Genomic DNA, 56,622 nt, shown 5'->3' with positions numbered 1-56,622 from the left:
CTTTGATATGCTCAGCGCGATCTTCCGTGGTGACGCGATTGGCTTTTAGCGCCGGGAACATGGGAGGTAAGCCTTCTCCGCTTGGCTGATGACAGGCAGCGCAATGCGCCAGATACACCCGTTCACCCAACGCCATTTGCTCATCAATGTCCATCCGCAGTGCCAGCAAACGTTGCTCTTCTTCACGGATAGCAGCAATCCGGGCTTCTTCTTGTTCCACCCAGATGGCAAAGTCTTCAGGTTCCTTGGCGATCACCACAATCGGCATAAAACCATGGTCCATACCGCACAGCTCGGCACACTGGCCACGGTAAATACCGGGTTCATTCACCATGGTCCAGGCTTCGTTAATAAAGCCTGGATTGGTGTCTTTTTTAATCGCGAAAGCAGGCACCCACCAGGAATGAATCACATCATCGGAAGTCATTAAAAAGCGGATTTTCTTGCCGGTCGGTATCACCAGCGGCCTATCGACTTCCAGCAGGTAATTATCACCTTTTGGCAAGCGGCCTTCTATCTGACCACGTGGGGTTGCCAGAATGGAGAAGTAATCGATGTTGTAATCCAGATACTCGTAATGCCAACGCCACTGCGAGCCTGTGATCAATACCGTGACATCGGAGTCACTGGTATCCTCCATCGCAATCAGTACCTTGGTGGCAGGAATAGCCATCACGATCAGGATCAGCACCGGGATCGCTGTCCAGATAATTTCCACTTTGGTACTTTCATGAAAGGTTGCGGGCTCTACGCCACGGGATTTCCGATGCAGGATAATGGATACAAACATCGCGGTGAATACTACCAGACCAATAGCGCAGCAGATCCAGAAAATCGTCATATGCAAGTCATAGACTCGCTGACTGATATCGGTTACTCCAGGGGTCATGTTAAACTGAGATCCAGTTGCATGAGCCTGGCCTGCCAACAACAAGGCCGGTAGCGACCAACGCCAACTTCTCGTTTTCGCCACGTTTACTTCTCCTCTGACATTTTGCAAAAAGCAAACTGCCGAAACGAAGCACACAGTACTACCCTAATCCATGCCGACATTTCGCAATTGCTGATTTGAATTTATTGTAATTATTTATCGCAACGCTTTGACACAACCAGCCAGGGATTGACAACTATCAAAGTTTTACGGAACAGGTGCTGTCCCTTTTTGGGTACTTATTTTTTCACCAGTTCTTGCCTAAGAATTATCCAAATCGTGCTCAGTGTAAACCCCTAAATAGCAAAAGCGCCGGCAAAACCAAGTGGTCGTACCAGCGCTCTTTCTATTTTTTGCTTCAGTAGTTTAGCGAAGAAGCAGTGCCAGGCTTATAGCCAGCTGCCATTGCGGATCACACCTACAGCCAAGCCTTCTATCTGAAACTCTTGCTGGCTGAGGTCAACTTGAATCACTTCGAAATCCTGATTCTCGGGATGCAATAAGACCATACTGCCCTGGCGTTCAAAGCGCTTTACTGTCACTTCATCATCGACCCGGGCCACCACCACCTGACGCTGCTCCGCGCGGCTGGTTTTATGGACTGCCAGGAGATCACCATCCAAAATACCGATATCCTGCATGCTCATGCCTTGAACCCGCAACAGGAAATCAGCATGAGGTTTGAACAGGTGCGCGTCCAGCTGATAATGATCCTGGATATTTTCTGCCGCCAGAATAGGCTGGCCGGCAGCGACCTTGCCAATCAGTGGCAAGCCTAGTTGTTCAGGTGCAGCATCGTCCTCTTCGATAATACGCAAACCCCGGGAAGTACCGGGCAACATTTCAATCACCCCTTTACGCGCCAGCGCTTTTAAATGCTCTTCGGCCGCATTGGCTGATTTAAAACCCAGTTGGCGGGCAATCTCTGCCCGGGTTGGTGGCATCCCGGTTTCAGCCTGGTAATCACGCAGTAACTGTAAAATTTCGGCCTGGCGTGCAGTAAGTGGTCTCATAATGCTGGCTACCTGTACAGTAAATACTGTCAGTATATACAGCATTTCAGCAAATGCCAAGTCGAAACAGCCAGCACTGCCGCCTCTGGTTTAGCCATGCTAAAATAGCGGTTTTATCTGGACGGAAGCTCGCTATGTTGCTGCGATTAAAGTGGCTCGCATCTCTACTGAAATGGCCATTGCGCCCTTTTGTGCGTTTTAAATTGTTGCCGGCCGATCCTGTTGCCGACTTGCAGTTGGATACCAAGCGGCCGATTTTTTATATTTGTCATACCGAGTCAGCCAGTGACCTGGCAACGCTGCGTCGGGTCTGTCAACAGCTGCAATTGCCTGATCCCCTTAGCACGGTGAAGCTGGGTTCTAAGCGTCATGCTCGCATTTTGTTTTTGGAGAAACCGCATCAGTTGCTGGGTGGTCGCCGCCAAACCACCGCCTTACAACAAGGACTGGCCTTGCTAGAAGCCCACCAACAGCAAGACGAGTTGAATGCCCAGCTGATCCCTGCTGCCATTCTATGGGGTCGTACTCCAGGCAAAGAAAACAGCATCAAGTGGCTGCTCGGTGAGGCCCATTCACCCAACTGGCTGGCAAAACTTTTAATCGTTCTGATTTCCGGCCGCCATACTTTGATCCGCTTTAGTCCACCGGTTCAGTTGCAACAGATGGCAGCACAATTTGGTGCTAACCCGGTGGTTGCGCGCAAGCTGTTGCGGATGTCACGCATTCACTTTTACCGGCAGCGGCTGGCAGCCACCGGCCCACGGTTGATGAGCCGCACACAACTGCAACACGCCATTCTGGCGCAACCAGCGGTGAAAAAGGCCATTGCCGATGAAGCGAAAACCCGTCAGATAACAACCGAAAAAGCCAGACAACATGCCCGTAAGTTACTGCTGGAAATTGCCGCTGATTACCGTGAATCAACCCTCAGGGTGGGCGACAGAGTCCTGAGCTGGTTATGGCACAAGCTTTATCATGGCCTGAAGATTCATCATAGCAAGCAGTTGCAGGAGCTGGCGCAAAAAGGCCATGAAATTGTCTATGTGCCTTGCCATCGCAGTCATATGGATTACCTGCTGCTGAGCTATGTTATTTATCATCAAGGCTTAGTACCACCGCATATTGCGGCCGGTGTGAATCTGAACTTTTGGCCAGCCGGCCCTATCTTTCGCCGTGGTGGCGCTTTTTTTATCCGGCGCAGTTTTAGCGGCGATAAGCTCTACTCCACCGTATTTCGTGAGTACCTGAGCCAATTGTTTAACAAAGGGTACGCGGTAAAGTTTTACCCGGAAGGTGGCCGTAGCAGAACAGGCCGGTTGCTGACCCCAAAAACCGGCATGCTGGCCATGACGGTGCAAACCCTGCTGCAAGGCACCGATCGGCCTATCACGCTGGTGCCGGTGTATCTGGGTTACGAACATGTGATGGAAGTGAATACCTACCTGAGCGAACTAAAAGGTTCAGCCAAACAAAAAGAGTCGGTATTTGGTGTCTTTAAAGCCATTCGTAAACTGCGTAATTACGGCTTTGGCTACATCAACTTCGCTGAGCCGATTTCATTAAATACTTATCTCTCCGAACGGGTACCCGACTGGAAGCGCCTGCGCGAATACAGCACTGTGCCTAAACCTGCCTGGTTAGGAAGCGTGGTGGATGAGCTGGCGGCCGACATTATGGTGCACATCAACCAGTCTGCAGCCTTGAATGCTATCAATCTGATTGCCTTGGTACTGCTGGCTACCCGCCATAAAGCCTTGGCTCGCTCTGAACTGGAGCAGCAATTAGAGCTTTATATCCGGCTGCAGCAATGCTTACCCTACCATAGCCGCATCAGCCTGCCAGAGCACAGTGCTGCCGACATGATCGAGCACGCCCTTGCCCTTGGCAAAATTCAGCAAAGCAGTGATCATTTTGGTCAGATCATCACGCTGGAGCCGGAGCAGGCGATCTTGTTAAGTTACTTCCGTAACAACATCATTCACTTATTTATTTTGCCTGCCATACTGGCATCGGCTCTGCTGCGACAACGGGATCTGAGTGGGCAACAACTAGCCGAAACCATGGCATTGCTTTACCCTTTGCTGGCTACCGAGCTCTACCTGAAAACAGAACACAGTGCTTTATCCGACCCATTGCTCGATTTTATGGCAAAAGCCGGCTTGATTGAGCAACCCGAGCAAGGACCCAGGCCTGTACCACAGCAAGACGCCGGCTATCGCCAACTCGGCCTGCTGGCAGGCATCGCCACAGATACCTTGCAACGTTATGCCATTGTGCTGAACCTGTTGCAACAAAGCTCAGGCTGGCAGCGTGCGCAGCTGGAACAACAAAGCCAGGCCTTGGCCGGCAGGCTACTAACTCTGCACGGCATCACAGCACCGGAGTATCTGGATAAACAGTTATTTGCCACCTTAATGAAGGCACTGCGTAAAGCGCAGCACCTGCAGATTGCCGATGATGGCAGCTTGCACGGCACCAACAGCCTGCGCCTGCTGACCGACACAGTCAATGCCATGCTGCATTCGGATGTGTTGCAAAGCATTCAGCGTCTGGTGCATAGCTGTGCCAACGGGCAGTGTCAGCCAGCCCTTTAGGCTGGCTTTGCAGTAACCGGATACTGACGAATCACTCCTTCCTGCATGGTCGAAGCCACCAGACGGCCGGCACGGTCATAGAACTGGCCGCGCACCAGGCCCCGGCCACCCGAGGCGCTTGGGCTATCCACCGCATACAGCAGCCAGTCGTCAAAGCGAAAATCCTGATGAAACCACATGGCATGATCGATGGTGGCCACCTGCATATTCGGCGCCATAAAGGAATGACCATGCGGTTGCAGCGCCGTAGGCAGGAAGTTAAAGTCCGATGCATAAGCCAGCAAGTACTTGTGTATCCGCAAGTCGTCCGGCATGGTGCCATTGGCTTTGAACCAGACATAGCGCTTAGGGGCACTGTGCTTAGGCTCGAACGGGTTCTGAAAATCAACCGGCCGCATTTCAATCGGTTTTTCACAAATAAACTTGCTACGAAGCGCAGCAGGAATTTTATCAGCATGTTGCTGGTAAAAGTCCAAATCCGATACCAGCTCATCGGGTCCCGGTACTTCCGGCATTGTATCCTGATGCTCGAAACCACTCTCCTCGCGCTGGAAAGAGGCGGTCAGGTAAAAAATAGCCTTGCCAAACTGAATAGCCCGCACCCGACGTGTGCTAAAGCTTTTGCCATCACGGATATTCTCCACTTCGTAGACGATGGGCTTGCTGGCATCACCCGGCCGCAAGAAATAGGAATGAAACGAGTGCACTTTGCGATCTTCTTCGATGGTTGCCTTGGCTGCCGACAAGGCCTGCCCCATCACCTGGCCACCAAATACGGCTTTAAAACCCAAATCCTGGCTCTGCCCACGATAGAGCCCTAGCTCGATGGGTTCCAGCTTCAGTAACGACAACAACTTATCCAATACCTGACTCATAGCAACCTGCATTTTGCTTTAACAACCTGAACGATGGCGCTAGTATAGCAATAAATTCCAAGACGGAAGCATTCACCTGATGGCATATTGGCTCTTTAAAACCGAACCGGAAGAACTCAGTATTGACGATTTGGCGGCAGAGCCAGCACGTAGTTTTGTCTGGGATGGTGTGCGCAACTATCAGGCCCGCAACTTTTTGCGCGACCAGGTGCAACTCAATGATTTGGTATTTATTTATCATTCCAGTTGCCAGCCCCCCGGCATAGCGGGTATTGCCCGTATCAGCCGAGCTGCCTATCCGGATCCTGCCCAGTTTGAGCCAACCAGTCCGTACTTTGATGCCAAAGCCAAACCTGAAGCTCCACGCTGGATAGCAGTGGATGTTCAGTTCACACAAAAGTTTGCCCGGTTTGTGCCACTCGACAAGTTGAAAAAAAGCAGTACACTGATTGAGATGCCATTGGTCCGAAAAGGCAACCGTTTATCGGTCATGCCAGTGACAGCAGCGCAGTGGCAGTTTATTGTTAGCCTGACGACTTAGTCCAATCAGGACTGTAACTTTTCGACGCAACTGGAAAATAAGGTGTTCAATCATGCAGACTGCTCTTATTGAAAGGCGCCAGTCGAACAGGGAAACGCAGCAAATCTGGGACGAACTTAATCTGGCCCAAAAATTCTCGGTCGCCGAATTACAGCGGTACGGTTACCAACTTGCTTTTGTCCGGCACTCCACCACCGGTAATCTGGCCGTACTGTTGGCCGGCAATCGGATCGCCGCCATCGATCAGGACGGCGAAATTGATACTGAGCCGAAAATTTCCGTGCGGCATTAAAAAAACAGCAGCCTGAGCTGCTGTTTTTTTATGTGCGTCAGTTCTGACGCTTTTCTGCGATGTACTGATGAATTTGTTGCTCCAGTACCTGCAGTGGCACACTGCCATTTTTCAGCACCTGATGGTGAAATTCACGTACATCAAAGCCGGCACCCAGTGCTTGCTCTGCTTCCTGACGCAAACGGCGAATGGTCAACTCACCCAGCTTGTAGGACAGCGCCTGACCAGGCCAACTGATGTAGCGATCAATTTCCGTCACCACATTGTGCATCGACAAAGCGCTGTTGCTGGCCAAAAAGTCGATCGCCTCTTGCCGGCTCCAGCCTTTGGCATGCAAGCCGGTATCCACCACTAAGCGCACCGCCCGCCACATTTCAAAGGACAGCCGGCCAAAGTTGTCGTATGGGTTTTGGTAAAAGCCCATCTCCAGACCAAGGTACTCCGCATACAGGCCCCAACCTTCACCAAATGCCGAGGTGTAAAAGCTTCGGCGGTAATCCGGCAACTGCGCCATTTCCTGCGATAGTGCAATTTGCAAATGATGGCCTGGAACTGCTTCATGCAGTGTCAGGGCTTCCATTTCATACAAAGGCCGGCGATTGAGCGCATAGGTATTGACCCAGTAGTAACCGGCATCCCGATCGGTATTAGCACTTAAATAACGACCTGTGGTGTATTTGGGTGCAATCTCATCTGGTACCGGTGCTACGCCGTATGGGGTTCTGGGCAACGTCTCACGCAGAAAAAACCGGGGCAAGGCAGCATCGGCTTTCTTCGACAGGTAAGCCGCATAATGCATTAGTTGCTGTGGGCTTTCGGCGTAGAATTTTGGATCGGTCCGTAAATAATTTACAAAATCGGCAAAACTTCCTTCAAAACCCAGAGAATCGATTACCTGCTGCATTTCAGCCCGGATACGAGCCACCTCGTCCAGACCGATCTGATGAATTTCTGCCGGTGTCAGCTGCAAAGTAGTGTAATGTTCTAACCGGTTTTGATAGTACGCATGGCCATCGGGCAGTTCACTGGCACCGATGCTTTGACGGGCATTGGGATAATACTCGCCCACAAAAAAGTCATAAAACGCCTGATAACTCGGATTCACCGCTTGCTGGATCAATACTTTGGCGCGCTCGGTCAGTTGCTGCCAGTCGGCATTAGCAATCCCTTCTGGCTGACGCCGGAATGGCGTATAAAACACATTGTCTTCTGCGCGCTCGGTCACATAGGCAATGATACTTTGTTCAAAACCACCGAGTACCTGTTGTGGCTGTGTCATGCCATCGGCCAGGCCCTGCCGCATCCAATCCATTTGCTGCTGAAAATACCGCGGCATCTGCTCTAGCTGACTCAGATAATTCTCGAAATCACTGTGCTGACGGAACCCACCCCGCTGCGCCATAAACGCCAGGCTATTGTGAAAACCAGACTCTGCAGTTAACGGCATGCGGTGAGCACCAAAGCGATACTGATCGTAGCTATTGGCCAACCGGTAGCGCAAAATGGCATGATTGATCTGATTTTGCTCAGACAAGGCCGATACATCTATTGCATCCAGCTGCGCCAGCCAGTCCTGCCGCTCGGCAGCCATCGCAGCCAGGTGGCTGGCAGATAGATCAGCCAGCGAACCAGCCACCGGTCTGCTGCGTTGCTGTTCCGCTTGCCATAACTCGGTAGCAAAAGTATCGAAAGTGGTATCCTGAAGTACAGGAATGGATGACGGGCTGGCACAGCCAAGCAGCATATAAGTAGCCGCACCCAAAATCATAAATCGCATGGTGTTCCCTCAACGTCGGTGTTGTTGCCAAATTCTAACCCGACTGTTACAGAAGTCCAGCAGCTACTAACGCTTCCACCGGTCCGTTAAACGCATTTCAACTGCCTTTAGCAATGACTGCTCACCGGCTTTGGAAGATTCCGGACTGAGCGTTAAAAAAAACTTGGCGAACGCAGCTGAAGCCGTTATGTTATAGGAAATTACAAGCGATACGTATTGCTTTGCCTGGCAAAACAACAGATCGCCTGGTTCTTGCTCTATCGAAGCAGAACTAGGTTTCATCAAGTATCCAAACGGAGTTCACCTTGTCATGATGTATAATGACCCGGTTGCCCTGGCGCGCGAAAAATCGTCTCAGGCAGCGGCTTTCCTGTTAAGGCACAATTTAGCGCCGCACCCGGTCAACTATACCGTCAGCTACGAATACAGCAGTGGTCAAAATGCTGGCTTGTGTCAGGCCATTGAGCAACGTGTTTCAGCTAAACTGCATTTTGATGACTTCATAATGGCTGAGTTTTACAGTCACTGGATTGAAAAATCCCCGCAACAGAACGAGCAACTGGTGCAGCGGGTAAGTGGTATGGTCAGTCGGCTGTCTGGTTGCACCAATCAGGCTCAGGAAGCGGCCAGCGATTATCTGGAACTGCTTGATCATCATCTGCCGGAATTAAGCAGCCAGGACCCAGCCCTTAAGTTAAATATGCTTCAGCTTATTGAAGCAACAGAAAAAATACGACTCAGTCACAAGCAGCTTTATCAACAACTGGATCATGCCAGTCAACAAAGCCAACAGCTACGCACTGAACTAAAGAAAATGAAGCAACAACGGTTGCTTGACCCCCTTACCGGCCTGTACAACCGATTGGCCATGCAAGAGCATCTGGAGCTTTGGCTTAGTGAGCAACCAGAACGACACATTGCAGCCATTGCTGTTGATCTGGATCATTTCCGCCAGTTTAACCGGGATTATGGCGATACCATCGGTGATGTCATTCTGAGTAAGGTGGCACGCAAAGTACGCAGCTATGTGCAAGACAGTGGTTTGCCGGTACGAGCAGGTGGGGAAGAGTTTTTAATTTTGCTACCGGATGTCGATTTACGTACGGCCAGTGAAATTGCTGAACAGGTACGAAAAGGGGTCGAAAAGCTGCGCTTTGTCTCGTCACGCAATAAGAAAACGCTGCCCAAAATCACTATTTCACTGGGAGTGTCCTTGTTTCAGGCAAAAGAGAACTGGCAACAGTTCCTGGCTCGCACCAACCAGATAGTGCAGTTGGCAAAACACCGGGGCCGTAACCAGGTCGCAACCGAGGTCATGCTGCAAACGATTTAAGCATCGCTGCCGGATCCGTTGGCGTCTTAGGGCCAGATCTTTTACACTAGCGGCTGAATTGATTTGCAAGGTTCTGACATGTCTGACCGCACTCCTAAAACCACTCATTTTGGCTACAAAACCGTGGCAGAAGACGACAAGGTCTCTTTAGTTGCCAATGTGTTTCATTCAGTAGCCGCCAAGTACGATGTCATGAATGATATGATGTCCTTTGGCATTCACCGGCTCTGGAAGCGCTTTACCATTGATTGCAGCGCCGTTCGGCCTGGCCAGAAAGTGCTGGATTTGGCCGGCGGCACAGGGGACTTAACCGCCCTGTTTTCCAAGCGGGTTGGCCCCAGCGGCAAAGTGATATTGGCCGATATCAATGCCTCGATGCTGGCAGTAGGCCGCGATAAACTGCGTGATCAAGGGCTGGTCGATAACATCGACTATGTGCAAGCCAATGCTGAAGCCCTGCCTTTTGCCGATAACAGTTTTGATATTATTACTATTGCCTTTGGCTTACGTAATGTTACCAATAAAGATGCAGCCCTGGCGTCAATGTTCCGGGTACTGAAGCCAGGTGGTCGTTTGCTGGTGCTGGAATTTTCCAAACCACAGTCCGAGCTGCTGAATAAAGCCTACGACTTTTATTCGTTCAATCTGTTGCCAAAAATGGGCCAACTGATTGCTGGCGATGCCGATAGTTATCAGTATCTGGCAGAGTCTATTCGCATGCATCCGGATCAGGACACCCTGCAACAGATGATGGAGCAAGCGGGCTTTGCTGAAGTCAGTTATCATAACCTGACAGGTGGCATTGTTGCGCTGCACCGGGGTTACAAGTTCTGATGCTGCGTTTGGGGCCACAACTGCTGTGCACTTTGGCTGAAAAAGCATTGGCTGAAATCATTGCAATGGATCCAGCAGCCATCACAAAGTTGCACCGGCTGGCAGGCCGCCAATTGGCCTTCCAATTGACCGAGTTCGACTGGCGCCTGGTGCTCACAGCCACCCGGCAAACTATCCTGCTGAATCTGCACGCAGAGCCTGTGGACTGTAGCATTCAAGCCGATTTGGTCAGCCTGCAGCAATTGCGCGATCCGAACCAGCTGACTCATTTAATCAAGCAAGAGGCCGTGCAGATTGAAGGTGACATCCAGGTAGCGCAACAATTCAGCAGCTTCTTTCAACAATTGCAACCCGATTGGGAGGCCAAAGCGGCCAGCTATCTTGGCGATGGCCTGACCCACAAATTGCAGCGACTGCTACAGCAACTCATTGCCTTGATTGGCGCCAAAAGTCGTGAGTTACAGCAAATGAGCCGTGAGCTGGTGCAAGATGAACTGCAACTGACACCCAGCAACTATGAACTTGAACAATTCAGTGCAGAGGTCAGCCAGTTGCATGCCAGGCTGGAGCAACTGCAATATCAACTGAAACAATGGCAGGAGTAACCGATGCGTATCGGTCGGTTTTATCAGATCCAAAAAACTTTATTGCAATACGGACTGGATGAGCTGGTTCCCAGTAAGCATCGTCCCTGGTATCTGCGCTTGCTTCGTAAAAGTGCGTTTTGGCTACGCAATCAGCACCCGGATGAGCCTCAGGGCGTTCGACTTCGGCTTGCCTTGCAAAGTCTGGGCCCTGTTTGGATCAAACTGGGACAGATGCTATCAACCCGTCGGGACTTGCTACCCGCCGATTGGGCCAATGAACTGGCTAAGCTACAAGATAAAGTAGCCCCCTTTCCTGGTGAACAAGCCCAGCAGTTGATTGAGCAGGCAATGGGCCTGCACGCCATTAACGACAAGTTCAGTGCCTTCTCATTGCAACCGCTGGCATCCGCTTCCATCGCACAAGTACATGCGGCCACCTTGAAGCAAGTGGATGGCCCTGATGCCGATGTGGTGATCAAAGTTATCCGCCCAGGCATACGCAGGCAAATCCTGGCAGATCTGTCCTTGATGGAAACAGCAGCCGAAGCTGCAGCACGCTTTTTGCCGGATGGTAAACGTTTCCGCCCTCGTGAAGTGGTCGCCGAATACCGCAAGACCATTCTGGATGAGCTGGATTTGCAACGCGAAGCAGCCAATGCCATTCAGTTGCGACGCAATTTTATGGACTCCGACTCGCTGTATATCCCCTATGTCTACAGCGATGACTGCCGAAGCAATGTGATGGTGATGGAGCGCATTTATGGCATTCCGGTCTCCGACATCACAGCCCTCGAGGCCCAGGGCACCGATATGGAGCTACTGGCCAAACGTGGTGTGGAGGTGTTCTTTACCCAGGTATTTCGCGACAGCTTTTTCCATGCGGATATGCATCCTGGCAATATCTTTGTCTCACGAGACCACCCGGAGAACCCAAAATACATTGGCATCGATTGCGGCATCGTCGGCACTTTGAACAGTGAAGACAAACGCTATCTGGCAGAAAATTTTGTTGCCTTCTTTAACCGGGATTACCGCAAAGTAGCTCAATTGCATCTGGACTCTGGCTGGGTGCCAGCTGACACCAATGTGGAAGAATTCGAAAGTGCCATCCGTACCGTCTGTGAGCCTATCTTTCAAAAGCCTCTGGCGGATATTTCGTTTGGTCATGTTCTGCTTAACCTCTTTAGTACAGCCCGGCGCTTTAATATGCAGGTACAACCACAGTTGGTATTGTTGCAAAAAACACTGTTGTACATTGAAGGCTTAGGCCGCCAGCTGTACCCACAGCTCGATTTATGGAAAACCGCCAAACCCTTCTTAGAGAACTGGTTACAGCAGCAGATAGGCCTGCCGGCGCTGTGGCGGCAAATTAAGGACAATGCCCCCTTTTGGGCTGAAAAGCTGCCGCAGATGCCCAGCTTATTGCATCGTGCCCTGGAACAGTTGCCAAGACAACAACAAGCTCTCAACGAGTTGGTCGCACAGCAACTCTTGCAGCGCCAGCAGCAGCACCGCCGTTTGCTGGCAACCATTGCTGCCGGCTCGCTGTTGATTGCCAGCTGCATTCTGCTTAGCTCGGGCAGCTTGCTCGCAACCGCATTAACCGCAACTGGTGCTTTATTTTTTGCTGCGAAAGCAGTATGGTCGTAACCTGAATTGAATACTGTGGTTTAAGGGCATTGATATGGGATTTGGTGGCATTAGTATCTGGCAATTATTGATTGTCCTGGCAATCATTGTGTTGCTGTTTGGTACCAAGAAATTACGTGGGATTGGCTCGGATTTGGGTTCCGCTGTCAAAGGGTTTCGTAACTCCGTAAAAGATGATGAAACACCTAAAGAGGATCCGGAGCAGCTGAGTAAACCTACGGAGCGTGAACAGGCTGACGCCACGAAAACCAAAGAGCGCGAAAAGCACTAAATGGGCTTCTGGGAACTGCTTGTTATTGCTGTTGTCGCCTTGTTGGTACTGGGCCCTGAGCGCTTGCCCGGAGCGATTCGCTCCGTCAGTCGTACCATCAACTCGGTGAAGCACTTTGGTCAGCAAATGCAAGCAGAGCTGAACGACAACCTGCGGGTCCATGAGCTGCATCAGAAACTAAAGCAGGCCGAGCAAAAAGGCTTTCTTGATTTAACCGATGATGAAAAAGCGGCAGTTGCTGAATTAAAGCAGGCTGCTGCCGATGTCAACAAAGCCAGCACGGCACCGAAAGAGAATACAACAGAGCATCATGACGACTCACGCCGAACCTGACAGTTTGTTGGGGCACCTGGTCGAACTGCGCAACCGATTATTGCGCTGCATTATTGCCGTATTGCTGGTTTTTGCCAGTCTGGCGTATTTTGCTGCCGATCTCTATGAGCTGCTGGCGATGCCTTTGATTGCCACCATGCCAGAAGGTAGCAGCATGATTGCAACCGACGTGGCTTCGCCTTTTTTCGCGCCCTTTAAGCTCACCTTTATGGTCGCCATTGCGCTGGCCATTCCGTATATCTTGTTTCAACTCTGGCAGTTTATTGCCCCGGCACTCTATCAGCAGGAGCGGCGATTGGTCGCACCTTTGGTGATATCCAGTACCCTGTTGTTTTATGGGGGTATTGCTTTTGCCTACTATGTGGTCTTTCCCATAGTATTTGCTTTTTTCAGCAGTTATGCCCCTGAGAGCATCACCATCGCTACCGATATCAGCAGCTACCTGAATTTTGTACTGAAGCTATTTTTTGCTTTTGGTATCGCTTTTGAGATACCGGTGGTGATTTTACTGCTTATTTGGTCTGGTACCACTACCCCCCAGGCGCTGGCTGCCAAACGCCCTTACATTGTTGTTGGGGCATTTATTGCCGGTATGCTGTTAACACCTCCGGATGTAATTTCACAAACATTACTGGCTATCCCTATGTGGATTTTATTCGAGTGTGGCTTACTGCTAGGTCGGTTCTACCAGCCCAAAGCCGAGTCAGACCAGGAGATCAACGATGAACGCTAAACAGCTCATGTTCCTGCTTGTTGCCCTTGCGCCACTATCCATTCCAGCCCAAGCTGCAGAATTAACCTTGCGTCAGGCTTTAGCCCAATGCCAGCAACAGCAGGATACCGCCTCACGCCTGCATTGCTATGATCAGTTGGCAAGCACGGCACAGCAGCCAGAGCAAAACACCACCAGGCAGTTTGCAGAGAACCCGCAGGGCGCCAACCTGCCTGAAACAACAAAAGCCTACGAGGCAGAGTTTGGCAGACAAACCCAACGGCCGGAAGAACAACTTGAGCGAATTTATGCGACAGTCACCGCAGTACGGCAGGATGCCCGCGGACATCGAGTGATCAGCTTCGATAACGGCCAGATCTGGCGGCAGAACTCAGTGGAACATTACCCGGTGGAAGAAGGCCAGGTCCACTTCATTCGTCGTGCCGCCTTAGGCTCGTTTATGCTGGGCAATGATAATAACAACCGTACCACGCGTGTGCGCAGGGTCAATTAAGCCATGAGCTGGTTTGATCTTGGTGTAAATCTGCTCAGCTCGCAATTTGATAGCGATCGAGAACAGGTGCTGGCACGTGCGCACCAGGCCGGTATCAGCAAGCTGTTACTGATTGCCTCAGATTTGACCGAGACAGCACACAATCAACACTGGTGCAGCCAACATACTGCCTGTGTCAGTACTGCCGGCGTCCATCCCCATCAGGCTGAGCACATTGCTGATGACTGGCTGGAACAGCTCCGGCAGTTGGTTGCACACCCAAGCGTCGTTGCCATCGGTGAGTGTGGCCTGGATTTTAACCGTAACTTCTCCAGCCAGTCAGCACAGGTCACGGTTTTTAGTGCTCAGCTGGCATTAGCACAAGAGCTTCAGTTGCCTGTCTATCTGCACGAACGCGATGCCTTTACCACACAAATAGCTCTGCTGAAAGAGCACCATGTCAGGCATGGCATCGCCCATTGCTTTACCGGCAACTCGGACCAACTGAAAGCGTATCTGGATTTAGGGCTCTATATTGGCATTACAGGCTGGCTCTGTGACGAGCGCCGTAATCAGGAATTGGTGGCTGCCTTACAGTATTTACCTCTGGACCGGATCTGTCTGGAAACTGATGCGCCTTATCTGCTGCCACGTACTTTGCAACCAAAACCCAAAAGCCGCCGCAATGAACCTGCTTTTTTGCTGGCTATCGCTCAGCAGGTGGCTAAGCTGAAAAATATTACGCTTGAACAACTGCAGCAGCATTGCTGGCACAACAGCCAGACTTTATTGCAACAAGCCGGAGGCGCTGAATGAGTCCGGTTGCCTGGACAGAGCCTGATATCTTGCTCGCGCTACTGCTAGGTGCGGTAGGCGGGCTGGTGGTGGTGGTGCCATGGCTTATCTGGCGTCATCGCCAGCATATTGAACGGCTGGCGGCAGAGCTGGAAAACACCATCTCAGAACGTACGCTGGAACTACAGATTACCTTGCAGGAACTGGCAGAGAAGAACCAGGAACTGGAAACACAAAGTACCACCGATGCGCTGTCAGGTGTTAAAAACCGGGCTTACTTTGACCGCAAAATCCAGGCCGAATTAAATCGTAGCCGTCGTGAACAGCGGCCACTAGCACTGATCTTGCTTGATATCGATTTTTTCAAACATGTGAATGATGAGTACGGCCACCTGGCAGGCGATCAGGTGATACGGCAAGTTGCAGGCTTTATTCAGAGCCAACTTAAGCGCTGCAGTGATCTGGTCTGTCGTTATGGTGGCGAGGAGTTCGCGTTGATCCTGCCCAACACCGATATCACGGGCGCTTTGCAGGTGGCAGAGCGGATTCGCAGCCAATTGGCAGCGAAGCCTTTGCCGGTACAGCAGCACCAACTTGCCATCACTATCAGTGCGGGTTGCTATGCGGCTGTTGCCAGCTCGGACAGCAGTATGGAGCTCTATATCCACAATGCCGACAAAGCCTTATATCAAGCGAAGAATTCAGGCCGTAATCAGGTTATCAGCTCACCTGCTGTGCTAAAGAGTATTACCAACACCACCGAACAAAAGGCTCCCAAACATGCCAAACCCTAATGACTTTCCATGGACCCGGATGCGCCGGATGCGTCAGGCTGATTTTAGCCGTCGGCTGATGGCAGAACACAGGCTAACTGTGGATGACTTGATTTACCCGGTTTTTGTGCTGGAAGGTGAGCAGCAGCGTGAAGCCATTGCCTCCATGCCGGGCATTGAACGCCTGAGTGTGGATCTGCTGGTCGAAGAAGCAAAACAGCTGGCTGCGCTGGGCATTCCTGCCATCGCGCTCTTCCCTGTTACACCAGCAGAAAAGAAATCGCTGCAGGCCGAAGAAGCCTGGAACCCGGATGGCTTGGCCCAGCGGGCAGTGCGGGCACTAAAAGCTGCCGTGCCGGAGCTTGGTGTGATTACTGATGTGGCACTGGACCCTTTCACCACTCATGGTCAGGATGGCATTATCGACGATAGTGGCTATGTGGTGAATGATGTCACCACCGAAGCTTTAGTGAAACAGGCACTGTCGCATGCCGAAGCCGGCGCCGATGTGGTAGCGCCATCGGATATGATGGATGGCCGCATTGGCGCGATTCGTGAGGCGCTGGAAGAAGCCGGTTTCGTCCATACCCGCATTCTGGCTTATTCCGCCAAATACGCTTCCAGCTACTATGGCCCCTTCCGCGATGCAGTTGGCTCTGCCGCTAACCTAAAGGGCGGTGATAAAAAGACCTACCAGATGGATCCGGCCAACAGCGATGAAGCCTTGCGCGAAGTGGCGTTGGATCTAACGGAGGGCGCCGATATGGTGATGGTGAAACCTGGTATGCCTTACTTAGACATAGTGCGGCGGGTCAAAGACGAATTTGGCGTCCCGACCTTTGCCTATCAGGTTAGCGGCGAGTACGCCATGCATATGGCTGCCATTCAAAACGGCTGGTTGGCAGAAAAGCCGGTCATTATGGAATCCCTACTGGCCTTTAAGCGGGCTGGTGCCGATGGCATCCTGACCTATTTCGCCAAAAAAGTTGCGGTTTGGCTGAAAGAAAGCGCGGTCTGAACAAGACCGCTCTACGCGATTAGTGAATGTTTAGCCTCTCCGCCTGGCATGCTTCACTGTCAGCCACAACAGTCCCAGCAACAGCATCCAGCCAGCAACCGCACCGCCACTGCCACCGCTGCGCTGCGCGACCCGGATGTCGGCAGGGCGATCTTTCAGTCGCTGTTCAAATTGCTTTAACTCTTGCTGCAGATTCATGGTCATGTCATCAATAGCCAACGCGAAGCCCTGACGACTGTCCTGCCGTAACTCAGCCGATAAGTTTACTGGGGTTGAGCGCCCTTTCACTTCGCTTTGACCCGGTGCGCGAAACAACAGGCGCTGACTGGCTATGTCATATACCACCGTATCCATCAGGGTGCTGGTATCATTTTTATCACCCTTAAACAGATAGGCTCCAACCAGGGTCCAATAGGTTAAAGACAGAGCGCTGTCGTGGGTAAACTGCACTTGGTCATAAGACACCAGCGCGATCACATCGATGCCATACATCGTCTTGATTTGATTTAAATTGGTAAAGCCACCTCTAGGTCTTAAGTAGGTGGTTGGAATGACTTCGATCGATTCGACATAGTCCAGTTGCCGGAAGCTGTTGGCGACCTGCTCAAGCAGTTCAGCTTTCATTGGAGCTGTCAGCTCACTGTAGCCACTGCCGGGGCGGCCAATCAATTCACCGCGTCGGTAGCTATGGTCTTCTGGTACAAAGGCAATACCAACCCGCAGTGGCAAGGTCAGCTCCGCCATACCCGGCTGAATCACTTCTTGTGCATCCGGATACAAAAAATCCACCACACTACTTCGGACCCCTTGTTGTTGCCCGGCACAGCCAGTAAGAAACACACAGCACAGCACCAAAAAGGTGTACGGATAAGATTTCATATTCAAGCACCATAGACATTAACTGAGCTTTTATAGCATGTAACTGAAGATGGCGACAAGCGGTGTAACATGGAGGTATCCGCTTTTTATAGTGCCCAGAGTGGGATTACAAAAACTTCTGCACATACCAGCAACTAGCCTGAACTGCCAATTGCTGTTGCTGTGCCCAGGCGAGGCCATGCCGAACCAGTTGCTCAGCCATACCCTGGCCACGCAGTGCATCCGGTACATAAGTGCGCCAGAAATCGACACTATCGCCAAGCAGTTGGTATTCCAGCAACGCTTCTTCGCCTTGTTGCACAATGCGAAAACGCTGCAGCTCGGGTTGGTGCTCAATGGCGTAGCGCATGTTAATTCCTCAGAGATTGACAAAAAATATGCTGCGGCCCGGCCGAGCCACCCAGGTACAACTGGCCACTGTCTGCAAAACCATGTTTTTGGTACAAACGAGCAGCTTGCTGATTGCGGCAATTAACAGTCAGAACCAGCCGCTGGAAGCCGGGGAAGTGCTGCTGACAATAGGCTGGCAGCTCACGCAAAACCGCTCCGGCGATGCCCCGCCCTTGTGCCGTCTGGTCAATAAAAAAACAACGCAACCCCAAATCCTTTGGCAACGCAAAGGCATGATAAGCACTGTAATGACTATCGAGCAAAAAGAAGCCCACTGCGTGTTGCTGATGACACACCAACTGGAAATGTTCACCTTCACGCTGTTGAGTGATCACGTCGCTAACAGGCAGAACAAAATCCTGCTGCGCCGACGCTACGCTCAACTGCCTGACTTCGGTTGGCACCGGCGTAGGGCAAGGACGCAGCGTGATGTTCACTGCAGCTCCAGCTCCCAACCAGCGGCCTGCTGGTATTGTACTTCCTGCTCCAGCTCGGCCCGCATCAGCGGGTGCTGATCGAGCCAGCCAGCGGGCAATTGCAGCACCAATTGCTCACCTTTACCGCTTAGAGTGACATTGGGCAGGGCTTCGTGCCGCCGGCGCATCGACAGCACCACGGCCAATCGCAGTATCCGCGTCAGTCGCACCGTTAGCAGCACCGAAGTCATGGTCTGTTTAGCAATCAGTTCCCGGTTGATATCGGCTCTGTGATTATGCACCAGCGCCATAAGCAGCTGCTGCTGGGCCCGGGTAAAACCGGGTAAATCGGAGTGGCTGATGATGTAAGCACCATGGTGATGGTGGTTTTTGTATTCTATCAACAGGCCCAGCTCATGCAAAAGTGCTGCACCATGCAGTAAACCCAGGCCATCAAACGCAGTCAGTGACCAGCGCGGGCTGAGTTGCTGTGCCAACGACTGAGCCATATCCGCCACCCGGTTGGCATGTTGCTGATCGATATGATAACGCACCATCAGGCTGGCCATGGTGCGGTGACGCACATCGCTTTCCTGCAGCTGAGGCAGCATGCTGTACAGCACGCCTTCACGCAAAGCACCACCCGATAAGGTCATGCCTTTGATACCCAGCGCACGGAACAAAGCAATCAAAATGGCAAGGCCCGATGGAAACACCTGCCGCCGCTCCTGCGCTAAACCAATCAGGCTCAGTTGATCCTGCCGACCACAGACCACCGCTTGCTGCATAATGGCTTCCAGTCGCTGCAAGGTAATGGTTTCATCCAGCCCCTGAGCAATCAGAATTTCCTGCATTGCTTGCACCGTGCCAGAAGCCCCCACTGCCACCTGCCAGCCCAACTCAGTAAATTCCGCCAGAATCGGCGCCAGCGTTTGCTCTGCAGCAGCAATAGCAGCATTGAAATTGTCTTCAGTCAGTAAGCCATCGGCAAAGTAAGCGTCCAGGAAGGTCACACAGCCCATATGCAGGCTGCTGAGTTTGAGTGGTTCAAAACCTTTGCCGATAATAATTTCCGTGCTGGCCCCACCAATATCAATGACCAGACGGTTTTGTTCGCAGTTGGAGGTGTGGGCCACGCCCAGATAGATAATGCGGGCTTCTTCTTCGCCGCTGATCACCCGGATAGGATGCCCTAAGATATGCTCGGCATCGTGCAAAAAGGTTTTGACGTTGCGGGCCAACCTTAAAGTAGCGGTGCCAACAATGCGGACATTTTGTGGCGGAATATCCTGCAAACGCTCGGCAAAAAGCGCCAGACACTCCCAGCCGCGCTTCATCGCCCGGCGGCTTAGCACAAGGTTTTCATTCAAACCGGCGGCCAGCCGAACTTTACGCTTGACCCGGCCTATCACCTGCACACTGCCGCCAACCACCTTGACCATCAGCATATGAAAGCTGTTGGAGCCAAGGTCGATGACGGCGTAGATATCCTGTTGATCTGAGCGGGCTGGCTCAGCGACTGCGTGGACGTCGGCTGGCATTTGAGCTGGATCCGCTGCGACCACGGTTACCACCCCCACTGCGTGCTGTGGTGGTTCGACGTCGAGCCCGAGGTTTGGGTGTCGTTAAATCGGTTAACAACGCATCCGGATCGTACTGGGTCACAGGCAACGGATGCCGGATGTAGTCTTCAATCGCCGTCAGGTTTAGCGCATAGCGCTCACAGGCAAAACTGATGGCTTTGCCACTTTCGCCCGCCCGGCCGGTACGACCAATACGGTGGACATAATCTTCGCAATCGTCCGGCAAATCGAAGTTGAAGACATGGCTCACTTTCGGAATATGCAGACCACGGGCGGCGACATCGGTTGCCACCAGAATATCCAGCTTGCCGCTGGTAAAGTCTTCCAGAATTTTCAGCCGTTTTTTCTGTACCACATCGCCGGTCAATAAACCTACCCGATGACCATCGGCCTCCAGCCAGGCATGGACGTTCTCACAGCTGTGCTTGGTGTTGGCAAAGACAATGGCTTTGTCCGGCCACTCTTCTTCCATCAGGGTAAGTAACAACTTCATTTTGTCCGGATCGGATGGATAAAACAGCTCTTCGCTGATGCGACTGGCCGTCATCTGATCCGGTTCAATGTGAATGTGCACCGGTTCGTTCATTTGCTCAAACGCCAGCTCCTGCACCTTGTAGGACAAAGTCGCCGAGAATAACAAGCTAAGGCGCTCGTTGGCCGGGGGCATCTGGCGGAATAAAAAGCGGATGTCTTTGATAAAGCCCAAATCGAACATCCGATCGGCTTCATCCAATACCACCACCTGAATTTGATCCAGCTGAAACAGGCCCTGCTTCTGATAGTCAATCAAGCGGCCAGTGGTGCCGATCAAAATATCGACGCCTTGTTCCAGCAACTGCCGTTGAGAATCATAGCCTTCGCCCCCATAAATCAGACCAAGGCGAAAACCAGCGCTTTTTGCCAGTGCCACCGCATCCTGATGGATCTGAACCGCCAGTTCGCGCGTAGGAGCCATAATGATAGCGCGCGGCTGACCCGAGCCTCTGGGCTCGTTGTTCAATAAGTAGTGAAAGGTGGCGGTTAAAAACGCCAGGGTTTTACCGGTTCCGGTCTGAGCCTGGCCGGCGATGTCTTTGCCCTGCAGCGCCAGGGGCAGACACTGCGCCTGGATTGGAGTACAATAACTGAAACCCAGACTGTTCAGTGCGTCCAGGATCTGTGGTGCCAATGCGAAATCGGCGAACTTGTGCGATGTTAAGTGTGTTTTATTCATACCAGCCTAGCATAACTGTTCGCCTTGCATTAGGAAACAGCCGCGTTTAAATTGATGACATTTTTTGCAGTCGATCTGCCCAGTTCAATAACGGAGACAATCAATGAGTGACCTGATTTTACATGTTTCAGACGATAGTTTTGAAACCGATGTACTGAACGCTGAACAACCTGTTTTAGTCGATTTTTGGGCTGAATGGTGTGGCCCTTGTAAAATGATCGCGCCCATTCTGGACGATGTAGCGGGTGAATATCAAGGAAAAGTCACCATTGCCAAGCTGAATATCGATCAAAACCCGAATACCTCGCCTAAATACGGCATTCGCGGCATTCCTACCTTGCTGTTATTTAAAAATGGTCAGGTTGCAGCGACCAAAGTGGGCGCCCTATCCAAAACGCAATTAAAAGAGTTTTTGGACAGCAATATCTGATAACTCAGCCATGCATTGCAGTTTACTTAGCTGAACTGCAATGCTGCTGACTTTTTATGCAATTTTTTCATGATAAAATATAGACGCCTGCAGTATCTCCTGCTATTGTTACCAGCAGTACAACACCCATGACCACGCTTGTCTGTCGAGTAGACCAACTCCAAACCTTTTCAAACCCGCTGATAAGCTAACAACCCTTATTTAGATCAACTAGAACCCATCAACTATGCATTTAACAGAATTAAAAAGTAAGCCAATCAATGAACTGGTGGAATTAGCCGAGTCCATGGGCTTAGACAGCATGGCTCGTCTGCGCAAGCAGGACATTATCTTTGCCATTTTAAAGTCCCATGCCAAAAAAGGTGAAGAAATCTACGGCGGTGGCGTACTGGAGATTCTGCAGGATGGCTTCGGCTTCTTGCGCTCTGGCGACAGCTCCTATCTGGCAGGCCCGGACGATATCTATGTATCCCCCAGCCAAATTCGTCGCTTCAATTTACGTACCGGTGACACCATCGATGGGCTGATCCGGCCGCCGAAAGAAGGTGAGCGCTATTTTGCCCTGCTGAAAGTCAGCGAAGTAAACTTTGGTAAACCCGAACACGCCCGCAATAAGATCCTGTTTGAAAACTTAACCCCGCTGCATGCCAATGACCGCCTGCGAATGGAGCGTGGCAACGGCAGTACTGAAGACATCACGGCCCGGGTACTGGATTTGGCTTCCCCCATCGGCCGGGGCCAGCGTGGTTTGATTGTGGCGCCACCCAAAGCCGGTAAAACCCTGCTGCTGCAAAACATCGCTCAGTCCATCGCCGCCAACCACCCGGAATGTGTGCTGATGGTGCTGTTGATTGACGAGCGGCCGGAAGAGGTCACGGAAATGCAGCGACTGGTCAAAGGCGAAGTGATTGCCTCTACCTTCGATGAACCTGCCAGCCGCCACGTGCAGGTCGCTGAGATGGTGATTGAAAAAGCCAAGCGCCTGGTTGAGCACAAAAAAGACGTTATTATTCTGCTCGATTCCATCACCCGCTTAGCCCGGGCTTACAACACCGTGATCCCAAGCTCAGGCAAGGTACTGACCGGTGGTGTCGATGCCAATGCGCTGCACAAACCAAAGCGTTTCTTTGGCGCCGCCCGTAATGTGGAAGAAGGCGGCAGCTTAACCATTATCGCTACTGCCCTGGTGGATACCGGCTCGAAGATGGACGAAGTCATCTACGAAGAGTTTAAAGGCACCGGCAACCTGGAGCTGCATCTGGCTCGTAAAATTGCTGAAAAGCGGATCTTCCCGGCTATTGATTTCAATCGCTCCGGTACCCGTCGTGAAGAGTTGATGGTGTCCCAGGAAGAACTGCAGAAAATGTGGATCCTGCGCAAAATTCTCAACCCAATGGATGAGGCAGATGCCATGGAGTTTTTAATCGACAAGCTGGGCATGACCAAGACCAACGACGAGTTCTTTGAGTCCATGAAGCGTCAGCGCAGCTAACAGCCTTCCGTAGCTCTAACAAGCCAGCCTGCAACCAGGCTGGCTTTTTTATTGCCTGCTTAGCCCAGACGCTGATGGATCAAAGGCATAGTGTCAACCGGCTCAGGCGCAATGGTGCAAGCAGCCAATACTTCATGCACCGCCTGCTCAGCATCCTGTCGGCTGGCTGCGTGCACCTGCAGCAGCGGCTGCCCTTGGGTGATCGGACTGCCCGCCGCACACATAGCACTAAAACCTACCGCAGGATTGATTTTTTGCTCCGGATGCGAACGACCACCACCTAAACGTACCACGGCCATCCCAAGCGCCACTGTATCGTTGATCCGCAGGTAGCCACTGGTCGGTGCCGGTACATCCAGCACCACCGGCGCCTGTGCCAGATGAGCCGCCGGCCGCTCCAGCAAATCCGTTGGCCCACCAAGTGCGGCCACCATTCGGGCAAAGTACTCCGCAGCTTTTCCACTGCTCAGGCTTTGTTCTAACGCATCCACAGCGCTGGCTTTGTCCTTCGCGACTCCGGTTAGCACCAACATCTCAGCACCCAGTGCCAGTGTTAGCTGATGCAAGCGCGGTTCGCGTTTTTTGCCCGTCAGATAATCCAGGGTTTCCAGTACTTCCAGTGCATTACCGGCTGTAAGGCCAAGGATCTGGTTCATATCGGTAATCAGCGCTGCCGTCGGGACCCCTGCGCCACAGGCGGTATCCACAATGCTGCAGGCCAATTCATGCGCATCTTCTGCTGTGGCCATAATGGCACCATTGCCAACTTTAACATCCATCACCAGCGCATCCAGCCCTTCCGATAACTTCTTTGATAAAATCGAAGCGGTTATCAACGGAATGGATTCCACTGTGGCTGTGACATCGCGAATGCCATACAAACGCCGATCGGCCGGTGCCAGCTCATCGGTCTGACCGACGATTAAACAGCCCAGCTCTGGCAGCAACTGGCGGATACGACTCAGCGACTGATTGCAGCTGTAACCTGGGATACTCTCCAGTTTATCGACTGTACCACCGGTATGGCCTAACCCACGGCCGGCAATGCTGGGCATAAAAACGCCACAGGCCGCCACCATAGGTGCCAGCATCAAAGTCACTTTATCGCCAACACCACCTGTGCTGTGTTTATCCACCACAGGACCATTCAGTTGGCCCTGCCAGTTCAGGCAGGAACCTGAGTCACGCATCGCCAGGGTAAGCGCCACTTTTTCATCCACCGACATGCCGTTCAGGTAAATCGCCATGGCCAGCGCGGCGGCCTGACTGTCGCTGAAACTGCCATCGGTTAAGCCTTTGGCAAACTGCTGAATATCGGCCTGGCTGAGTGCCTTGCCATCGCGTTTAATTTTAATAATTTCCTGAGGGATAGGCATGCCTTACTCCGTCGCTACTTTAGTGCTGTTTGCTAGATACATAGGGGTGAAGGCCTCTGGCAGCAGTTGCTGTACTGTCCAGCCTTGCAGCTGCTCTTTATGGTTGCTGCTGTAAATCATAGTGTCTGGCAAGAAAAACTCGGCAATCACCTGACGGCATATACCACAGGGCGGCGTTAACTGCTCTTGTGGGGTATAAACCATTAAAGCATCAAACTGGCGTACCCCTGCCACCACACCAGCGGCAATGGCGTTGCGCTCGGCACAGACAGTGCCCCCATAAGACGCATTTTCTACATTGCATCCCGTGTAGATTTGGCCACTGATGGCGCGTACTGCGACCCCCACTGGAAACTGGCTATAAGGGGCGTAAGCCTGTGCTGCCGCTGCTTTTGCTGCCTGATACAGGGGCTCAAGTTCAGACGTTATCGCTGTCATTTGTCATTCTCATTCAATCTGGCCATACCGACCCGGATCAACAGTTATGACGGCAAACCCTGCACAGATCAAGAGCAGAGGTTGAAATAGTGTTACTCTGTTAAACGAATTGCACGAATGCTGAGCGATGCCTGGCCGCCTGCGTCGTCGGTCAAATCCGGTACCAGATAAATGGCATTCACATGCGCTGCTACTATGCCATGATCGATGGATGTTGCAGGTGTCCAGTCCGGACGCTCAAAATCACTCAGAACCAGGGTAACTTGCCGCCAGTCGGTTGCCGCCGATAACACTGTCTGATAATGCGCATAGCTCTGATCGCCTTGCTCGCCATACTCCAGCTGCGATAACTTCACCACCAGATCGCTACTGCTGAGGTATTCCAGCGAGATGCTGCTGTAACCGCCCAAGCTGCCTGAAGGTAGATCATAAATCAGCTCGACCCAGGAGTTGTTTTGCTCATCAACCCGGGGGACACGGGTAAAGGCAATGCGGGCAATACCATCTTGCACCAGGTCACCATCGACAGCTGCCTTGCTGCCATGAGGATCGGTGGCGTAACGCCAGTCCAGTGCATCCAATTCACCCTTGACCGCAGAAGGAACTGCTGACCTGTCGCTGCAGCCAAGCAGCGCCAGCAATACCAACAACCCTAACCATTGATGTTTCATTCTTATCTCCTCGTCGTTAGTTCAAACCCATCCGCATCCAGATAAGCCGGGAATTTATCTTTAAACTGCTGCAATGCGGCTCCATCCAGCTCAGCTGCCAACACAGCCGCCCTATCAGCACCATCCACCAGCGACTGGCCCAAATAATCGAGCAGCAAGCTATCACCACTGTATTCAACACCATTGCCATCGCTGCCGATGCGGTTACAACCAATCACGTAGCACTGGTTTTCAATGGCGCGGGCTGCCAGCAGCGTGCGCCAGGCCAAGCGACGCGGTGCCGGCCAGTTAGCAACATAAATCAACACATCGTAATCATTCCGGTTTCGGCTAAATACCGGGAAACGCAGGTCGTAACAGATTTGCAGGCAAAAACGCAGCCCGCGCCAGGGTACAATCACCCGATCAGTACCAGCCTGGTAGGCATCATGCTCGCCCGCCATCCGAAACAGATGTTTCTTATCGTACTGAAAGTACTGCCCTTCAGGTGTAACAAAGTACAAACGGTTGTAGTACCTGCCCTGCTCTGTCACCGCCACCGAGCCACAAAGTGCCGCGCCGGATAACACCGCCTGCTGTTTCAGCCAGTTCAGGCTCTCCCCACCGGCCGGCTCGGCAACGGCGGCACTGTCCATCGAAAAGCCGGTGGTAAACATTTCCGGCAACACAATCAAATCCTGACCGCTCAAAGCTGCAATTTGCCCGGCTAACTGCTGCCGGTTGGCCTTGGGATCCTGCCAATGCAGGCTGCATTGGACTGCGGCAACCTTTACAGCTGGCATAACACCTCCGCTGCCTGGCGCAAAGTAGATTCGTCCTTCGCAAAACAAAACCGAATCAACCGCTGGGCCGGCGGTGCTTGATAAAACACACTCAGCGGGATTGCTGCTATCTTGTGATCGATAGTAAGCCTGCGACAAAATTCAACATCCGATAGATCGCTGATGGCACTGTAATCGGCCAGCTGAAAATAAGTCCCCTGTGCAGGCAGCAACTGCAAGCGGCTGTGGCTCAGTTGCGATGCAAAATAATCACGCTTGTGCTGGTAAAAGGCAGCTAAACCACTGACCTGCTCCGGGTGCTGCTGCAGCATGGTCGCTACCGCATATTGCGCTGGAGTAAAGCTGGAAAAAGTGACGTACTGATGTACTTTGCGAAACTCCGCCATCAGCGGTGCTGGCGCCACACAATACCCCAGCTTCCAGCCGGTGACATGAAAGGTTTTGCCAAAGGATGAGACTACCAGGCTGCGCGCTGCTAAGTCTGGAAAGCACAAGGCACTGAGTTGCGGCCGATGATCAAATACCATGTGTTCGTAGACTTCATCGCTCAGGCAATACAAACCATGCTGGCAAACCAGGTGCTGCAACTGCTGCCAGTCATCCGCGGTAAAAACCTGGCTGCTTGGATTATGCGGGCTATTGACGATAATCAGCCGGGTTTTATCGGTAATCGAGTCCGCCACTTGCTGCCAGTCGACCTGAAAATCAGGGGCCTTCAGAGCCAGGTGCACCGTGCTGCCACCAGCCAACTGTACAGCCGGGGCATAACTGTCGTAAGCGGGATCAAAAACGATCACCTCATCACCGGGGCGAACCAGTGCCTGGATGGCACAAAACAGCGCCTCGGTTGCACCAGATGTAACCGTGATCTGTTGCTCCGGGCATAGCTGCTGCCGGTAACAACGCGCAATCAGAGCGGCGATCTGCTGGCGCAGAACCAACACCCCAGCCATGGGTGCATACTGGTTCAGCCCCTGCTGGCTATATGCTGCCAGTTGCTGCAGCAAGAAAGGATCACAGCCAAAATCAGGAAAACCCTGTGACAGGTTGATCGCTTGCTGCTCAGCAGCCAACTGCGACATCTGACTAAAAATCGAGCTGCCCACTGCGGGCAGTTTGGATTGGAGGTTGGAGTACATAGTTTATCCTGACAGTGAACTATCCTTACCTTAACGCCTGCAGCAGGCTCGCTGCAACCGGCCAAAGCCGGCACTAAGCCGCACTGGTTGCCAAATTACTCAGGCATGCTATCATTTCAGCCCTATTTATGTATAGACATCTAAACGTCAGGGCGTTCAGGGGTGTAAGCTAATGAATCATACAACGCAGCAGGTACAACAATTAAATCCTTACGCGATCGCCTTGTGTGCTACTGGCCGCTGGATTGCCAGCCGTCACTGGGTGCCTGCTACTGGCGGTAACTTTTCCATACGCACTGCTGAACACAGTGCCCTGGTCACCGCATCCGGCAAAGATAAAGGCGAACTCAGCCCGCACGATCTGCTGCCAGTCAGTTGGGCAGAAGGCGAGCTGGTTTGCGCCGGTCAGCCTTCTGCAGAAACAGCATTGCACGCCCGGCTTTATCAACTGGATGATTCAATAAAAGCGGTGTTGCACACTCACTCGGTACAAGCCACCGTGTTTTCCCGGTTGATTCCAACCGAACAGCACACATTTACCGGCTACGAGATGCAAAAGGCCATTCGCGGTCAGCTCAGCCACGACCAGCCCTGCCCCCTGATTATTTTTGAGAATACTCAGGACATGCCAGCCCTTGCCGCTCAGGTCGCTACCAACTGGTCACAGGTGAAAGGCGCCTCGGCCTTACTGGTTCGCGGCCATGGTCTTTATGTTTGGGGCCAGAATCTGGATGAAGCAAAAAGACATTTAGAGGCCTGGGAATTTCTTATACACTGTGAGCTGGAACGAATTCGACTTACTGGATCTTTATGAAATACCGCGCCCTGATCACCGACATTGAAGGCACTACCACCCGTATCAGCTTTGTCACCGAGGTGTTGTTTCCCTATGCCGCAGAGCAGCTACCGGACTTTATCCGCCAGCGCAGTGAACAGGCCGAAGTAGCCTTGCAACTAAAGGCGGTCCGCCAGTTGATGAAGCAACCGGAAGCCAGCCTGAACGACATTATTGCCCAATTGCAGGCCTGGATCCGTGCTGATGAAAAAATCACGCCACTGAAAGCCCTGCAAGGCATGGTCTGGCGGCTCGGGTATCAACAAGGGCACTTTACCGGCCACCTGTACCCGGATGCTGCCGAGCAGCTCAAAGTATGGCAAGCCAAGGGGGTGCAACTCTTTGTCTACAGCTCAGGCTCGGTAGAGGCGCAGCAACTGCTGTTTCGCTACAGTGACTTTGGCGACTTAACCCCCTTGTTCAGTGGTTACTTTGATACCCGCATTGGTGGCAAAAAGGAGATCTCCTCCTACGCGGCTATTTTGCAACATTTGCAACTGCCACCCGGCCAGGTGCTGTTTTTGTCCGATGTGGTGGCCGAACTGGATGCCGCCAGCAAGTTGGGGATCGCTACCACCCAGTTAATTCGTGACGGTCAAGCCTCTGGGATGCACCCGGTTGCCCAGGATTTTAACCAAATCGAGGTCTAATTATGTCCAGCTTAACCATCTACACAGCCCAGGAGCCCACTCAACCAGTATTCCAAAGCGACAACCTGGTTGAGATTGCCGAGAAACTGCAGCAACAAGGGATCCGCTTTGAACAATGGCAAGCCAATCAACCCATCGAGGCCAGCACCGATCACGCCAGCATCCTGGCAGCCTACAGCGATGACATCGCGCGACTTAAGCAGCAAGGCGGCTATGTGACGGTAGATGTGATTTCACTAAGCAGTGATCACCCGGATAAAGTGGCCTTACGGCAAAAGTTTCTGGCCGAACATACTCACAGTGAAGATGAGGTGCGCTTTTTTGTCCGCGGGGAAGGCTTGTTTTGTCTGCATTTGGGCGAGCATATATATCAGGTGCTGTGCCAGCAAAACGATTTAATCAGTGTACCGGCTAATACCCCACATTGGTTTGATATGGGCAGCGATCCCAACTTCACCGCGATCCGGTTATTCAATAACCCGGAAGGCTGGGTTGCTAACTTTACTGGTAGCCAGATTGCCAGTCGCTTTCCATTATTGCCTTAAGGCCTTAGCAATCCAATGTGACAACCAACAGGGTTGTATAGCTGAGTTTTTCTCATTCGACGGATGGATTTATCTCCTTTGTCAGCAAAGCAGAAACAACTTAGTCTGTACCTGTCGCCCCGAAAAGGCGGTTCCACCCTGTCTATCCTTGTCTTTCGCCCGGAGCTTGCTCCGGGCATTTTTTTATGCTCAACGCAGCCGCGTTAAGACGCCGGCAGCAACAGCAGCCCGCTCAAACACACCACTGTCCAGCACCCAGCCAGTCACCAGCTTAGCTGGCGTAACATCAAAGGCAGGGTTAAAAACGGATGCCTGCTCCGGTGACCAGCAGACGCTGCCAAAACTACCGCTCACACCGCGCACTTCCGCCGCCGGGCGCTGCTCGATCGGGATCTGACTGCCATCGCTACAACCCGGGTCTACTGTGGTATGCGGCGCTACCACATAGAAAGGGATCCGATGATAATGTGCCAGCACTGCCAGGCTGTAAGTGCCAACTTTGTTGGCAAAATCGCCATTGGCGGCAATGCGGTCGGCCCCGACAAAAATACGGTCGACCTGGCCGCGTGCCATCAACATGGCCGCCATATTGTCGCATATCAGCTGGTAAGGGATGCCGAGCTGCTGACACTCCCAGGCAGTTAAGCGCCCGCCCTGCAATAGGGGCCGCGTTTCATCGACCCATAGCTGAATTTGCTTCCCCTGCTGATGTGCTAACCGAATCACCCCAAAGGCAGTGCCTACGCCTGCGGTTGCCAGGCCCCCCGTATTGCAATGTGTCAGCAAACGCTCCCCCGGCTGCACAAGCGCGGCACCATGGGCAGCCATCTGCAAACACAATTGCACATCCTCGGCAAACAGCTGCTCCGCACATGCCACTGCGGCACCCACATAATCCTGCTGCAGCATGGCCGCAGCCATGGCATCCAGATTATTCATCAGATTTACCGCTGTCGGGCGGGCTGCCCGAAGCACTTCAGCGCTTTGCAGCAGTTGCTCCCGGCTATCCCCCTGCTCTGCCCGATATGCCAACAATAAGGAAGCAGCCATGCCAATGGCCGGCGCCCCCCGCACCTGCAACTGCTGGATCATGGTAACCATTTGGTTTACTTCGGTGCAGTGCAGCCAGCTTTGCTGATGCGGCAACTGCGTTTGATCCAGTATATACAGTTGGCTTTGCTCGGTTTTAATGCTGAGACCCGCTATATTTTTCATGCTTTATGCCCAATTTAGCCTTGCAGACGTCTAGAATGTTTGCGATTATGCAGCTCTTCTATTGCCCTGACAAGTCCGGATCCAGCATGAGCGACTACCAAACTTTTACCGCAGACGATGCCAGACAGTTTGCACTCAGCCATAGTGATACTTTTCGTGACAGCGACAAACTTGAAGCCGAAGAATTTGGTGACGGCAACCTGAATCTGGTGTTTCGGGTTAAAAACCAACAGGGCCGAAGCCTGATTGTGAAGCAAGCCCTGCCATACGCCCGCTGTGTTGGTGAAAGCTGGCCGCTTACCATTGACCGAGCCAGAATAGAGGCTGAAGTATTGCTACGTCACGGTCGGATTTGCCCGGAACATACCGTCCAAGTACTGCATTACGATGCAGCCAAAGCAGCGATTTTGATGGAGGATTTAGGGCAACTGACTATTTTGCGTAGCGAGTTGGTAGCGGGCAAACAGTTCCCCAGGCTTGCCCGCCAAATGGCGCAGTATCTGGCGCACACCTTGTTTCATACCAGTGATTTTGTGCTAAATGGTTTACAGAAGAAAACCGAGGTTGCCCGCTTTTTAAACCCGGAACTCTGCCTGATTACTGAAGATTTATTCTTCACCGATCCCTACTGCAATCACGAGCGCAACAACATTCATCAGGCCATTCTGCCACAGGCGCGTGAGCTTTGGCACGATGAGGCCTTGCAGGCCGAAGTGGCACGACTGAAAGCGGACTTTCTTTCCAAGCCACAAGCCCTGTTGCATGGCGATGTGCACAGCGGCAGTATTTTTATTGATGCACAACAGTGCAAAGTCATCGATGCTGAGTTTGGTTTTTATGGCCCTATCGGTTTCGACGTCGGCAGCCTGATCGGCAATTTATTGCTGAACTACGCCGGTCAGTTTGGTTTGCAGGAAGACACTACTGCCCTCGAGCAACAACATAGGTATCTGCTCGAACAAATCGAAACACTTTGGCAAGGTTTTGCCAGTGAGTTTAGCCAATTGATGCAAACCCAGACCAAAGAAAGTAGCTTTGCCAACAGCAGCTATCAGCACTTTTTCCTGCAACAAGTGCTGGCCGACAGCATCGGCTATGCCGGTTGTGAATTGATCCGCCGTACCGTTGGCCTGGCTCATGTCGCGGATTTAGAGCTGATCCGTAATGAGCAGCTTCGTGCCCGTAGTGAGCGTTTAGCGCTGATGCTGGGGCGGCAGCTTATTATGCAGCGACACAGCCTCACCACCATTCAGCAACTACTCACGCTGGTGCAGCACCAGGAACTTCCAGCCTAAGCAGAGGTTATGCCTTTGCTTTTGGCCCATATAAAACATTGTTTAGCAATGACTTTTATATTTGATGCGCGTTTAACTCAATCACCCTATCTACCGAGGCAATTGTCTCTGGCCGGTGAGCGATCACCACCCGGGTGATGTGCAATTGCTGAATGGCTTTGCTGACATAGGACTCCGTTTTGGTATCCAAATGACTGGTCGCCTCATCCAAAAACAGAATTTGCGGTTGTCGGTACAACGCCCGGGCCAGCAGAATACGTTGTTTTTGCCCGCCAGACAGCGCTGAGCCCATATCGCCAATCAGGCTGTTGTAGCCCATCGGCATCTGCTCGATGTCCTGGTGCACCGCGGCCATTTGGGCGCATTCCACGACCCGGCGCATATCGTACTGCTCTTCAAAAAACACAATGTTGTCGCGAATGGAGCCGGATAGCAGCTGATCATCCTGCATCACCGCAGCTATCTGGCGCCGGTAATTGGCCAACCCCAACTGCGGCAGTGGTATGTCATCCACCAGCACCTCACCCTTTGATGGCTGCAACAAGCCCAGCATCACCTTCATCAGAGTAGTTTTACCACAACCAGAAGGGCCAACCAGAGCCACAGACTCACCGGGTTCAATCACCAGGCTAACATCCTGCAACACCGGCTTGGTGACATCGCTGTAGGAGAAGTCAATGTTACGCAGCTCCAGCCGACCTTGCAGTACCCGCTGCTCACGCTCCTGTGCCGGATACACCTGCTCTTTGGCGGTCAGGGCAATATCCCCCAAACGCTCAAAGTGCAGACTGAGCATACGGAACTGAATCATCTTTTCTACCAGGCGCGCCATTCTGTCCATAAACTGACTTTTGTACGCTATAAAGGCAAACAGCATCCCGGTACTAAAGCCACCATCAATCACCAGCAGCGCCGCCAGATACACCACCAGAATATTCTCCAGGCCAAACAGCAGCCGATTAACCGTCTGATAGGAAATATTGAAGACACCAAGGCGAATGGATTGATTGGTCGCATCAATAAAATGGTTCTGCCACAACCCTTCCCGCTTGGCTTCTGAACCAAAGAGTTTAATGGTCTGGATACCGCGTACTGTCTCCATAAAGTTGGAGTTTTCTTTCGCCTGAGCCAGAATCTCCTGCTCAGACACAGCACGCAGTGAACGATACATCACTAACCGAAAGCCGGCATACAACAACACGGCCGCCAGTACGACCAGACTCAGCATTGGGCTGTAGATAAGAATTACAGCCAAAATCGCAACCGCCATCAGGCCATCGATTAAAGCTTCAATAACCCCGGTAGTTAACAGCTCACGCACCTGGCGCAACGAGCCAAAACGGGAGACCACATCACCCATATGGCGCTTTTCAAAATAGCTTAGCGGTAAACGGATTAAGTGATGAAATAAGTTACCCGCCATCTGGATATTCAGCAAGTTGCCAAAATGCAACAATACGAACCCCCGCACTGCGCTGGTGGCCACTTCAAACAACAGCACCAGCGCAAAGCCAAGCGCCAGTACCAGTAACAAGCTGGTATCGCTGGTTAAAATCACATCATCGATGACCAGTTGCATGTAATAGGGTGCAACCAGAGTAAACACCTGCAACAAAATGGATAAGGTAAAAAGCAACAGCAAAGAACGCTTCAGGCCAGTAATTTTTGTCCAGAAATTGGCCAAACCCAACCGACTTTGACCGGGTTTAAGCTTGAACTCATTGGTTGGTAACAACTCCAGTGCTACACCGGTAAAGTGTTTACTGGCTTCTTCCAGCGTCAGCTTGCGCAGCCCCATGGCCGGATCGTGAATAATGACATGCCTGGCCTGCACTGCTTTTAACACCACAAAGTGATTCAAATCCCAGTGCAAGATGCAAGGTGTCTTAAGTGCTGCCAAATCCTCCAGCTCAATTCTAAGTGGCCGGCTTGATAGTTGCAGCTTTTCGGCAAAATTCATCAGATCGAGCAAGGTACAACCTTCAATGGACAGGGAGAATTTTTGCCGCAATTCATTCAGGCTGGCCTGGTAACCATGAAAACCCGCCACCATCGCCATACAGGCAAGACCGCACTCCGCCGCTTCGGTTTGGTGCACCATCGGCAGGCTACTACGCTGCCAGAATGTCAGTTTCTCGGTCATGGCCTGCATTACAACTGTCCTTTCAAGCTATAAATCGGATCAAACAGCCACTGCAACAGGCTGCGACGCTCGGTGATAATATCGCCATCCAGGGTCATACCCGCCCGTAGTGGCAAGTCACGATTGTAAGCCTGGATCTGCTGCGCAGACAGCTGCACCCGCACCCGGTAACTGGGCTCCTGCAACGTCATCTCTGGCACTTCCTCGGGTAACAGGACGGTATGGCTCACCTCCCGCACCTGCCCCTGATGCACACCAAACCGTTCATAGGGAAATGCATGAAAACGCAACCGGACATCCTGGCCAGGTTCAATAAACGCAATGGCGCTGGTTGGGACATAGACGATAGCTTCCAGTTCGGCCCCTGCGGGCAATAAACTCAACACACTATTGCCCGCATTCATAAAATGGCCAGGCCTTGGCAAAATGCCACTGACGGTACCGGCCTTCGGCGCTCGGATCATGCTGCTTTGCTCATGCTGCAAGCGTGTCAGTTGATTACGCAGCTCTGAGATTTGATTATCCAGTTGTGCCAGCGTGGCCTGGTGCTCCAGCGGCAGTTGTTGTTGCAGACTTTGCTGTTGCTTTAACTGCTCTTGCAGGGTGAGTTGCTGGCCTTGCAGAACCTGATCCTGTTGCTGCAACGACAACAGCGTATCTTGCTGCCTGCTGAGCTCCAGATTGGAAATAAAACCAGTGCCGGATAGCTGTGAAAGCTGCTCCACCAAATGCTGATTTAACGCTAAGCGCTGCTGAAAAGTCGCTTGCTGTTGCAGCACTTGCTCAAGCTGTTGCTCCAGGTTCAGCACCCGCTCATTGATTTCTTGTGTCCGAATGCTAAAACGGCTTAACTCCTGCTGTTTTTGCTGCTGCAGGTTGGCAAGAATAGCAGCCAGCTCCTGTTGCAGTGAAGCATTCAGCTCGGAATGCTCTGAGGAGAAATGTTGCATGGTTAGCTGCAGCAAGGGTTGACCGGCTTCCACCCAATCGCCTTCCTGCACCAATAATTGCTCCACAGTACCGGACTGAGAGGCTTGCACCCGAATCACTCCCTGCTGTGGCTGCAATACACCAAAGACCACCGCTTTGCGGCTGTAACTGCCACTCAGCAGGAAAATCAGCGAGCACACCACAATAAAGGCGATCAAGCCAGTAAGCCAGGCAAAAGCAGGCACTTGCACCAAACTGACTTCACCTTGCATGCGTGCACTTTGCTGGGTCAGGACCTGTTCACGGAAAAGAGATTTCATACCCGCTCTGTCGCCTCACAATTCCAGCTTATCACTGACACATACCCCGGTAAGAATTCTGCTGTAAAAAGCACTTAAGGATCCTGATTCATCCTACATAATGGATGTAACTATAACACAAGCAAAAAGTGAACCTGTCAACCGACAGGTTCAGCTTGTTTTAACACTCTACGGTATGGCAAGGGATGGTTTTACAAGCCACAGCATAGGACGGGCCGCACTCAATCAAAGTATCGCAGTTGTATTGTGAGATTGTATTGCAGTCCAGATGGCCTGTGCAGCCACGCTCTGACGGAAAGCCCTGCCCCGCCGCGACTTGAGGTGTCAGGCCAATGGGCAACTGCGCAGAGTCCATCGACAAGTTGATTAACGTCTTTTTTTGTAAGGTAAGCTTCATACGATTCTGTTCCTTTGGGTTACGATTACTTAAACCAGTACTACTACTTTAATTACGTATTGGCCAGGTGAGTCCATAGCCTTGCACAACTTACTTTTCGGGCTATCAGACCTGTCGGATGGATCATCCAGACTCGATATCAACGACAACTGTTAGCCAGCATGCTGTTGTTGCCGTTGCTGTTTACTTTGCTCCGCCAGATACAAGCGCCGTAAAAAGTCATACACCACAAACTCCTGCTCACGACCGTAGGCTTTAAAAATTCGGTTGTTAAACATATGCAGCAGCGAATGCATTAACGAATCCAGCGAACAACTAAGCTGCGCTTGCTGTTGCAACACTAATAGCTCTGCAGTAATTGGGCCCAGCTGTTGCAACAACTGCTGTCTGAGCTGCAGCATCTGTTGCAATGGCTGTTCGTTGCTGCCTGTTGCCAGCGCCCGGAAGTCTTGTTCTATCTGTGAACTGTATTCACGATACTTCTTGCCCAGTTGCGTGCGCAGCTGCGCATGCTCCTGAAATTCCTGCCCGAAGCCCTGTCGCAACTCACTAATCAGCGCCAACTTTTGTCCCGCCTGATAACCAAAGGCTGTCAGCAGAGCGTCCACCCCCTGTAGTGCCATGCGCCAGCGAACCGACTCGCCATATTCACGAATTAGTGCCAAGGTATCGAGCACCAAACTGCTATCGACTTGAAAAAGCCGCTCGACCCACACCATAGCGGCATCGCCACCATAGCGCTCAACCTCACGTTGATAGGTAAACAGCTCGGTTTTATGCAGCCGGCCACTTTCCAACCAGGGAGCCAGTCGCTGCTGTAACAGCGGCAGTACCTGGCCATAGAGCATGGCAGGTTCACCACGCAGGCGTACTCGCAGATGCCAGTCCGGATCGCCATAGCGAATAAAAAACCATTGCGTAAACAGCCCCTGTTGCTGACACTGCTTTAGGAAAGGAGCCAGGATATCGCTTAGCACCAGCTCAGCCGTACTCTGAGCGGCATAAATTTTAAGACTTAGCCACTGTGAACCAGGTGCAAAGCGACGTTGGATGGTCATTCCCAACTGCCTGGCCGGATTGGGGTGCAAGGTAGTAAAAGGTTTGGCCTTAGGGTTTAACAGCGGCACAATGATTTCATGCACAAAATCCTCATCCCCTGTGCGCACCGCACTCTGATATTGCATGGCCAGGGATTCTTTTAGCAGAACTTTTTGCTGACTTTTTGTTTCATCCAGTAAAGCCGTAAGCAACAGCGGATTTTGCAGGTCTATGGTCAGCACATTATCGCTGACCGCATAGCAGACATAACGGGGTAACTGATAGCGCTGCTCCAGTGCATGCCAGGCTTCCGGTTGCCAGATGTTATCAATCACCAAAGCTTGCAGCAGGCTGCGATCTACCAGCCACTGCGCCTCATGTAAGATGAGATTATCCAATTGCACCCTTGGCTGCTGCTCCATCTGCATAAAGCTGGCAGGGGCATTAAAATATGGCAACCTGCCTTGTTGATGCTGCAGCATGCAAAGAAAGCGGTACAAGCCCAGACTTCGTGCGGAGTAATTATGTGCAGAGCTAAGCCGGGGAATCACTTGTTTATTGAGCCGGCGTGACCACAGTTTCACCTGCCCGGACTCGACAAAAACATAGAGATCCTGCAGCTGAATCTGCTGCTGTTCCGGCAAAGCCGAATCGGCTAAAAACACAATCTCATACTGACGCAGTGCTGGTCTTGCAATCACATTGCCTGGCCTGCCATCAGGCATATGCACCACCTCGGCAAACACCACATCGGGCGACAAGGCTTCTTCTGCGGCTAAATAAGCACGCACCTTCTGCTCTAAGCCATCGTCCAAATGGCAGAAGCGCCCCAGCAAATTGGCACCAGAAGGCCCTGAACAGCCATGGAAATGCAGCAATGGCTGCCCTTCGTTATCAAGATAGCAACTGATATTGGCCGCAAAGGATGCCGGCAGCTGTTGCCATAAGGTCTCACTATTGGCCTGGGCTAAAAGGTCATCGCTGCTTAATTGAATAACGGCTACTCGCGCCTGTTGCTGCATGGCTGATAACAGCTTCTGTTCCAGCGCATTTTGCGGCTGGTTTTTGCCACTGCGTCGCCGGCTGGCAATATGGATGCCTGCCAGTAATGGCGTTTCATAACCCGTATCACTGGAGTAAGGAATACCCGCTTCATCATCCAGCAATTGCAACAAAGGTACAAACTGACCTTCAAAACGCTGCTGGAAACTGCCGATAAACTCTTTAAATGAGCTTTCAGCTGGTGAGCTCTGAGCTTTTAATGCCAGCAATGCTTTTTCCAGCACCGTGACCACACCCTTATCCAATTGGTTCTGCATCATCGCCCGGTAAGTATCGGTCTGAAATAATTTATTTTCCGACACCGGATACACTAGCTGCTTGAGTTGCTGCACAATGGCCTGATAATCATCTGGCTGTGCAGCTTGTTGCTGATCTATCCAGGCCAACCGTTCCAAAGCAGCCTGTAGCTGAGTACTATCCTCGAGATTTCCAGCCTGAAGTAACTGCTGCAGAAATGCCTGATCCGGCTGACCGCTGGTTAAGGGCAGCTTCAGCTCGGCCACCAGCACTTGCTCTTGAATCAACTGTCGGACATAGTCCGCAATATCGTCTTTTGCAGCATCAGGAAAATCGGCACTAAATTGCTGGATCAACTCCGCTTCTGTCATGCATGCTGTGGCAAGCCGTAACATGGCCTCCAGTGCTTCATCACGTTCTACCGAGCTCAGTCGATACTGCCGCTGCGCAGACGATTGATACGATTCAATGTAGTGCATAAAGGCACCTAGTGGGTACAAGGTGGTATTGGGCTGGTAGCGGAGCTGCTTGCGCCCATCATCACTCTGTGCCCATTGCAGTTGCATAGTGCTCAGATAATGCATGTCCAAACGGGTTTTGCGTTTATCCTGCAGCAAATCACCCGGCATTAGCCGGCTACTTTCAGCAAACTCTCCCAGCGCAACACCGGCAAAAAGCCCAAAAGGAGTAGGCCGGCAGCACATGCGAATCAAGTACTTTAACAAAGCGGCAGTCACTTTACGGCCTGATTTGCTGTCTGGCTTGCTGCGCCAAAGTTCAAGTCGCTCGGCCAAAGACGGGCTGGCCAGATAGATGGCCTCAAGTACCCCAGGAGACGCTAACCAACTGGCCAAATAATCTTGCAAAGCCAGGTTCGTTTTGGGGAGTTGTTTGATTTTACTAACACTAAGGCGCGTCAGTCTGACCACATGAAAGTCAGCGATAAGGGTGGTTTTACTGCTCATAGCATTCCTTTCTTATTCTTTTTATCAGGCCAGCAATAGCGCATCGATCCAATCCGGCTCTTGGCCAGCGGCAACCAATAAACAGAGACCTACCCCTGCATAGCCACTTAAGAATGAGTAATCTTCTTCAAAGTGCAGATTATCCGGCCCATCTTTTAATTTGTTAAAGCCCGCCAAGCCTTGTTTTTCAAAACGCGACAACACAAAGTCTCGCCAATGAGCCGATGCAGCAGCTATTTCTGGGTGAGGGTAATAACGCTGTAACAAGCTAAAAATGACGATAAGACCAGCGGCGCCATGGCAAAGCCCGGCATCCTGAATCATGGCATCCGTCGGCCCCCTGCTGCTGGCGTGCAGGCTGATAGCCTGTGCCAGTTTGGAATAGCCCGGCTCAGACAGCAAGGCACCTGCCCGAAACAGAGTCAACGCGATGGTAAGATCGCCATAACACCAACCCAGCCTGGATTTTGCAGGGTACCCCGCCAGATTAGCGTAATAACTGCCATAGGTAGCTGGATCCTGCTGCTGTTTCACCAGCCAGTGACAGCCTGCACGCAGTACTTTGGTCGCCTTAAGCTTGCAATCCTCGTCATCTAAATGAGGAATTAATGCAATCAGTGCGGCCAGTATTCCCGGCACGCCATGAGCCAAACCTAAGTTAAACTCTTGCTCATCTTTATCTTCCACCAAACGATAGGCTGACGTTGGCTGTGTGGGCCAGGAACACTCATTTTCATGAAAAAAGTGAGCTCTGGCGATGAGCTCTGCAACAAGACTCTCAATCAACTGCTTACCCTGTCCATGATGTGCGCGTCTTGCTGCGTAAGCCGCAATACCATTTAACCCCAGCACATATTCAAACTCAGCATTGCCCTGTGCAGAGAGCACATAGTCATGCAATACAGTGTCGCTGTTGGCATTAAACTCAGCCTGATACTCCGTATCATTCAGTATGACTTCGTAAAACCAGGCAATACCGGAAAGTCCATGGCCAAAGCACATGGCATAGGGCACTTCCATATTCGGTGATAAATCAGCAAGCAAGTCTTCAAACTGGCTTTCAGAAATGAGGCCGGGGATCCAACGCGCGGCATACCATAAAAATAACAGCTGGCCGGCACGGCCTGATAAAATCCCTGGCTGAGAGGGGGGATGCATATTGTCGATAATATGCGCAGTCAGCAATGCAATAATGTTTTTAATTTTGGTTGTATCAGCCACAAAGCTTAACTCCTACACAGCCTGTTAAGATAAACGAAAGCGAGAGGAGAGCCTCTCGCTTTACTCCCTATCACCCAAGAATAATCAAGGGATTTGACAGCATGCATTGGTCCAGCCAAAGGGATCGGATGGACAGCCTGGTTGATTGGGGGTATCCCGAGTTGCGCGAATAGTCCCACCATCAAAACCACCACCAACTTGTGGAGTTAGCTCTTCAGGAAGCACCTTGTTGTCATGTGACAAATTCACCAGTTGCGATTTTTTTAGATTTAGTTTCATTGTTGTTTCCTTTTAGTTTGCTATCACCTGCAAAAAGCAGGGACACCAGTCATAACAACTACAACTTAGCACAGCAATAGATACCAAAAATTATCATATATATATCACAACCAAAAACAAGGACCCAATATTAACAAGCAGCGGTCAACAGCTCCCTGATCGTTGCCGTAGTTTCGGTTGGAGGACATTCACTACTAACCGGTGAATGGCATTGAAGCGTATTTCCCCCTGCAACCTGTGGCGTAAGTTGCAGTGGTAAAACCAGGGTGTCTTCTGACAGGTTAAGCAATTGTTCTTTTTTTAATTGTAAGTTCATGTTGAAAATCCTCATTATCTGACTTCATCATCCATACTGGACTTAGTAAACGACATAAAAATGTGCCTGAATGCACACATAGCTATCATTGGGAGTGCCAGCAGAGCTGGCATTCTCCCTTAACGGCCTAAAAATCAGGGGATAATGCAACACCCTATGGTTGAACCATCCGGATTGGATACACATGTATCCATATTGGCAGTGATACAACCATTAAAGGGTGAAGATGGCATGGGGCGGGTACCACCGGCCACTTGCGGAGTTAACGCCTCTGGTAAGACTTTGTTATCTTGGGACAGGTTGACAAGCTCGGATTTTTTCAGATCTAACTTCATAGTTATTTCCTTCATTTTTAATTTTTGATGTTGCTTGAATCACATCAAGCAGCACATCAATATCAATGAAGACCCAGCAATACAACAATACGGAAGAATTTATCACTTAAATATCACATAAAACCAGCTCCGATATTGCTACAAAAATATCTACACTGGAGTAAAGAACACAAATGTGCTTACAAAGCAGGTACCAGCAGGCAACAAGGCCTGCTGGTTGATGATGATAGTTTAATACTTAATACTGCAGCCATAAGGGCGGGTGACTGGCTTGCTTACTGGCTGACCGGCGAGAACTTCATTGCCAGCATTGGCAAGGTAAGCCTCCGCCTTAGGAATATCAGCCGGATTGGCGGTTGGTATGCTATCAATACCGCCCATGTACAGCAGATTACCGTCGCTACCAATCACATACATATGCGGCGTTACACGGGCGTCATAGGCACGACCCATATCACCGCTTTCATCCAATAGCACCGCTGCAGGCTGGGCGCTGCGACTGGCTGTCAGCTCATTGGCTTTTTCCGGGCTAACATGGCCCTGGCTGCCTGGTTTAGATGAAATCACGCTTAGCCAGACCGTATCGGCATCCGCAAAGTGCTGCTGCAGGCCCTGCATGTTGTCACTAACATAGTGCTTTACCACAAAGGGACATTCGTGGTTGGTCCACTCCAGAATCACATTCTTGCCGGCAAAATCTGCCAGTGAATGGGTTTGGCCGTGGCTATCGACCACGGTAAAATCCGGAGCCGGAGCACCGATTTGTGGTGCGGCAGCCACCGCAGTCACGGTACCAGCCAGCGCCAGGGCGCTGAAAAGTTGCTTTAGTTTCATGGTATTACTCCGTTTCATTGTTAAATAAACAGCCACTACGGCTCTGGCTGCATAAAAAGTGTCAGGCGCTAATGACCTGACGTTGTATTTGCCAATTGTGCAAGCTGATCGCGAAGCGTATTTGGCGTTAAAATCTGCGGCAGAATTTTTGGCTCCTGTCCCGGCCAGTACAACACATACAAAGGCACACCATCGCGCTGATACTGTTGCAAATAAGCATGAATATCAGCACCTCTCAGCGTCCAGTCACCTTTTAAGTAGGTCACGCCATAGTCCGTCAGTGCCTGGCGGCTGCTGTCGGTATTAAGCGCCACCCGTTCATTGACCAGGCAAGTGATGCACCAGTCAGCGGTCATATTCACCAGCACCGGTTGCTGCTCCGCTTGCAGTTCAGCCAGGCGTGCCGGGCTCCAGGGTTCCCAATGCCGGTTTTCCGCACTTTGCAGCGCCCCCCGCTGCTGTGGCTGCAACAGCACTAGCAACAAGATGGCCAGCAAAGCAAACACCCAGCTCAGCTGCGGCGCCAACCGAAAGCCCTTCCCCAGTTGCTGACGCCCCCAGAGCCATAACGCAGCAGCCAGACAAACCAAACCCACCAGCACCAGCGCCTGCGCATCCACCCCGGCCTGACGGCCAAGTACCCACAGCAACCAGACCGTGGTTAAGTACAAAGGATACGCCAGCCATTGTTTGAGCGTATCCATCCAGGCACCTGGTTTAGGCAGTAAACGTGCCAGCCGGCGGCTGTAAGCAAGCAGCAAGAATGGCAACGCCATGCCAAAACCAAGGGCCAAAAACACCAGCAAGGCCACCGGTGCTGATTGGGTAACCGCATACCCCAGTGCTGCACCCATAAAAGGCGCGGTGCAGGGACTGGCCACAATCACCGCCAATACCCCGGTAAAGAACGAGCCTTTAGCCCCCTGTTGCTGGCCAAGGTGTGATCCCAACTGCATTAAACGACTGCCAAAATGCACCAACCCGGACAAACTCAGACCCAGCACAAAGAACAGGTAAGCCAGTGCCCCAACCAGCCAGGGGTTTTGCAACTGAAAGCCCCAGCCCACTGCAGCGCCTGCCGCCCGCAGGCCAATGAGTGCCAGGGCCAGTACTGCGAACATCGCCAGTACACCCAAGGTATAGCTCCAGGCATCGCGTTTTTGTTTGGCGGCATCGCCACTGCTGCTGGCCAGACTAATGGCTTTTAACGACAATACCGGAAAAACACAGGGCATTAAATTAAGGATCAGGCCGCCACCCGCCGCCAGCAGCAGCGCCAGTAAAAAGGCAGCCAGGCCAAAGTCGGTACCCGCCTGCGCAGCGCCAGCTGCATCCAACCGCTGCGCCTGCACCACGAAAGCCTGTGGGCCACTGGTCAGCACAATCTCAATCTGCTCTGGCGCCTGATGAAAGTAAGTGTTCTGTGGTTGGCGGATCAGCAAGCTGCCATCCTGCCAGCTGATCTCCTGCTCACGGGCATGCTCAACCAGATCGGTAGCCGCCACAAAAAAGGCGTCCACCAGCAAATCGTCTTGGGACTCGATCACTGCAGAAAACACACCATCCTGCAACTGATAGGAAGCAGTCCGCTGCAAAGCCACCGGCTGCGCTGCTTTACCTTGCTCAAACAGCGGACGGTAATGCTCCGACACTGCCGGCTGACGTGCCACCGCCAGCGGCAACTCAAACGCCATATCACCCGGAATACAGATTTCTTCGCACACCAGCCAAGAGGCGTCGGCTTTAACGAGCAAGCCGGTACCAGTGTAATTGGCCGGCAAAGTCACTTTGCTCAGCAGCACTGTGGAGCCTTCAAAGCCGTAATTCATCAAGGGAGGGATGGAAAAAGCCTGTGGTGCTGGCCACTGAATATCAGAAACGGTCACCCCTTCTGGCAGCTGCCAGCGGATCTGGGTGGGCATCCCGGAGTCACCGGGGTTTTGCCAGTAGGTATGCCAATGCTCTTGCGGTAATAAGTGCAGCGCCAGCATAAATGTCTGGCCAGGAGATACGGTCTGGTGTGAGCTCACCAGCTCCACCTGAATATGCGGCGCCTGCTTCCAGCCCGTCGAAACCGCCTGCACACTGGTTGCAAGCACAGCAAGTAGCAAACACCAAAGAACCATCAATAGCTGTCGTATCATCGAATCACAAATCGTTTGGTTTGGCAGTTCAGTGTACGCCATCCTGGCGGGGGTAGATCAAGCGCTTAGGCTTTTCTGCGACTAGGCCCCAAGAAAAAACGACCAGCCCCGGTTGCACCAGCAAGGTGAATTGCACCAAAAAAGAGCGGTATATAGCCGTATTTTGGTTACAATGTTGACTAAAAGCAGGCAGAAAGAAAGGCACGAGTTTTGCTGTACCTTTTTGGCTAGTACTTTGGATATGACTATCAGGAGTTTTTTTAATGTCGACACGCCTGCCGCCCTTGCGAGGCCTGCGCTGTTTTTGTCTGGCTGCCGACAATCTCAGTTTCAAACATACCGCCGAACAGCTGTACATCACCCCGTCGGCGGTCAGCCACCAGATCAGGCAGTTGGAAGAGGATTTGGGCTTAAGTTTGTTTGTTCGAAAAACCAGGGCGCTGGAGCTGACTCCGGCTGGCAAGAGCTTTTATCTGGCCATTCAGCCTGTGATGCAGCAGCTGGTTCATACCATCAGCGAGTTCAGCCAAAATGCCGGCAGTAAGGAAGTCAGCATCAGTATGCCGGAATTTTTTGCCAGCGAACTCTTTATGCCACGTTTACGGGGGTGGTCGACGCAATACCCGGCCATTAACCTGCGGGTAGATACAGTGAAAACCCGCAGCGACCCGAGCCGGCCAACGGATGTGTCCATTATCCTTTCTGGCAGCCCGCCGCAGGCAGCCCTGTGCCATGAGCTTTTTGCCATCAGTTACCAACCCGCCTGCAACCCCAGCCTGTATGAACAATGTAGCCGGCTGGGGCTGGATGCACTCAATCAATTGCCTTTGCTGCTGCATCAATCCCGGCCCCATGCCTGGCATCAATGGGCTGAATTTGCCGGTATCGAGCATTTTCGCCCTAAACAAATCCTGCAACTCGACAGCATGTTTGGCATGGCACGGGCAGCAGAACAAGGATTGGGGATTGCGCTGATCCCGATGCCGATCAGTCAGTCCTGGTTTCATAGCGGCGCTTTAGTGGCTCTGTTTGATGGCAGCTGGACTACCCGGGATAAGTATTACCTGATCCAACACCGGCAACAACCGGACCGGCCAGAAATCCAGTGGTTGATTGACTGGGTGCTGGCCAGTTTTGAGCAGTACAGATGAGTTTTGCTCATCCATCGGTCTTGTTTTTATCGTTTGTAGGATTGGGTGGGACTCTCTAAAGTTAGGACTGTCAGCACTTTTGGCTGACAGCAACTGGAGAATCACCATGAAAGCGAAACTTTCTTTGATTGTACAACCTGTGGCAGCCTTACTGCTTGCCTGCAACGCAGGCTTGGTGAGCGCCAGTGACCACTATCAGATGGCTATTGTCGAAGCAACGCCCGGCGCCAGCGCCATTCAACAGGGCGATGCAGCCAAAGGCCTGAGCACCTTGCACAGCAGCAAAGCCGATGGCGATGTTTTTGCCCGAACCATGGCGCTTTGTGTCGCCAACACCCAGCTAGCCGATATCAGCGTTGCCAGTTCGGCTTGTACCCGCGCCATCACGCTGGCTCGCAGCCAGGCTCAGGCTTCGGCAGCCGAGCGACGCGAAATGCAAGCGCTGGCACTCAGCAACCGCGGTGTGATGCACTGGGTGGCGCAGGATTTAGCCAAAGCGCAACAAGACTTTCAGCGTGCCGCTAAACTAAGCGACAGCGAGCTGGTACAACATAATTTGCAGCAGTTTTCCAGCCGACTGGAAGGCCTGACTGCTCAGCGTTAATGTCATCCCAGGGGAAACCAGCCCGGCAGGATGCCGGGTCTGGGACTTGTAGCGCAATTTAGCCCGAATTACGCATTCCTGCAGCTATTCCCGCAATGGTAACCATCAGTGCACGCTGGATCTGCGGACTCAGTGTTTCCGCCTGCTGACGCTGACGGTGCAGCAGCTCTACCTGCAGTAGATGCAGCGGGTCTACATAGGTATTACGCAACATAATGGACTCACGGATCCAGCTTTCATTTTCCATCAGCTCACGATGCTGCGTCAGGCTTAGCAGCAACTGCTGATCATGCGCCAGTTGCTGACGCAGTTGCTCACCAAGCCCATGCAACTCGGTGGGCACCAAGCGCTGGTCGTAGTAGGCGGAAATGGCGGCATCGGCTTTTAAAAACACCATTTCCAGCATCGATAAACGGGTAGCGAAGAACGGCCAGTGTTGCTGCATGTCCACCAGCACCGACTGCTCACCGCGATCAAGCACCTGCTGCAAAGCATTGCCGGCACCCAGCCAGGCCGGCAGCATCAGACGATTTTGCGACCAGGCAAAGATCCAGGGAATAGCACGTAAGCTTTCGACCCCACCTTTGGGATTGCGTTTGGCAGGACGGCTGCCCAGAGGCAACTGACCTAATTCCTGCTCTGGCGTTGCCGCCCGGAAATAACGGACAAAATCCGGATGCTCGCGCACCATAGCCCGATAAGCCCGACAAGAGCTTTCAGCCAGCTCTGTCATCACCCGGCGCCAGCTGGTTTTGGGCACCGGTGGTGGTAACAGCATGCCTTCCAGCACGGCACTGGCATAGAGGCTTAAACTACGTTCAGCCAGCTTGGGTAAACCAAACTTAAAGCGGATCATTTCGCCCTGCTCAGTGACCCTAAAACCGCCATCCAGGGATCCTGGTGGCTGTGACAAAATGGCAGCATGGGCCGGTGCTCCACCACGGCCAATGGTACCACCACGGCCGTGGAACAGGGTCAGCTGCACCCCGGCACCGGCACAGACCTGCACCAAGGCCTCCTGGGCGCTGTACTGTGCCCAGGAGGCAGCCAGCACTCCGGCATCCTTGGCCGAGTCCGAATAACCAATCATCACTTCCTGCTGGCCCTGAATGTAACCACGGTACCAGTCAATCGCCAGCAACTGCCGGATGCAATCCGGTGCCTGCTGCAAATCGCTTAGGGTTTCAAACAAAGGCGCCACCCGCATCGCAAAGCCTATGCCGGCTTCTTTTAGCAGCAATTGCACGGCCAACACATCCGAAGGCCTACCCGCCATCGAAATCACGTAGGTGCCCAAGGCCTCCTCGCCATGGCGGGCGACCATATCGCAGGTGTCCAACACCTCCTGCACCTCTTCGGAAGGTTGCCACTGCTTTGGAAAAAGCGGCCGCCGATTGGGCAGCTCGCGCAGCAGGAATGCCTGGCGGTCGTCTTCACTCCAGGCGCTGTAATCACCCAGCCCCAGATGGCGGGTCAGCTCGCTGAATACCCCGGTATGGCGGGCCGCGTCCTGCCGGATATCCAGTTTTAACAGCGTCACCCCAAAGCAATAAACCCGACGAATGGTATCCTGCAGCCGGCCATCGGCAATTTGTGCCATGCCACATTCACGCAAGGAGCGATCGCACAGCAGCAAAGGTTCCAGCAATTGCTCCTGCTGCCAGATTAGATCGGCCGGGCGCTGCAGCCGGTCCCGGTTCAGCGCTTCGGTCAGCCAATCACGGGTATAGCTCAATTGTTGTTGTAATTGCTTCAGTACTGCCCGGTAAGGCTCAAAGGCGCCTTCACTGAGCTGCTGCAACTCATCACTGGCCTGGTTCATCGACAGCTCTTTGCTGAGCACATCCAGGTCCTGCATAAACAAATCGGCTGCTTTCCAGCGGCTTAACAGCAGAACCTGCCGCGTCACTTTGGCAGTAACAAAAGGGTTGCCATCACGATCCCCGCCCATCCAGGAGGCAAAACGCACCGGCGTGGCCGCAAGCGGCAGCGCCTGACCAGCAGCATCACGCATCCAGCTGTCCAGCTCGCGTAAAAAGGCCGGCACCGCCTGCCACAGTGAGCTCTCAATAATGGCAAAACCGGATTTGGCTTCATCGACCGGGGTTGGGCGCTGCTCACGAATTTCATTGGTAAACCACAGCTGAGCTATCAGCTCCTGCATCCTGTCACGCAGCCGCTGCTGCTGGCAATCGGCACGCTGCTGCTCCAGAGCCGTTAAGCAATCCGCTATTTCAGTAAGCTTATGGATCACAGTACGGCGCGATACTTCAGTCGGGTGTGCGGTCAGCACCAGCTCAATCGCTAACTTCTCCACCGCAGCTACAATCTCATCCGGAGCCAGGTTGGCGGCTTGCAAATGATTAAGCATCGCCTGCAAAGGCGCGGCCTGACGATCTTCTGCCAGTACTTCCTGGCTGGTACTGTGCTGCTGCTCCGCCAGGTTAGCCAAATTGAGAAAATGAGCAAAAGCACGAGCAACAGGCAGCAATTCCTCATCGCTTAATGATTGCAGCAGTTGCTTCAACTGCTGCTCTTGCCCGAGGTCACCTGCCCGCGCCTCTTTCGACAACTGGCGGATTTGCTCAATACGCTGATACACCGTCTCACCCAATTGCTGGCGGATCAAATCACCTAACTGGGTTCCCAGTAAACCAACATTGGCCCGCAAGGCCGCATAATGTTCCATGATTCTCTCCACACCGTTTGCTCTTCTCTCACCCTAATACTTCGTTGTACTGTACTCAACCATGATAGCTTACCAAAGCAGCAACAATCTGCCAGCATAGCTGCCGCAAAGGCTGTTGTTATCGACAAATTACCATTATGATAATGCTTTTAGTGCACAAGGAGCTTCGCGATGTTCTCACATACCTTTTTTCGCCTGATCGCAGTTGGGCTGTTGTTTTTCTGTCAGCAACTGCTGGCACAAAGTGCAGTCTGGCAAGTCAGTAACGACCAGCATCAGCTGTTTATCGGCGGCACCGTGCACTTGCTGCCAGCCAGTGAGTTTCCGCTGCCGGCAGAGTTTGATAAAGCTTATCAGCAAGCCGACAAACTGGTATTTGAAATTGATATCAGCAAGCTGTCGGATCCAAGCATTGGTCCCCTGATGCTGAGCTATGCCATGTACCAGGATGGCCGAACGCTCAACTCAGTGCTTAGCCAGGAAAGCTACCAGAGACTGCAACAGGCAGCAGCGGATTTGGGCATTGATATCACAGCCCTGGCAGCCTTTAAACCAGACTTTGTACTGGTACAAATGATGCAGTTTAAACTGCAGCAACTAGGTATGGCGGGTGACGGTGTCGATATGTACTTTTATAAAAAAGGGGCTCAAGATGGCAAAAGTAAAGGCTTTTTAGAAACACTGGAGCAGCAATTTGCTCTGCTTTTTTCGGTCTCTGATGGCTTTGAAGACGATTGGCTAGTACAAAATCTGGACCAACTGGATGATACCGAGCACTTTATGCAGCAAACACTTGCTGCCTGGCGCAGTGGTGATCGCGAGGCTCTGTCCGGGCTGGTCAGCGAGATGCAGGACACCGAAGTTGGCCAGCGTTTTTATCAGCGACTGCTCACCGAACGTAACCAGGACTGGGTAGAGCAAATCGATGCCATGCTGCAAACCCCACAAGTTGAATTTGTGCTGGTAGGCGCTCTGCATCTGGCAGGACCAGACAATGTGCTGGACTTGCTGGCAGAGCGTGGCTATCAGGTTCGGCAAATAAAGGCACAATAACAGGGCTATTCCAGCTTTGGTTTGCCCTGACGCAGCGCCTTGGTAGCACCACGCTGCTTTTTCTGCTGAATGCGCCGTTGCTGGCTGCCATAGGTTGGCTTGGTGGCGGTGCGTTTTTTCTGCTGCACCGAGGCCGCAGCCAACAACTGGATCAGCTGCGCCAGTGCCTGTTCCCGGTTTTGCTCCTGACTACGACTTTGCTGGCACTTAATCAGAATTTTGCCACTTTGGGTAATACGGTGATCGGCCCGGTTCAGCAACCGCTGTTTCAACCAATCCGGCAGCGAGCTGCCCCGTATATCCAGTACCAGCTGCACCGCGGTCGAGGTTTTATTAACATGCTGGCCACCCGGGCCACTGGCACGGATAAACTGCCACTCCAACTCATCCTCTGCCAGCTCGAACTGATCATTGATTGCTATCATGCTTCCTCCGGCCCACAGCCTAACACAACCCTGCTGCACGGCCGAGTACAATCCTTTGCCCTGCCCATTGCTGTTAGCAAAAGTACGGCATCAACCATGGCTGACCACCCGATGCTGCCATAAAAAAAGCCCGGTGGTAAACCGGGCCTGATAAGCAGCTGCTCTTTACAAAAAAGTAACTCAGAACAGTTGCTTGATTGGCCGTACAAAATCTGAAGCACTACGATTCATACGGTGACCAGACTCAATCACCAGCGTTGTACCATCCAGCTTAAAGCTGCTATCCGAATCAGTAAATGCTGGCTTAGGCGTAATAACAACAGCACTTAATTCAGCAATCACTTCTTTGTAATCTTCATCATCATTGCAAATGTTGCTTAAGGCTTCGAACACAGAGGTATTCCGATCCGCCGTATGCGATAAGACCCACTGTCCCTGGTAACGATTGTCTTGCAGTACTTTCTCATTGGCGCTGATCATGCTGCGGTACTCATCCCAGTTCACCGATACAGCCAGCTCTGCATTGCCACATGTCGCTTTGGTTTGCTCGGCCGCTTCAACAATTTTTGCTTCAGCTTCACGCATCGCTTTGCGCTCCACCACTGTGGATGCCATCACCGATTGACTTACCAGCCCTGCCAGAATGATTGTCATTAATTTTAATTTCATTGTTATAATTCCTTTATTTATCAAAATAGTGCCACTAATTGGGCATACGAGGTTTCGGTAATATTCGGTGCCGCCGATGCCAGCCCAACCACAATCTGACTGCCATTTCGCTTAATCTGATGCTGCTCAGGACTCTCGGCCAATACCAGTGTCACCTCGCTGATATCCAGCACAGCCTGGCGATAATCGTCATCACGCTGGCAAATCTGGTTCAGCGCCTCGATGTAGCGAGCACCCACCGCTGGGGTAGTCCGATGTTCTGAGCCTGCAAAGCTATCCCAGTCTACCTGCACCTGAATCGTTGCGGCGCAGTCGCTATGCAGCTGTGCTGCCGCCTGCTCGACTTGTTTTCTTGCTTCAATGCGGCTCAGACTGTAGCCTTGGCGCTTGCTATAGCGCTGCTCAATGCGTTCTTTCATCGCTGTATCACTTGGCCCGGTCAGCACCATTTTCACCGGTGCCCGGCCAGCAAGATGTACTTCAAGGTAAGGCACCGAAGTACCAAAAATAAGGGTAGTGCGACCATTATTGCGCACATGCGTATACGGCATACCAAGCATTTGGTAATAGTGCCCGTCTCTGGCATCACGACTGTTCAGGCGCTTTTCATACAGCATCGCCTGGCGATCTAGTTCATGCTGGAAGCCATCAAAGCCAATTAAAAAGCGATCCGGATGTTCAGTGGGCAAGATAACAAGACGAGACTCGATCTCAGCATCAATGCTGTGATAGACATTGGCATAACTGAGTGATGCGCACAGCAATGAAATAAGACTAAAGATAAAATATTTCATGGGCTTACAGTACTCCCAAAAAGAAGCCTGCGCTGCAATGCAGCAGAGCAGGCGGAGAGATTAAAGCTCTTTTTCTACCACAAACTGGATATTGGCAGCGCGCTCATTCTCGTGATGGATGTTGGTGATCGGAGAATGATTCAGCGTCAACACACCCTTTTTGAACTCTGCAAAGCGATCATAAGCGTAGTTGTCACTGTAATTCTGAATCACAACTTTTTTCAGGCTTTCTTTGATAATGTCCCGGGCAAAGTCGTCAGAACACATTTCTTTAAAGGCTTTGATCAGTGGGTGGAAGTAGACTTTTGGCCAGGCTTCATCATAAAGATGGGCATACTTATCTACTTCCAGTGTGTCCCAGTTCACTTCCAGCTCAATATCAAAACCGGCTTCTTTATTCAGTTGCTTCTGCAATGCTTCCAAGCGATTTTGCTGGAAATCCCGCGAGGCTTTTTTTTCTGCTAATCCCATTATTTACTCCTTAATTGGCAATGATAGTGCTTTCAAATTGATCGCTCAATGAACTACAAAACACGCTCAATATCACGTTCAAGTTTTTCTGCCAGGTTGGTACCCGGCATATTCGAGGTATTAAAATAAATCTTAATGGTCGCAAGCGACCGCTTCACTTTGAGACTGTCTTCCGAAGTGTTAACAAAACAAAGGGTGTTTACACTTCCTAACAGTTCCATGCCCAAACTGTCTGCCGCTATCTTGGTAACAATAGCCATAGCAGACTCAATCACACGGCGACTGGCCAGCTTTGCTGTTAAATCAGATGCAGCAACCTGCTCCAGGGAAATTTGAATAGCGTGATTTAACTGCTCGGCAAGCATTCGTTCTGCTTGATAGACATAGTCGTCCAGATCGAAATCACTGGCCGGCAATTCTACAAGCGGACTAACTGTCTTGCCTGTTAACCAGCCAAGATGCTCTACTTTCGTATGCAACTTGATAGAGGAAAGGTCTTCCAACTGATGGAAACTCACACAATCAGCAGTGTCGGCACCGTCCAGCACAACAGCGCCCGACTTAGCACAGTAGTGCAGTAACTTGCCTTGAAATGAACCACCAAACCGATCGTGCAATGTTAACAGCAAATCCATGCCATTCAACTTTTCAAGCAACGCAGAGCGGGATATTGACAAAGATTCCATAATTACAGCTTAATTCCATTTTTCCGCAATCTTAAAGTAACCAAAAACACCAGTCAATAACTCATCTCAACAAAGCACACTTCTACCAGACAAAATCCGCTAAACCTATTGCTTTTTAGTTTACAATTTATCCGGGTAATGGCATCGTCACTTTCCTCAGGAACAGCACCGGGCAAATCGCCTAAAGTCGAATAGCTACCTGCTGCATACTGATAGATACTGCAATAAAACAGGAGCCCTTATGCCCTCAGCCCTTGGTATCGACTGGAAACAGTACCTAAAATCCGGCCAGCGCATCTTTATTGGCTCACATGCGGCTGTGCCAGGCGCACTGATGGACGATCTGATAGCCCATGGCCGTCAGTTGCATGACATTGAAATTGTGCAGCTACTCACCCTGTCCGACAATGCCTGGGCCAACCCGGACCAGCAGCACCGTTTTAAAGTAAATACTTTCTTCATTGGCGGCGATACCATCCGCCAGGCAGTGGCCGAGGGCCGTGCCGATTACACCCCTTGCTTTATGTCGGATATTCCACATCTGTTTACCGACGACATTCTGCCACTGGATGCGGCACTGATTATGGTCAGCCCGGCCGATCAGCATGGCTACCATTCGCTCGGGGTGTCGGTCGATGTCGTCGCCGCTGCTGCCAAAGCCGCTAAAATTGTGATTGCCCAGGTGAACCCGCTGATGCCGGTGACCTATGGCCAAAGCTTTATTCACCGTGACCAGATTGACCTTAGTATTGAATGTGCGCAGCCACTGCCCGAACTGCCAAAAGTGGATAGCGACAACGAAGTCAGTGAGCGCATCGGTCAGTACATTGCGTTGCTGGTGGAGGATGGTGCTACCATACAGCTCGGTGTCGGCCGCATTTGCACTGCGGTGCTGAAGTACCTAGGCAATCACAAAGACCTCGGTGTCCACAGCGATATGATCACCGATGGCATCATGGCATTGATTCAAAAAGGCGTGATCACCAACCGGCGCAAAACCTTCCATCCTGGCAAAGTAGTGACCAGCTTTTGCGTCGGCAGTAAGGCGCTGTACGATTTTGTTCATCACAACCCGCATATTGGTTTTTACCCCAGCGAATACGTCAACTCCCCGGCCAACATTGCCCGCAACGAGCGCATGATGGCGATTAACAGCGCCATTGAGGTCGATTTAACCGGCCAGGTAGTGGCAGACTCGATAGGGCATCAGTTTTACAGCGGCATTGGTGGCCAGGTCGATTTCAGTCGCGGTGCTTCCATGAGTGCGGGCGGAAAGCCCATCGTCGCCCTGCCGTCCACCACCGAAGATGGCAAAACGTCGCGCATCGTACCGCATATCCGCGAAGGTGCCGGTGTGGTCACCAGCCGGGCCCACGTGCACTATGTGGTGACTGAGTTTGGCGTGGCTTCCCTGCGCGGTAAAAGCATCCGCGAGCGGGCACTGGAGCTGATCCGGGTTGCCCACCCCAAGTTTCGCCACCAGCTGCTGCAAAAAGTACGCGAGCATTACTGGGTGCCGCATTACCAGCAGCAAACCCCGGTCGAAGTGCCGGAGCTTGGCAAGGTGGGTTTTAAGGAGCTCATTATTGGCGGCGAACACTTTGATTTACGACCGCTCAATCCATCCGATGAACGGCGCTTGCAGGAATTTTTCTATTCGCACACCAAAGAAACCCTGCAACTGCGTTACAACGCCGTGCCGACCCAGATGAGCCGGGAAAAGTCCTGCAACCTGGTCAGTGTCGATCAATCGAAAGATTTGGCGCTATGTATCGTGCGGCAAAAAGGCTCGGCGGTGCAAATTCAGGCGGTGGGCCGCTATTACCTGCTGCCTGCAGCCAACAGCTGCGAAGTCGCCTTTGTCACCCGGGAAAAATACCAGGGCCAGGGCATGGCCAAACGGCTGCTGGATGAAATGATTGCCATTGCCAAAGCGCGCGGCCTGGACGCCATGCTGGCCTATGTGCGGGCCGATAACCAGCCGATGCTCAGCGTATTTGAAAGAGCCGGCTTTGTCCGGCTGCCAGCCGATGAGCCGGGTGAAATCACGCTGCAGCTGACGTTGCGACCAAAGACCAAGGAGTAACTGATGCCACTGACCCTGTTCAGCCATGCCCGCTGCGCACTGCACAACCCGGATCCAGAGCACCCGGAACAACCGGCCCGGCTGCATGCCATCAATGATCAACTGGTGCGCTCTGGCCTTGAGTATGTGATCAAGCAAGTGGATGCCCGCCCGGCCGAGGTCAGCGATTTATACCGGGCCCATAGCAAGCTCTATATTGACGAGCTGTATGCCAAAGCGCCCAGTGAGGGCCAGATCTGGCTGGATCCGGATACCACCATGACCCCCAAAAGCCTGCCGGCAGCCCTGTTGGCGGCAGGCTCCGGCATTCAGGCAGTGGATGAAGTGATGCAGGCCGATAACCAGCAGGCATTTTGTGCCATACGACCGCCAGGGCACCACGCCACCGCCGATCAGGCGATGGGTTTTTGCCTGCTAAACAACATCGCCATTGCCGCCTGCTATGCACTGGATAAATATCAGCTGCAGCGGGTAGCCATTGTGGATTTTGATGTGCACCATGGCAACGGCACCGAGGCGATTTTCCGTCACGACGATCGGGTGCTGTTTTGCTCGTCCTATCAGCAGGCGCTGTACCCGAATAGCGGCGATGACACCAGCAGCGAACACATACTGAACCTGCCACTGCCAGCTGGCTGCAAGGGTGAACAATGGCGCGCGGCCGTGCAGCAGCGCTGGTTTGCCGCGCTGGATGCTTTTGCCCCCGAGCTGATATTTATTTCCGCCGGCTTTGATGGCCATGCTGAAGACGAGATGTCGCAGTTTTTACTGAAAGAAGACGACTACGCCTGGCTAAGCGGGGAGTTAAAGCAATTGGCAAACCGTCATTGCCATGGCCGTATCGTCTCGATGCTGGAGGGCGGCTACGATTTAAGCTCGCTCGGGCGCAGTGTGGTGGCGCATTTAAAAGCCATGCTGTGAAGGCATGCAATCTGCTATACTGGCGGCCGAAAAAATAACCGCTGGCTCTTTGCCATCGTCACGGAGCCAGAACTTATGCCTGTTACCGATTTTGTCACTCTTGCCTTAGCCCCAGCCCTGCTTTCTACTTTGCAGGAGCTGAACTACCAGCAGATGACCCCCATTCAGCAGCAAAGCCTGCCGGCTATTTTGGCCGGCAAGGATGTGATTGCCCAGGCGCAAACCGGCTCGGGTAAAACCGCCGCTTTTGCGCTGGGTATGCTCAGTGCCCTGCAGGTAAAACGCTTCCGTATTCAGGGGCTGGTACTCTGCCCTACCCGTGAGCTGGCCGAGCAGGTCGCGAAAGAACTGCGAACCCTGGGCCGCAGCATTCACAACATCAAGGTGCTGACCTTGTGCGGCGGGGTGCCAAGCAAACACCAGATCCTATCGCTGGAGCATGGTGCTCATTTTATTGTCGGCACGCCAGGCCGGGTGCTGGATCATCTGCAGCAGCAGCGGCTGGATTTATCCGAGCTGCGGATGCTGGTGCTGGATGAAGCCGATCGCATGCTGGATATGGGCTTTTTGGACGAGGTGGCCCGTATCGCAGCGGCTATGCCTGCCAAACGGCAAACCCTGTTATTCAGCGCGACTTATCCGGACAAAATCGAGCAACTGGCGGCCAGTCTGATGCAGCAA

57 protein-coding genes (2 of these 57 running past the window's edge) are annotated in these 56,622 nt (G+C 52.2%); 26 read left to right on the top strand and 31 right to left on the bottom strand.

The window, feature by feature from the left end; genetic code table 11:
* A protein-coding gene (coxB, locus tag ABC502_RS11975; RefSeq protein ID WP_330088766.1) for a cytochrome c oxidase subunit II crosses the window boundary here: on the bottom strand, positions 1–934 show its 5' portion. Its footprint begins 170 nt before the window's first position; 934 of the gene's 1,104 nt are visible here — the first part of the coding sequence; it begins with the start codon at positions 932–934; its stop codon lies beyond the left edge, outside the window.
* Positions 935–1,320: 386 nt separating this feature from the next.
* Positions 1,321–1,944 carry a transcriptional repressor LexA gene (gene lexA / locus ABC502_RS11970; RefSeq protein ID WP_345916044.1) on the bottom strand — a complete coding sequence of 208 codons (624 nt, stop codon included), beginning with the start codon at positions 1,942–1,944 and terminating at the stop codon, positions 1,321–1,323.
* Positions 1,945–2,078: 134 nt separating this feature from the next.
* Between lexA and plsB the strand changes: the two genes are divergently transcribed.
* Positions 2,079–4,538 (top strand): glycerol-3-phosphate 1-O-acyltransferase PlsB, encoded by a 2,460-nt coding sequence (gene plsB, locus ABC502_RS11965; protein ID WP_345916043.1) that lies wholly within the window; start codon positions 2,079–2,081, stop codon positions 4,536–4,538.
* Here plsB and tesB read toward each other — a convergent pair.
* The gene (gene tesB / locus ABC502_RS11960) at positions 4,535–5,413 is read right to left on the bottom strand and encodes an acyl-CoA thioesterase II (protein WP_330088859.1); all 879 of its coding nucleotides are present in this window, start codon (positions 5,411–5,413) and stop codon (positions 4,535–4,537) included. The two genes, plsB and tesB, sit on opposite strands and share 4 nt — an antisense overlap.
* Before the next feature lie 79 nt (positions 5,414–5,492).
* Here tesB and ABC502_RS11955 point away from each other — a divergent pair, with 79 nt between their 5' ends.
* Positions 5,493–5,954: an EVE domain-containing protein gene (locus ABC502_RS11955; RefSeq protein WP_330088858.1), complete on the top strand. Its 462-nt coding sequence runs from the start codon at positions 5,493–5,495 to the stop codon at positions 5,952–5,954.
* Positions 5,955–6,006: 52 nt separating this feature from the next.
* Positions 6,007–6,246, top strand: coding sequence for a hypothetical protein (locus ABC502_RS11950; protein WP_345916042.1), 240 nt, complete (start codon positions 6,007–6,009; stop codon positions 6,244–6,246).
* Between the two features lie 37 nt (positions 6,247–6,283).
* Here the strand turns inward: ABC502_RS11950 and ABC502_RS11945 are convergent, their stop codons facing one another.
* Entirely contained in the window at positions 6,284–8,023 is a 1,740-nt protein-coding gene (locus ABC502_RS11945) for a DUF885 domain-containing protein (RefSeq protein ID WP_345916041.1), read from the bottom strand.
* Between the two features lie 310 nt (positions 8,024–8,333).
* Here ABC502_RS11945 and ABC502_RS11940 point away from each other — a divergent pair, with 310 nt between their 5' ends.
* The 11 genes from ABC502_RS11940 to hemB all read left to right on the top strand — a co-directional run bounded on the left by ABC502_RS11940 (position 8,334) and on the right by hemB (position 16,822).
* Positions 8,334–9,356 carry a diguanylate cyclase gene (locus tag ABC502_RS11940; RefSeq protein ID WP_330088855.1) on the top strand — a complete coding sequence of 341 codons (1,023 nt, stop codon included), beginning with the start codon at positions 8,334–8,336 and terminating at the stop codon, positions 9,354–9,356.
* A gap of 78 nt (positions 9,357–9,434) precedes the next feature.
* Complete coding sequence (gene ubiE / locus ABC502_RS11935) at positions 9,435–10,190, top strand: bifunctional demethylmenaquinone methyltransferase/2-methoxy-6-polyprenyl-1,4-benzoquinol methylase UbiE (protein WP_330088854.1); 756 nt, start codon at positions 9,435–9,437, stop codon at positions 10,188–10,190.
* Positions 10,190–10,795 carry an SCP2 sterol-binding domain-containing protein gene (locus tag ABC502_RS11930; protein WP_345916040.1) on the top strand — a complete coding sequence of 202 codons (606 nt, stop codon included), beginning with the start codon at positions 10,190–10,192 and terminating at the stop codon, positions 10,793–10,795. Before ubiE ends, ABC502_RS11930 begins: the two co-directional genes overlap by 1 nt.
* A gap of 3 nt (positions 10,796–10,798) precedes the next feature.
* The gene (gene ubiB, locus ABC502_RS11925) at positions 10,799–12,427 is read left to right on the top strand and encodes a ubiquinone biosynthesis regulatory protein kinase UbiB (protein WP_330088852.1); all 1,629 of its coding nucleotides are present in this window, start codon (positions 10,799–10,801) and stop codon (positions 12,425–12,427) included.
* 34 nt (positions 12,428–12,461) lie between these two features.
* Positions 12,462–12,698: a Sec-independent protein translocase subunit TatA gene (gene tatA / locus ABC502_RS11920; RefSeq protein WP_330088851.1), complete on the top strand. Its 237-nt coding sequence runs from the start codon at positions 12,462–12,464 to the stop codon at positions 12,696–12,698.
* Positions 12,699–13,031 (top strand): Sec-independent protein translocase protein TatB, encoded by a 333-nt coding sequence (gene tatB / locus ABC502_RS11915; RefSeq protein ID WP_330088850.1) that lies wholly within the window; start codon positions 12,699–12,701, stop codon positions 13,029–13,031. It begins immediately after the preceding gene.
* The gene (gene tatC / locus ABC502_RS11910; protein WP_345916038.1) at positions 13,009–13,764 is read left to right on the top strand and encodes a twin-arginine translocase subunit TatC; all 756 of its coding nucleotides are present in this window, start codon (positions 13,009–13,011) and stop codon (positions 13,762–13,764) included. Before tatB ends, tatC begins: the two co-directional genes overlap by 23 nt.
* Positions 13,754–14,257: a hypothetical protein gene (locus ABC502_RS11905; RefSeq protein WP_345916037.1), complete on the top strand. Its 504-nt coding sequence runs from the start codon at positions 13,754–13,756 to the stop codon at positions 14,255–14,257. Before tatC ends, ABC502_RS11905 begins: the two co-directional genes overlap by 11 nt.
* Positions 14,258–14,260: 3 nt before the next feature.
* A complete protein-coding gene (locus ABC502_RS11900) occupies positions 14,261–15,052 on the top strand; it encodes a TatD family hydrolase (RefSeq protein ID WP_345916036.1) in 792 nt (263 codons plus the stop codon).
* Positions 15,049–15,825 (top strand): GGDEF domain-containing protein, encoded by a 777-nt coding sequence (locus ABC502_RS11895; protein ID WP_330088846.1) that lies wholly within the window; start codon positions 15,049–15,051, stop codon positions 15,823–15,825. The genes ABC502_RS11900 and ABC502_RS11895 overlap by 4 nt, the downstream gene beginning before the upstream one ends.
* The gene (gene hemB / locus ABC502_RS11890; RefSeq protein ID WP_345916035.1) at positions 15,812–16,822 is read left to right on the top strand and encodes a porphobilinogen synthase; all 1,011 of its coding nucleotides are present in this window, start codon (positions 15,812–15,814) and stop codon (positions 16,820–16,822) included. The genes ABC502_RS11895 and hemB overlap by 14 nt, the downstream gene beginning before the upstream one ends.
* A 30-nt stretch (positions 16,823–16,852) precedes the next feature.
* Here hemB and rhlP read toward each other — a convergent pair whose 3' ends face one another.
* The 5 genes from rhlP to rhlB all read right to left on the bottom strand — a co-directional run bounded on the left by rhlP (position 16,853) and on the right by rhlB (position 21,303).
* Complete coding sequence (gene rhlP, locus ABC502_RS11885) at positions 16,853–17,701, bottom strand: rhombotarget lipoprotein (RefSeq protein WP_345916034.1); 849 nt, start codon at positions 17,699–17,701, stop codon at positions 16,853–16,855.
* A gap of 106 nt (positions 17,702–17,807) precedes the next feature.
* Positions 17,808–18,050 (bottom strand): N-acetyltransferase, encoded by a 243-nt coding sequence (locus tag ABC502_RS11880; RefSeq protein WP_345916033.1) that lies wholly within the window; start codon positions 18,048–18,050, stop codon positions 17,808–17,810.
* Position 18,051: 1 nt separating this feature from the next.
* A complete protein-coding gene (locus tag ABC502_RS11875; protein ID WP_345916032.1) occupies positions 18,052–18,528 on the bottom strand; it encodes a GNAT family N-acetyltransferase in 477 nt (158 codons plus the stop codon).
* On the bottom strand, positions 18,525–20,048 hold the full coding sequence (gene gppA, locus ABC502_RS11870; RefSeq protein WP_345916031.1) for a guanosine-5'-triphosphate,3'-diphosphate diphosphatase: 1,524 nt from the start codon (positions 20,046–20,048) through the stop codon (positions 18,525–18,527). The genes ABC502_RS11875 and gppA overlap by 4 nt, the downstream gene beginning before the upstream one ends.
* Positions 20,020–21,303 carry an ATP-dependent RNA helicase RhlB gene (rhlB, locus tag ABC502_RS11865; RefSeq protein ID WP_330088841.1) on the bottom strand — a complete coding sequence of 428 codons (1,284 nt, stop codon included), beginning with the start codon at positions 21,301–21,303 and terminating at the stop codon, positions 20,020–20,022. Before rhlB ends, gppA begins: the two co-directional genes overlap by 29 nt.
* A gap of 103 nt (positions 21,304–21,406) precedes the next feature.
* Between rhlB and trxA the strand changes: the two genes are divergently transcribed.
* Both trxA and rho read left to right on the top strand, forming a co-directional pair.
* Positions 21,407–21,733 carry a thioredoxin TrxA gene (trxA, locus tag ABC502_RS11860; protein ID WP_091343963.1) on the top strand — a complete coding sequence of 109 codons (327 nt, stop codon included), beginning with the start codon at positions 21,407–21,409 and terminating at the stop codon, positions 21,731–21,733.
* A gap of 226 nt (positions 21,734–21,959) precedes the next feature.
* Positions 21,960–23,225 carry a transcription termination factor Rho gene (rho, locus tag ABC502_RS11855; RefSeq protein WP_330088840.1) on the top strand — a complete coding sequence of 422 codons (1,266 nt, stop codon included), beginning with the start codon at positions 21,960–21,962 and terminating at the stop codon, positions 23,223–23,225.
* A gap of 59 nt (positions 23,226–23,284) precedes the next feature.
* On the opposite strand, the gene deoA is transcribed toward rho, so the two are convergent.
* The 5 genes from deoA to ABC502_RS11830 form a co-directional block, all read right to left on the bottom strand.
* Positions 23,285–24,601, bottom strand: coding sequence for a thymidine phosphorylase (gene deoA / locus ABC502_RS11850; RefSeq protein WP_345916030.1), 1,317 nt, complete (start codon positions 24,599–24,601; stop codon positions 23,285–23,287).
* A gap of 3 nt (positions 24,602–24,604) precedes the next feature.
* A complete protein-coding gene (gene cdd, locus ABC502_RS11845; RefSeq protein WP_330088838.1) occupies positions 24,605–25,039 on the bottom strand; it encodes a cytidine deaminase in 435 nt (144 codons plus the stop codon).
* A 92-nt stretch (positions 25,040–25,131) separates the two neighbouring features.
* Positions 25,132–25,710: a carbohydrate binding domain-containing protein gene (locus ABC502_RS11840; RefSeq protein WP_345916029.1), complete on the bottom strand. Its 579-nt coding sequence runs from the start codon at positions 25,708–25,710 to the stop codon at positions 25,132–25,134.
* A gap of 2 nt (positions 25,711–25,712) precedes the next feature.
* Positions 25,713–26,492 (bottom strand): amidohydrolase, encoded by a 780-nt coding sequence (locus ABC502_RS11835; RefSeq protein ID WP_345916028.1) that lies wholly within the window; start codon positions 26,490–26,492, stop codon positions 25,713–25,715.
* Positions 26,480–27,631, bottom strand: a complete 1,152-nt coding sequence (locus tag ABC502_RS11830; protein ID WP_345916027.1) for a methionine aminotransferase — start codon at positions 27,629–27,631, stop codon at positions 26,480–26,482. The genes ABC502_RS11835 and ABC502_RS11830 overlap by 13 nt, the downstream gene beginning before the upstream one ends.
* A gap of 172 nt (positions 27,632–27,803) precedes the next feature.
* Here ABC502_RS11830 and ABC502_RS11825 point away from each other — a divergent pair, with 172 nt between their 5' ends.
* Genes ABC502_RS11825 through ABC502_RS11815 form a run of 3 tightly spaced genes read left to right on the top strand, consistent with a single transcriptional unit; the run spans position 27,804 to position 29,661 of the window.
* A complete protein-coding gene (locus ABC502_RS11825; protein ID WP_330088834.1) occupies positions 27,804–28,445 on the top strand; it encodes a methylthioribulose 1-phosphate dehydratase in 642 nt (213 codons plus the stop codon).
* On the top strand, positions 28,442–29,116 hold the full coding sequence (gene mtnC, locus ABC502_RS11820; RefSeq protein WP_330088833.1) for an acireductone synthase: 675 nt from the start codon (positions 28,442–28,444) through the stop codon (positions 29,114–29,116). The genes ABC502_RS11825 and mtnC overlap by 4 nt, the downstream gene beginning before the upstream one ends.
* Positions 29,117–29,118: 2 nt before the next feature.
* Entirely contained in the window at positions 29,119–29,661 is a 543-nt protein-coding gene (locus tag ABC502_RS11815) for an acireductone dioxygenase (RefSeq protein WP_345916026.1), read from the top strand.
* A gap of 189 nt (positions 29,662–29,850) precedes the next feature.
* On the opposite strand, the gene mtnA is transcribed toward ABC502_RS11815, so the two are convergent.
* The gene (mtnA, locus tag ABC502_RS11810) at positions 29,851–30,876 is read right to left on the bottom strand and encodes an S-methyl-5-thioribose-1-phosphate isomerase (RefSeq protein ID WP_345916025.1); all 1,026 of its coding nucleotides are present in this window, start codon (positions 30,874–30,876) and stop codon (positions 29,851–29,853) included.
* An 86-nt stretch (positions 30,877–30,962) separates the two neighbouring features.
* On the opposite strand from mtnA, the gene mtnK reads away from it, so the two are divergent.
* Positions 30,963–32,171, top strand: coding sequence for an S-methyl-5-thioribose kinase (gene mtnK, locus ABC502_RS11805; protein ID WP_345916024.1), 1,209 nt, complete (start codon positions 30,963–30,965; stop codon positions 32,169–32,171).
* A gap of 55 nt (positions 32,172–32,226) precedes the next feature.
* Here the strand turns inward: mtnK and ABC502_RS11800 are convergent, their stop codons facing one another.
* The 10 genes from ABC502_RS11800 to ABC502_RS11755 form a co-directional block, all read right to left on the bottom strand.
* A complete protein-coding gene (locus ABC502_RS11800) occupies positions 32,227–34,323 on the bottom strand; it encodes a peptidase domain-containing ABC transporter (RefSeq protein ID WP_345916023.1) in 2,097 nt (698 codons plus the stop codon).
* Entirely contained in the window at positions 34,323–35,564 is a 1,242-nt protein-coding gene (locus tag ABC502_RS11795; protein WP_345916022.1) for an HlyD family efflux transporter periplasmic adaptor subunit, read from the bottom strand. Before ABC502_RS11795 ends, ABC502_RS11800 begins: the two co-directional genes overlap by 1 nt.
* A gap of 160 nt (positions 35,565–35,724) precedes the next feature.
* Positions 35,725–35,961 (bottom strand): hypothetical protein, encoded by a 237-nt coding sequence (locus ABC502_RS11790; RefSeq protein ID WP_330088827.1) that lies wholly within the window; start codon positions 35,959–35,961, stop codon positions 35,725–35,727.
* Between the two features lie 152 nt (positions 35,962–36,113).
* Positions 36,114–39,263 carry a lantibiotic dehydratase gene (locus tag ABC502_RS11785; RefSeq protein WP_345916021.1) on the bottom strand — a complete coding sequence of 1,050 codons (3,150 nt, stop codon included), beginning with the start codon at positions 39,261–39,263 and terminating at the stop codon, positions 36,114–36,116.
* 24 nt (positions 39,264–39,287) lie between these two features.
* Positions 39,288–40,484 carry a lanthionine synthetase LanC family protein gene (locus tag ABC502_RS11780; RefSeq protein WP_345916020.1) on the bottom strand — a complete coding sequence of 399 codons (1,197 nt, stop codon included), beginning with the start codon at positions 40,482–40,484 and terminating at the stop codon, positions 39,288–39,290.
* 84 nt (positions 40,485–40,568) lie between these two features.
* Positions 40,569–40,763 (bottom strand): hypothetical protein, encoded by a 195-nt coding sequence (locus ABC502_RS11775; RefSeq protein WP_345916019.1) that lies wholly within the window; start codon positions 40,761–40,763, stop codon positions 40,569–40,571.
* A gap of 130 nt (positions 40,764–40,893) precedes the next feature.
* Complete coding sequence (locus tag ABC502_RS11770) at positions 40,894–41,079, bottom strand: hypothetical protein (RefSeq protein WP_330088823.1); 186 nt, start codon at positions 41,077–41,079, stop codon at positions 40,894–40,896.
* 134 nt (positions 41,080–41,213) lie between these two features.
* Positions 41,214–41,414 carry a hypothetical protein gene (locus ABC502_RS11765; protein ID WP_345916018.1) on the bottom strand — a complete coding sequence of 67 codons (201 nt, stop codon included), beginning with the start codon at positions 41,412–41,414 and terminating at the stop codon, positions 41,214–41,216.
* A gap of 231 nt (positions 41,415–41,645) precedes the next feature.
* Positions 41,646–42,248, bottom strand: a complete 603-nt coding sequence (locus ABC502_RS11760; RefSeq protein WP_330088822.1) for a redoxin domain-containing protein — start codon at positions 42,246–42,248, stop codon at positions 41,646–41,648.
* 68 nt (positions 42,249–42,316) lie between these two features.
* Positions 42,317–44,278, bottom strand: a complete 1,962-nt coding sequence (locus tag ABC502_RS11755) for a protein-disulfide reductase DsbD domain-containing protein (protein ID WP_345916017.1) — start codon at positions 44,276–44,278, stop codon at positions 42,317–42,319.
* 377 nt (positions 44,279–44,655) lie between these two features.
* On the opposite strand from ABC502_RS11755, the gene ABC502_RS11750 reads away from it, so the two are divergent.
* Together ABC502_RS11750 and ABC502_RS11745 are read left to right on the top strand one after the other, a co-directional pair.
* Positions 44,656–45,543: a LysR substrate-binding domain-containing protein gene (locus ABC502_RS11750; protein WP_330088820.1), complete on the top strand. Its 888-nt coding sequence runs from the start codon at positions 44,656–44,658 to the stop codon at positions 45,541–45,543.
* A 106-nt stretch (positions 45,544–45,649) separates the two neighbouring features.
* The gene (locus ABC502_RS11745) at positions 45,650–46,147 is read left to right on the top strand and encodes a hypothetical protein (RefSeq protein ID WP_345916016.1); all 498 of its coding nucleotides are present in this window, start codon (positions 45,650–45,652) and stop codon (positions 46,145–46,147) included.
* 58 nt (positions 46,148–46,205) lie between these two features.
* On the opposite strand, the gene ppc is transcribed toward ABC502_RS11745, so the two are convergent.
* Entirely contained in the window at positions 46,206–48,839 is a 2,634-nt protein-coding gene (gene ppc / locus ABC502_RS11740) for a phosphoenolpyruvate carboxylase (protein WP_345916145.1), read from the bottom strand.
* 168 nt (positions 48,840–49,007) lie between these two features.
* On the opposite strand from ppc, the gene ABC502_RS11735 reads away from it, so the two are divergent.
* Complete coding sequence (locus ABC502_RS11735; RefSeq protein ID WP_330088817.1) at positions 49,008–49,889, top strand: TraB/GumN family protein; 882 nt, start codon at positions 49,008–49,010, stop codon at positions 49,887–49,889.
* Between the two features lie 5 nt (positions 49,890–49,894).
* Here ABC502_RS11735 and arfB read toward each other — a convergent pair whose 3' ends face one another.
* The 5 genes from arfB to ABC502_RS11710 form a co-directional block, all read right to left on the bottom strand.
* Complete coding sequence (gene arfB / locus ABC502_RS11730; RefSeq protein ID WP_330088816.1) at positions 49,895–50,314, bottom strand: alternative ribosome rescue aminoacyl-tRNA hydrolase ArfB; 420 nt, start codon at positions 50,312–50,314, stop codon at positions 49,895–49,897.
* 180 nt (positions 50,315–50,494) lie between these two features.
* Complete coding sequence (locus ABC502_RS11725) at positions 50,495–50,983, bottom strand: hypothetical protein (RefSeq protein ID WP_330088815.1); 489 nt, start codon at positions 50,981–50,983, stop codon at positions 50,495–50,497.
* A 20-nt stretch (positions 50,984–51,003) separates the two neighbouring features.
* Positions 51,004–51,777, bottom strand: a complete 774-nt coding sequence (locus ABC502_RS11720; RefSeq protein WP_330088814.1) for a hypothetical protein — start codon at positions 51,775–51,777, stop codon at positions 51,004–51,006.
* Between the two features lie 60 nt (positions 51,778–51,837).
* The gene (locus ABC502_RS11715) at positions 51,838–52,248 is read right to left on the bottom strand and encodes a hypothetical protein (RefSeq protein WP_330088813.1); all 411 of its coding nucleotides are present in this window, start codon (positions 52,246–52,248) and stop codon (positions 51,838–51,840) included.
* 53 nt (positions 52,249–52,301) lie between these two features.
* Positions 52,302–52,934: a hypothetical protein gene (locus ABC502_RS11710; RefSeq protein ID WP_345916015.1), complete on the bottom strand. Its 633-nt coding sequence runs from the start codon at positions 52,932–52,934 to the stop codon at positions 52,302–52,304.
* A 241-nt stretch (positions 52,935–53,175) separates the two neighbouring features.
* Between ABC502_RS11710 and ABC502_RS11705 the strand changes: the two genes are divergently transcribed.
* From ABC502_RS11705 to dbpA, 3 genes are all read left to right on the top strand, one after another.
* Positions 53,176–55,020 (top strand): GNAT family N-acetyltransferase, encoded by a 1,845-nt coding sequence (locus tag ABC502_RS11705; RefSeq protein WP_345916014.1) that lies wholly within the window; start codon positions 53,176–53,178, stop codon positions 55,018–55,020.
* 3 nt (positions 55,021–55,023) lie between these two features.
* Positions 55,024–55,941 (top strand): histone deacetylase family protein, encoded by a 918-nt coding sequence (locus ABC502_RS11700; protein WP_345916013.1) that lies wholly within the window; start codon positions 55,024–55,026, stop codon positions 55,939–55,941.
* Between the two features lie 75 nt (positions 55,942–56,016).
* Positions 56,017–56,622, top strand: partial view of an ATP-dependent RNA helicase DbpA gene (dbpA, locus tag ABC502_RS11695; protein WP_345916012.1) — the beginning only. Its footprint extends 774 nt past the window's final position; 606 of the gene's 1,380 nt are visible here — the first part of the coding sequence; it begins with the start codon at positions 56,017–56,019; its stop codon lies beyond the right edge, outside the window.

It is taken from the genome of Alkalimonas sp. NCh-2, assembly GCF_039631345.1.
Taxonomy (GTDB): domain Bacteria; phylum Pseudomonadota; class Gammaproteobacteria; order Enterobacterales; family Alteromonadaceae; genus Alkalimonas; species Alkalimonas mucilaginosa.
Note: the sequence above shows the minus strand (reverse complement) of the source record. Positions and strands in the feature narration are given on the sequence as shown.

What these genes read in the sequence shown, in the direction of transcription:
- ABC502_RS11930 (WP_345916040.1), top strand. Translation starts at nt 10,190, where the DNA reads ATGCTGCGTTTGGGGCCACAACTGCTGTGCACTTTGGCTGAAAAAGCA.
- trxA (WP_091343963.1), top strand. Translation starts at nt 21,407, where the DNA reads ATGAGTGACCTGATTTTACATGTTTCAGACGATAGTTTTGAAACCGAT.
- ABC502_RS11800 (WP_345916023.1), bottom strand. Translation starts at nt 34,323, where the DNA reads ATGCAGGCCATGACCGAGAAACTGACATTCTGGCAGCGTAGTAGCCTG.
- ABC502_RS11835 (WP_345916028.1), bottom strand. Translation starts at nt 26,492, where the DNA reads ATGCCAGCTGTAAAGGTTGCCGCAGTCCAATGCAGCCTGCATTGGCAG.
- ABC502_RS11750 (WP_330088820.1), top strand. Translation starts at nt 44,656, where the DNA reads ATGTCGACACGCCTGCCGCCCTTGCGAGGCCTGCGCTGTTTTTGTCTG.
- ABC502_RS11765 (WP_345916018.1), bottom strand. Translation starts at nt 41,414, where the DNA reads ATGAAGTTAGATCTGAAAAAATCCGAGCTTGTCAACCTGTCCCAAGAT.
- ABC502_RS11760 (WP_330088822.1), bottom strand. Translation starts at nt 42,248, where the DNA reads ATGAAACTAAAGCAACTTTTCAGCGCCCTGGCGCTGGCTGGTACCGTG.
- ABC502_RS11945 (WP_345916041.1), bottom strand. Translation starts at nt 8,023, where the DNA reads ATGCGATTTATGATTTTGGGTGCGGCTACTTATATGCTGCTTGGCTGT.
- ABC502_RS11830 (WP_345916027.1), bottom strand. Translation starts at nt 27,631, where the DNA reads ATGTACTCCAACCTCCAATCCAAACTGCCCGCAGTGGGCAGCTCGATT.
- hemB (WP_345916035.1), top strand. Translation starts at nt 15,812, where the DNA reads ATGCCAAACCCTAATGACTTTCCATGGACCCGGATGCGCCGGATGCGT.
- mtnA (WP_345916025.1), bottom strand. Translation starts at nt 30,876, where the DNA reads ATGAAAAATATAGCGGGTCTCAGCATTAAAACCGAGCAAAGCCAACTG.
- tatA (WP_330088851.1), top strand. Translation starts at nt 12,462, where the DNA reads ATGGGATTTGGTGGCATTAGTATCTGGCAATTATTGATTGTCCTGGCA.
- ABC502_RS11715 (WP_330088813.1), bottom strand. Translation starts at nt 52,248, where the DNA reads ATGGGATTAGCAGAAAAAAAAGCCTCGCGGGATTTCCAGCAAAATCGC.
- rhlB (WP_330088841.1), bottom strand. Translation starts at nt 21,303, where the DNA reads ATGAATAAAACACACTTAACATCGCACAAGTTCGCCGATTTCGCATTG.
- ABC502_RS11790 (WP_330088827.1), bottom strand. Translation starts at nt 35,961, where the DNA reads ATGAAGCTTACCTTACAAAAAAAGACGTTAATCAACTTGTCGATGGAC.
- arfB (WP_330088816.1), bottom strand. Translation starts at nt 50,314, where the DNA reads ATGATAGCAATCAATGATCAGTTCGAGCTGGCAGAGGATGAGTTGGAG.
- ABC502_RS11775 (WP_345916019.1), bottom strand. Translation starts at nt 40,763, where the DNA reads ATGAAACTAAATCTAAAAAAATCGCAACTGGTGAATTTGTCACATGAC.
- ubiB (WP_330088852.1), top strand. Translation starts at nt 10,799, where the DNA reads ATGCGTATCGGTCGGTTTTATCAGATCCAAAAAACTTTATTGCAATAC.
- ubiE (WP_330088854.1), top strand. Translation starts at nt 9,435, where the DNA reads ATGTCTGACCGCACTCCTAAAACCACTCATTTTGGCTACAAAACCGTG.
- plsB (WP_345916043.1), top strand. Translation starts at nt 2,079, where the DNA reads ATGTTGCTGCGATTAAAGTGGCTCGCATCTCTACTGAAATGGCCATTG.
- ABC502_RS11825 (WP_330088834.1), top strand. Translation starts at nt 27,804, where the DNA reads ATGAATCATACAACGCAGCAGGTACAACAATTAAATCCTTACGCGATC.
- ABC502_RS11745 (WP_345916016.1), top strand. Translation starts at nt 45,650, where the DNA reads ATGAAAGCGAAACTTTCTTTGATTGTACAACCTGTGGCAGCCTTACTG.
- ABC502_RS11725 (WP_330088815.1), bottom strand. Translation starts at nt 50,983, where the DNA reads ATGAAATTAAAATTAATGACAATCATTCTGGCAGGGCTGGTAAGTCAA.
- ABC502_RS11705 (WP_345916014.1), top strand. Translation starts at nt 53,176, where the DNA reads ATGCCCTCAGCCCTTGGTATCGACTGGAAACAGTACCTAAAATCCGGC.
- ABC502_RS11720 (WP_330088814.1), bottom strand. Translation starts at nt 51,777, where the DNA reads ATGAAATATTTTATCTTTAGTCTTATTTCATTGCTGTGCGCATCACTC.
- ABC502_RS11955 (WP_330088858.1), top strand. Translation starts at nt 5,493, where the DNA reads ATGGCATATTGGCTCTTTAAAACCGAACCGGAAGAACTCAGTATTGAC.
- ABC502_RS11795 (WP_345916022.1), bottom strand. Translation starts at nt 35,564, where the DNA reads ATGAAATCTCTTTTCCGTGAACAGGTCCTGACCCAGCAAAGTGCACGC.
- ABC502_RS11710 (WP_345916015.1), bottom strand. Translation starts at nt 52,934, where the DNA reads ATGGAATCTTTGTCAATATCCCGCTCTGCGTTGCTTGAAAAGTTGAAT.
- ABC502_RS11785 (WP_345916021.1), bottom strand. Translation starts at nt 39,263, where the DNA reads ATGAGCAGTAAAACCACCCTTATCGCTGACTTTCATGTGGTCAGACTG.
- ABC502_RS11950 (WP_345916042.1), top strand. Translation starts at nt 6,007, where the DNA reads ATGCAGACTGCTCTTATTGAAAGGCGCCAGTCGAACAGGGAAACGCAG.
- cdd (WP_330088838.1), bottom strand. Translation starts at nt 25,039, where the DNA reads ATGACAGCGATAACGTCTGAACTTGAGCCCCTGTATCAGGCAGCAAAA.
- ABC502_RS11895 (WP_330088846.1), top strand. Translation starts at nt 15,049, where the DNA reads ATGAGTCCGGTTGCCTGGACAGAGCCTGATATCTTGCTCGCGCTACTG.
- ABC502_RS11735 (WP_330088817.1), top strand. Translation starts at nt 49,008, where the DNA reads ATGTTCTCACATACCTTTTTTCGCCTGATCGCAGTTGGGCTGTTGTTT.
- ABC502_RS11900 (WP_345916036.1), top strand. Translation starts at nt 14,261, where the DNA reads ATGAGCTGGTTTGATCTTGGTGTAAATCTGCTCAGCTCGCAATTTGAT.
- ABC502_RS11940 (WP_330088855.1), top strand. Translation starts at nt 8,334, where the DNA reads ATGATGTATAATGACCCGGTTGCCCTGGCGCGCGAAAAATCGTCTCAG.
- rho (WP_330088840.1), top strand. Translation starts at nt 21,960, where the DNA reads ATGCATTTAACAGAATTAAAAAGTAAGCCAATCAATGAACTGGTGGAA.
- lexA (WP_345916044.1), bottom strand. Translation starts at nt 1,944, where the DNA reads ATGAGACCACTTACTGCACGCCAGGCCGAAATTTTACAGTTACTGCGT.
- tatC (WP_345916038.1), top strand. Translation starts at nt 13,009, where the DNA reads ATGACGACTCACGCCGAACCTGACAGTTTGTTGGGGCACCTGGTCGAA.
- deoA (WP_345916030.1), bottom strand. Translation starts at nt 24,601, where the DNA reads ATGCCTATCCCTCAGGAAATTATTAAAATTAAACGCGATGGCAAGGCA.
- mtnK (WP_345916024.1), top strand. Translation starts at nt 30,963, where the DNA reads ATGAGCGACTACCAAACTTTTACCGCAGACGATGCCAGACAGTTTGCA.
- ABC502_RS11700 (WP_345916013.1), top strand. Translation starts at nt 55,024, where the DNA reads ATGCCACTGACCCTGTTCAGCCATGCCCGCTGCGCACTGCACAACCCG.
- ABC502_RS11880 (WP_345916033.1), bottom strand. Translation starts at nt 18,050, where the DNA reads ATGCGCTACGCCATTGAGCACCAACCCGAGCTGCAGCGTTTTCGCATT.
- rhlP (WP_345916034.1), bottom strand. Translation starts at nt 17,701, where the DNA reads ATGAAATCTTATCCGTACACCTTTTTGGTGCTGTGCTGTGTGTTTCTT.
- ABC502_RS11815 (WP_345916026.1), top strand. Translation starts at nt 29,119, where the DNA reads ATGTCCAGCTTAACCATCTACACAGCCCAGGAGCCCACTCAACCAGTA.
- ABC502_RS11840 (WP_345916029.1), bottom strand. Translation starts at nt 25,710, where the DNA reads ATGAAACATCAATGGTTAGGGTTGTTGGTATTGCTGGCGCTGCTTGGC.
- tatB (WP_330088850.1), top strand. Translation starts at nt 12,699, where the DNA reads ATGGGCTTCTGGGAACTGCTTGTTATTGCTGTTGTCGCCTTGTTGGTA.
- mtnC (WP_330088833.1), top strand. Translation starts at nt 28,442, where the DNA reads ATGAAATACCGCGCCCTGATCACCGACATTGAAGGCACTACCACCCGT.
- gppA (WP_345916031.1), bottom strand. Translation starts at nt 20,048, where the DNA reads ATGCCAGCCGACGTCCACGCAGTCGCTGAGCCAGCCCGCTCAGATCAA.
- ABC502_RS11770 (WP_330088823.1), bottom strand. Translation starts at nt 41,079, where the DNA reads ATGAACTTACAATTAAAAAAAGAACAATTGCTTAACCTGTCAGAAGAC.
- tesB (WP_330088859.1), bottom strand. Translation starts at nt 5,413, where the DNA reads ATGAGTCAGGTATTGGATAAGTTGTTGTCGTTACTGAAGCTGGAACCC.
- ABC502_RS11905 (WP_345916037.1), top strand. Translation starts at nt 13,754, where the DNA reads ATGAACGCTAAACAGCTCATGTTCCTGCTTGTTGCCCTTGCGCCACTA.